Origin of the sequence: Stenotrophomonas sp. TWI1409 (assembly GCF_039673015.1) — a bacterium.
GTDB lineage: Bacteria > Pseudomonadota > Gammaproteobacteria > Xanthomonadales > Xanthomonadaceae > Stenotrophomonas > Stenotrophomonas maltophilia_A.
The window spans coordinates 57,672-104,609 of the sequence record NZ_JBDJKU010000008.1; the positions used below are offsets into that span (position 1 = coordinate 57,672).

Sequence of the window (46,938 nt, forward strand, 5' to 3'; positions counted from 1 at the left end):
TCAGCAGCGGGCGACCTTCATAGCTGCGGCCGATCTCGCGCACGCTGATCTTGTCCGAGCGTTTCGCAAGTTCCTGGAAGTACGCCACCAGCTGATCGTGCCGGGTGTAACGGCTGCCGATCGGGTAGCCGAGGAACTGCTCCGGCGTGGGCACCGCTGCATCGAACGCCGCTGCGTCGGTGACCTGCGGGAAGAAGTACGCGCTCTGTGCCTGCGCCGGCTGCGGCGAGGACAGTGCGGTGGCGGCGGCAAGCAGCAACGGAAGAACGGCACGGCGATGCAAGGACACGATGACTCCCCTGGAACACAACGGCAGACAGTCGCGCGGCCGGTCCCTTCAGGTGACCGGCCGCGGCAGATGGATCAGAAGCGGTAATCGAAGCCCAGCGTGAAGTAGCGGCCACGCAGGTCGTACTGGCTGAAGTCGTACGGCGCGCGGATGCCCGGGAACGAGGCGTCGTACGGCGGCGTCTTGTCGGCCAGGTTCTGCACCTTGGCGTACACGGTCAGCTTGTCGATGCCGGTGTAGGCCAGGTACAGGTCGTACTGGCTGTAGCTGCCGACACGCTGCTGCACGGCCTTGGCGGCGGTGCTGGCTTCCTGGCGGTAGCCGCTGGTGTAGTACCAGGTCACCGCTGCGCTGAAGTCGCCGTACTTCCAGTCCAGCGTGGTGGTGGCCTTGTCCTTGGGCAGGGTCGCGCCGAGGTTGCTGCCGGCGTAGTCGACCAGCGGGCCGCCGACCACGGTCGGGCGACGGTAGTCGCGCACGTGGGTGTAGGCCGAGGACACGGTGAAGTCACCCAGCGCAGCGGTCGGGATGAGCTGGCGCAGCTCGACGTCGATGCCTGAGGTCTTCAGCTCGCTCAGGTTCTGGTAGCGGTTGTAGACCGCCTGCAGCTTGCCGCGCTCATCGCGCTGCACGGCGCCGGCCACGTTGTCGTTGACCAGGGTCTGGGTGTTGTTGGTGCCGACCAGGTTGTCCAGCTGGATGCGGTAGTAGTCCACGCTCAGGTTGGTGTTGGCCCACGGCGACAGCACCACGCCGAAGTTCACGCTTTTGGTGCGCTCGGGCTTCAGTTCGTTGTTGCCGACGGTGAAGAAGGTGGGGTTCTGACGCGAGCCCGGCACGTCCGGGTCACGCGGATCGACCACGCTGCCGTAGGCGATGCTGGTGCTGTTGGAGTTCTCCGACAGCGACGGCGCACGGAAGCCCTTCGAGGCGGAGGCACGCACCAGCAGGAAGTCGAGCGGCTGCCAGCGCAGGCCGATCTTCGGCGAGAACGCATCGCCGAAATCATCGTAGTGATCGGCGCGCGCGGCAGCGGACAGCTCCAGCGTCGATGCCAGCGGCACGTTCACTTCGGCGTAGGCCGCACTGACCTGGCGCTTGCCGTGCACTTCGGCGATGGCCGGGCGCACCTGCAGGCCGGCGTCGATCTGCCACGGGTTGTTGGAATCGAGCTTCTCGCGGCGCCACTCGGCACCGGCGGCGAATCCGATCTCGCCGGCCCAGGTATGGCCGAGGCTGCCGGAAATCTTCGCATCGATGCCCTGCAGCTTGGACTCGGCCGGACGCAGCGTGGCGATGTTGATCGAGTCGCGCACCGACTGCGGCGTGGCGGCCGGGTTCAGCAGGTTGTAGCTGCCGGTGGCCAGCGCATCGGCCAGCGCCCAGCGGTTGGCGAAGCCACCGGAGACGCTCTCGCGCTCGCTGCTGCGCGCGCCGAACGCTGCGACTTCCCAGTCCCACTTCGCGGTGGTGCCACGCAGGCCGAACACGCCGCGGTAAGCGGTGGAGCGGTTGGTCTTGAGGGTGCCGCCCAGGTCGAAGAAGGTGTACTCGATCGGGATCGCACGGCCGTACGGGTTGTACGGATTGTTGGCCGGCAGCAGCGACGACACCGGCTCGGCCAGGCCACTGTCCGCGTTCAGTGCGAAGCGGCCGCTCTCCAGGGTGAAGAACGGGCTGCTGCCAAACCACGCGGTGCTCTTGATCTGGCTGTACAGCACTTCGCCGAAGGCTTCGACGTTGTCGTTCAGGCGGAAGGTACCGTTGGCATAGGCCTGGTAGCGCTTGGTCGAGGGAATCAGCGTGGTGAACGGCGCCTGGTTGAAGCCGCAGGTATCACCGGCCAGGCCGTCGATCGGCGCGCTGGCAACGCGGGTGGTACCGGTCGGGCAGTTACCGTTGGCATCGAGCATCGGCACCGACACGCCGTTGACCAGATAGCGCGCACCCTTGGCCGACCAGCCGTTCCAGCGGCCGCCGGGCTTGTCGGTGTAGATGCCGCTCTTTGTCAGGTTGCGTTCGTCCTGATCCAGGCGTTCGCGGTTGTAGCCCTGCAGGCTGAAGAGGATGTTGTAGCCGTCGGTATCGAGATCACCGAGGCCGCCGACGAACTTCAGGTTCTGCTCGTGCAGGCCGCCCTGGTCGGCGCCGCCGAAGCTGCCGCCGATCTCGGCGCCTTCGAAGTTCTGCCGGGTGATGATGTTGACCACACCGGCCACGGCGTCGGAGCCGTAGACCGCCGAGGCGCCATCCTTGAGCACTTCGATGCGTTCGACCGCGACCAGCGGAAGCGCGTTGAGATCAACAAAGGTGTCGGACAGGCCACCGGCCGGGAAGCCGTAGTTGGCCAGGCGACGGCCATTGAGCAGCACCAGCGTGTTCTTCTGCGACAGGCCACGCAGGCCGATGCCGGCCGAGCCGGAGGCCCAGCCGTTGTTGGTGGTTTCGTTGCTGGCGTTGCCGGTGTTCGCCGAGATCGAACGCAGCACATCGGCCACGGTGGCCTTGCCGGTCTGTTCCAGCTGCTGGCGGCCGATCACCTGCACCGGGTTGGAGGCCTCGGTATCGGTGCGCTTGATGTTGGAACCGGTGACGCGCACGGCAGCCAGGGTGCTGGCTTCGCCACTGGCGTCGGCGGAAGTTTCGGCGGCGGCGGACAAAGGCGCGGCCAGAGCGACGGCCAGGGCCGCCACGAGCAGGGTGTGCTTGGGCATGACGATGTGGGGGAGGTGGTAAGGGCGACGAAGTTCCGCAGTAGTCCATGCCCGGCCGGGGTCCGGCCAATAACATCTCTTCATACGGATATAAGAGAAACTATCATCTCTTCATCCGGATGAAAAGACTTACTTCACGAAAGTCCAACATCCGCTCAGGCTGGCCGGCCACCTGCGGCGTACAATCGCGTCATGGAAATCTTCAAAGTCTTCATGCTCGAGGCGGCGCACCGCCTCCCCAACGTGCCGCCGGGGCACAAGTGCGCGCGCCTGCACGGCCACTCGTTCCGGGTGGAACTGAAGGTCGAGGGCGAGCCGGGTGCGCAGACCGGCTGGATCATGGATTTCGGCGACGTGAAGGCGGCCTTCCAGCCGATCTACGACCGCCTGGACCATCACTACCTCAATGACATCCCCGGCCTGGAGAACCCGACCAGCGAGAACCTGGCGGTGTGGATCTGGAACGAGCTGAAGCCGAGCCTGCCGGCGCTGAGCGAGATCACCGTGCACGAAACCTGCACCTCGGGTTGCCGTTACCGCGGCCCAACAGCCTGATCAACCCATTGATCTGAAAGGTCCTTCAAAGGCGCCCTGGGCGCCTTTGTTATTTTTGTTGCATTGCCGCATCAACGGCGTATGCTGCACTGCATCAAGCCACTCCCTGATGCCCCCATGGCCACCGCCTTCAGCGATCGCTTCAGTGATGCCACCCGCCAGCTCGCCGCCGCGGCAACGCGCGCGAACCGGTTGGCGTTGGAGAACGCGGAAAGCATGTTCGGGGTGCAGCTGAAGGCGATAGAGCGCAACCTGACCGCGACCGGCGGCTGGCTCGGCGAGCTGGCCCGCAGTGACGACGCGGCCGGGGTGCTCAACAAGGGCGCACAGCTGTGGCAGGACAACCTGCAGCGGCTGGGCCAGGCCCAGCAGGACGTAGTCGGTCTCAGCCTGCAGGCCGGCAAGGCCTGGTCCGAACTGGTGCAGGGCTACAACGAATCAACGGCGGACGCGAACAACCACTGACGCGACGCAACGCTCATTGCGTGGGTCCCTCCCCCCACGCAATCCGGACCCGGCAGATCCCTCCCTCTGCCGGGTCTTTTTTTGCCTGGCGTTCGGATTCCAAAGCGCTTCCTCGTCTGGACTCTCTGCGAGCTGAGGGGCCCCGCCGGGGCGGGCAGGGGCCTGGGCAAATGTCCCCCGGCGCCGGCCGTTGGCCGTCACCTCCTCCTTTACTTTGCCCAGACCCCTGCCCGCCCCGACGAGGCTCGGCTTACGGCAGGTAAAGCGCAGCGCTCGTGGCGCCTTTCAACTAGGCGCCGGAGGACATTCGTACGCAAGGGCATCCGCCCCGCGCCACGCTGATTCAATCCGCTGCACGCAATGCAGAAACGGCTCAGCGCCCGCGACCACCGTGCCAATGCTGGTGCCACGCCTGGAACATCAGCACGTTCCACAGGTGCGTGTGCCACTTGCGCTCGCCACGCAGGAACGCCTCCCAGATACCGCGCACGCGCGCAACATCGAAACACCCCTGGTTGCGCAACAGCTGCGGGTCCAGCAGCGCCTCCGCCCAATCGCGCAGCGGGCCCGCCAGCCAACGCGCCATCGGCGGGCCGAAGCCGCGCTTGGGACGGTACACCAGCGGTTCCGGCAGGTAGCGCGCCAGCAGGTGCTTGAGGATCCGCTTGTGCTCACCATCGTGGTACTTCAGGTGCTGCGGCAGGCGCCAGGCCAGACGCACCACCTCCATGTCCAGCAGCGGCGCACGCGTCTCCACGCCCGCCGCCATGCCCGCACGATCGACCTTGGCGAGGATGCCCTCGGCCAGATCCATGCGGAAATCCAACAGCTGGATGCGCGCCTCGGCCGGCAGCGCGGTGTCCTGCTGCTGGAAGATCGTCATCGGCTCACGTGCGCCCAGCACCACCTGCGCCGGCTGCCGCCAGCGGGTGACACGTTGCAGGTAATGCCCTTCCACATCGTTGGCGGCAACCTCGGCCACCAGCGCACGCCAACCGCCCAGGCGGCCACGTTCGACGTTCATGCGGTTGCCACTGCGCCGCGCCAGATCACGCACCCAGTCCGGCAAGCCACCGCAGAGGCGTGCATTGCGCAGTGCGCGGCCATAGCTGGGATGACCGAAGAACAGTTCATCGCCACCGTCGCCGGTCAGCGCCACCGGCTTGCGCGCGCCCAGCAGTTCACTGGCCAGCAGGGTCGGCAGCTGCGAGGCATCGGCGAAGGGCTCGCACCAGACCTGCGGCAGGCGCTGCAGCAGATCCAGGCCCTGGCGCGCATCCATCCGGTGCAGATGGTGCTGCACGCCCAGGTGGCGCGCGACCTGCGAGGCCCAATCGCTTTCGTCATGGCCGGGATCGTCGAAGCCGACCGTCCAGGCCTCGATCGGCAGCGTCGACTGCGCCTGCATCATCGCGGTCACCAGCGACGAGTCGGTGCCGCCAGACAGGAACGCACCGCAGGCCAGCGGCGAATGCATGCGTGCCGCGATCGCCTTCTGCAACACCACTTCCAGCTGGTCGGTGGCCTGTTCCAGGCTCGGCGCCGGCTGCAGGGGTTCCTGCAGCGCACTCTGCATCGCATCGCGTGCGCACCAGTAGCGCGCGCCCCCTTCCGCCGCCTGGCTGGAACCGCCGGCAGCGTGGTCATCCAGATCGACGCGCAGCACCGCGCCGGCCACCAGCTTGTGGATGCCCCGGTAGATGGTGTGCGGCGCCGGCACATAGTCGTGGCGCAGCAGCAGGCTCAGCGCATCCTGGTCGATGCTCGGGGCGAAACCGGCGAAGGCCTGCAGCGCCTTCATTTCCGAAGCGAACAGGAACTGGCCCTGGAACCAGCCGTAATACAGCGGCCGCTCGCCCACCGGATCACGCGCCAGCCACAACGCTCGCGACTCACGGTCCCAGACGCTAAAACCGAACGCGCCTTCGATACGCGACAGCGCCCGCTCTACGCCCCATTCAACGATCGCCTGCAGCAGCAGCCGGGCGTCGCTGCAGCTGCGTGGCAGCTCGCGCAGCTGCGCCTGCAGGTCGGCGCGGTTGTACAGGCGGCCGTCCAAGCACAACACGTAGCGGCCGCAATCCGAGCTCAGCGGCTGCAGCGGGGTATCGGTCGGCGCCCGGCAATGGCCCAGCGCGAGGCCGGCCTCGGCGTCGGTCCAGTAACCGATGCGGCCCCGGCCACGCTGCTGCAGGGCGCGCAGCATCGGTGCCAGCTGCTGCAGCAGATGCTCGTCCTCGGCGGGCGGCAACCACGCCCCGACCACGCCGCTCATCGGGCACCTCCGCAGCGGCAGCGGCGGGACGGGTTCAGCAGGCAGGGGGCGGCGAGCGACATGGGAACGGCACGCGGAGCGGAGGAGACTCCATGCTCGGCGCCCCACCTGCCCCGCGTCAGTCGCTTTGCTGTCAGCGATGGTCACCAGACGTATCACGAAGGTAACGTTTTGTAACGGCAACAAGCTATGCTGGACGCCAAGTTGTTGCCAGGCCTGAGGCCCGGCCCGAGCGCCAGCAACCCCGGCTGAATGGCGCCCGCCCCCGGGACCCGGGCGGCCCGCAGGCTGGGATAGCATCGCCGCGCTCGTGCCGTGGCGGTACGTTTGCGCCCACGGAGGCCTTGAAAATGCTGGATATCGTACTGGTTGAAGACGATGCCCGCCTGGGTACGATGGTCAGCGACTATCTGCAGCGGCATGGCTATCAGGTGGCCCATGAGCGCAGTGGTGAGCGCGCGGTGGCCCGGATCCTGGCCGAGAAGCCGGCCCTGGTCCTGCTCGATGTCGGCCTGCCCGACCAGGATGGTTTCGAAGTGTGTCGGCAGATCCGGCCCCACTATGACGGCATCATCTGTGTGCTGACCGCCCGCACCGACAACATCGACCAGGTGCTGGGACTGGAGCTGGGGGCCGACGATTACATCGGTAAACCCATCGAACCGCGGGTGCTGCTCGCCCGCCTGCGTGCCCACCTGCGCCGCCATCGCCGGGTCGAACCGCGCGACGGCAGCCTGCGCTTCGGCGAGCTGAACATCGACCCGTCCACCCGCAACGTGCACCTGCAGGGCGGCCTGCTGGAGCTGACCACGGCCGAGTTCGACCTGCTGTTCCTGCTGGCCAGCAACGCCGGCCAGATCCTGGACCGCGATGCGCTGCTGCGCGGCCTGCGTGGCATCGCCTTTGACGGCCTGGACCGTTCGATCGATGCGCGCATCTCGCGCCTGCGCCGCAAGCTGGGCGACAACCCTGAACAACCCGAGCGGATCAAGACCGTCCGTGGACGCGGCTACCTGTTCAGCCGCTCGGCATGGGGATGAAGCGCACGCACTCGGCGATGCGCGGCCACGCCTTCCACTTCCTGCGCTACGGCATCGGCTTCCTGGTCGCCCACCTGCTGCTGATCGTGCTGGGCCTGTGGGCCTGGGATGCGCTGCTGGAAGACCGCACCGAAGCCAGCCTGCTGGCCGAGATGCGTGGCACCCATGCGCTGCTGCAGCAACGCTTCGCGGAAACACCACGTGACCAGTGGCCGGCGCTGGCACGAGGGCTCGACGCCGACTTCGCCTATGCCCTGCGGATGGTGCCGCTGGCCGAGGCGGAGAAGGCGCTGTCGGCCAGCCAGCGACCGCCGTTCAACAACGGCCGTGTGCAGATCGACCTGGAACACATGCGCAGCCTGCAGCGGATCGGCGACAGCGACTATGCCGTGATGCTGGGGCCACTGGATGAAGCGTTGCCTGAGGAAGGCTGGCAGGACAGCGAAGTGTCCGGCGTGGCGATCCTGCTGCTGATCCTGATGGTGGCCGTGGCGCTGCCGATGTATGTAATGGTCTACCGCCTGTGGCGCGATGTGTCGCAGCTGGCACAGGCGGCGCGGCAGATGCGCGACGGCCAGCTGGATACGCGTGCGCCGCGTGCCGGCACCGCGCTGGTGCGGCCGCTGGCCAATGCCTTCAACCACATGGCCGAGCAGCTGCAGCAGCTGCTGGAGAGCCAGCGCGTGCTGGCGCAGGCGGTCGCGCATGAAGTGCGCACGCCGTTGGCGCGGATGCGCTTCGGCCTGGCCGACTTGGAGGACACCGCACTCGACGAGATCCAGCGCGATGCGCTGGGTGGCCTGCGCACCGACGTCGATCGCCTGCAGCACCTCACCGATGCCGGCGTCGAGTACGCCGCGCTGGGCCGCTGCCATCAGCTGACCCGCCAGCGCCTGCAGCTGGCGGCACTGGTCCGTGGCGTGGTGGCCCAGTTCGCACCGCTGCCGCTGCCGGTACAGCAGGTGCTGTCGCCGGCAGGCCTGGTCAACGTCAACCGGCATATGCTGGAACTGGCGCTGCGCAACCTGCTCGGCAATGCCCTGCGTTACGCACGGCGGCAGATCCGTATCGCCAGCACGGTCAACGACGGCTGGCTGTGCCTGCAGGTGGAGGACGACGGCCCCGGTATCGCGCCCGAACTGCGCGGCCAGGTACTGCAACCCTATGTGCGGCTGGATCCGGGCAGCCCCGGTTTCGGCCTCGGCCTGGCGCTGGTGCAGGTGGTGGCCGACAAGCATGGCGGCCACGTTGAAGTGACCGATTCGGAGCTGGGCGGTGCCTGCATCCGCCTGCACCTGCCGCTGGAAAGCGGCGGTGCCGTGGAGAGCGAGGCGGCCTGCTAGGCCGCCGGCTCCGCGCGCGGCAACGCGAACACGAACAGCGCGCCACGCTCACTGTCACGCAGTTCGATGCGGCGGCCATGCAGCTGCACGATCCGCTGCACGATCAGCAGGCCAAGCCCACCGTTCTCGCCACGCCGTGCGCCCAGCGCGGCCGGCGCCTGGAACAACTGCGCACGCAGCGCCGCTGCCACGCCGGGACCATCATCGGCCACGCTCACCTCGATGCTGTCCGCGGTCGCACGCAGGCACACTTCGATCCGGCCACCTTCCGGTGCGTGCCGCAATGCATTGTCGAGCAGGTTGGTCAGCACGCGCTCGACCAGGCCCAGGTCGGCACGCACCAGCGGCAGGCCGGGCGGGAACGCGGCGTGCAGGCGCTGGTTGCGTGCCTGCGCCGCCAGCTCGAATTTCTGCAGTACGTCCTGCAGCAGTTCCGGCAGCGCGAACACTTCCCACTCCAGGCGCACTTCGCCATGCTCCAGCCGCGCCAGCTCGAACAGCGCGCGCGCCAGCCGACCAACCTTGGCGCTCTGCGCCAGCGCGATACCGAGGTAACGGCGGCGCTCGTCCGGGGACAGCGTGGCGTCCTTCAGCGCCAGCGTTTCCAGGTAGCCGTGCAGCGACGACAACGGCGTGCGCAGGTCATGCGAGATGTTGGCCACCAGTTCGCGCCGCTGCAGGTCCTGCTGGCGCAGCTGCTGCCATTGCTCCCCCAGGCGCTGCGCCATCTGCGCATGTGCGTGTTCCAGGATCACCAGTTCATCGCGCTCACCGGGCCGCAGTGGCTCCGGCGGCGGCAGTGGGGTCGGCGCGTCGATGTCGAACGCCTGGATGCGTCGGGTCAGGCGCCGCAGCGGACGCGTCACCCAGTAGAACGCCACCAGCCCGGCAAACAGGCCGAGGCCCCCCACCAGCACGACTGACCACAGCGTGGTGTTCCATTGGCTGCCCGCGGCAAGATCGTCGGCGAGCATCTGCCGGTGCTCGCCGACCAGCACCACGTATACATAGCCGGCCGGCCGGCCCTGCACGATCAATGGTGCGGCGCTGAACACCTTGCGGCCATCGGCGCTGCGCGGGTCATCACCGAGGATCGGCAGCGGCGCACCGGCCAGCAGGCGACGCAACGGTGCCACGTCCACCTTGTTGCGCACCAGATGCCCACTGGGTGCATCGTGGCCGAGGATGCGACCCTGGTCGTCCAGCAGGTAGACCTCGACGCTGGGATTGACCGCCATCAGCTGGCCGAACAGCGCACGCACCGCCGCATCGCGCATGCCGCTGGTGTCCATCAGTTCGCTGCGCTGGGCGATGTGTTCGGCCAGGCCCAGCGACAGCCGCTGCACCACTTCCTGCTCATGGCGGGTGTTGGCGCGCATCTGCAGTGCCAGCAACGCCATGCAGCACATCAGCATCAGCGCGGCGATCACCGCCGCCAGCTTCTGCCATAGATTGGGCTTGATCATGCCGCCGCCCCGGCCGGGTCGACCAGCTTGTAGCCGCGGCCCCACACCGTCAGCAGCCGCCGCGGGTTGGCCGGGTCCGGCTCGATCTTGCTGCGCAGGCGGTTGATATGGGTATTGACCGTATGCTCGTAACCATCGTGCTGATAGCCCCAGACCTGGTTGAGCAGCTCCATGCGCGCGAACACCTGGTCCGGATGACGGGCGAAGAACAGCAGCAGATCAAATTCGCGCGGCGTCAGCTCCAACGTATTGCCATCCACCGACGCGGTGCGCGCGACCGGATCCAGCTGCAGCCCACCCAGCTCGATTGCGCCGGCATCGATGCGCGCGCTCTGCGCCATCGCCTCGGCGCGGCGCAGCAGCGCGCGTACCCGTGCCACCAGTTCCGGCATCGAGAAGGGTTTTGCCAGGTAGTCGTCCGCGCCCAGCTCCAGGCCGACAATGCGCTGGGTTTCGCTGCCGCGCGCGCTTATGATGATGATCGGCACATAGCGCGCCATCGCGCGTGCACGCTGGCAGACCTGCAGGCCGTCGACACCGGGCAGCATCACGTCCAGCACCAGCGCATCCCATGGGCCGTCCTGCTCGAGCAGGCGCAGGCCGGCGTCGCCACTGGCGGCATGGGCGACGTCGTAGCCCTCATCGCCCAGATGCATGCGCAGCAGGTCGGCGATGTGGGCATCGTCTTCAACGATCAGCACGCGTTTGGTGGACATTGGCAGCTCGGGGCCAGTGGGGAAGCTGGCTGCATTGTGGCGCGGGACGGCCGCCGATACCTCACGAAAAATTGAATCCTGCGTGAGGATTCGTTGACCCGGGCGGGCGCAGCATGGCCCCGTCGCCCCTTCCCGGAGTCCGCCATGTCCCTAACCCGCCGCCATCTGTTGGGCCTGGGCGGTGTTGCCACCGCCGCCGGCCTGCTCGGCCTGGGGGCCTGCAGCCGCGCAGCCCCGGCCGCCGCCGAAGCGCGTCCGTCGCGACAGTTCGAGGTCATGCACAGCGATGCGCAGTGGCGCCAGCAACTGACCCCGGCGCAGTACGCGGTGCTGCGCCAGCAGGCCACCGAGCGCCCGTACAGCAGCCCGCTCAACAAGGAACATCGGCAGGGCACTTTCGCCTGCGCCGGCTGTGCGCTGCCGCTGTTCTCCTCCTCCACCAAGTTCGAGAGCGGCACCGGCTGGCCCAGCTTCTGGGCACCGCTGCACAACGCCATCGGCGAAGACCGCGACGTCACCTTCGGGATGCTGCGGGTGGAGGTGCACTGCCGCCGCTGCGGCGGCCATCTCGGCCATGTGTTCAACGATGGGCCACGCCCGACCGGGCTGCGCTACTGCATGAACGGTGCGGCGATGGTGTTCGTTCCCGGTGCCCCTGCTGGCACTGCCGACGGCTGGCGGGTGCCGGTCGGTTCTTCCCCTGCTTCCGGAGCCTGACGATGCTGCTGTTGCTGCTTGCCTACCTCGGGGGCGCGCTGACCCTGCTCAGCCCCTGCATCCTGCCGGTGCTGCCGTTCGTGTTCGCGCGTGCCGATCGCCCGTTCCTGCGCAGCACGCTGCCGTTGCTGCTGGGCATGGCGCTCACCTTCACCGTGGTCGCCAGCCTTGCCGCGGTGGGCAGCCAATGGGTGGCACAGGCCAACCAGGTCGGACGCTGGATCGCCCTGCTGCTGATGGCGCTGTTCGCGATCGCGCTGCTCTGGCCGCGGCTGGCCGACCACCTGCTGGCACCGTTCCAGCGCGTGGGTGCCCGCCTGAGCGCACGCGCCGATGCGGCGGATGCCGCGGGGCACGGCGGCGCGTGGACCTCGCTGCTGATCGGCATCGCCACTGGCCTGCTGTGGGCACCGTGCGCCGGGCCGATCCTCGGCCTGGTGCTGACCGGCGCCGCCCTGCATGGCGCCAGCGTCGGCACCACTGCGCTGCTGCTGGCCTATGCACTGGGTGCGATCACCGCACTGGCGCTGGCGGTGTGGATCGGCGGCCGGGTGTTCCGCGCGATGCAGGCGCGGCTCGGCCTCGGCGATGTCCTGCGCAAGGTACTGGGCGTGGCCGCGCTGCTGGCCGTCGTGGCGATCGGCCTCGGCTGGGATACCGGCCTGCTGACCCGCCTGTCCACGGTCAGCACCGCGCGCATCGAGCAAAGCCTGCTGGACGCAGTGCCGGGCGCGCAGCCGGCTGCACCGCCGATGATGATGATGGCCGGTGCCAATGCCGGTGCCGATGCACCGCTGCCGGTGGAGGGCACCCTGCCCGCGCTGGATGGCGCCACCGGCTGGCTCAACAGCCCGCCGCTGAGTGCACAGCAGCTGCGCGGCAAGGTGGTGCTGGTCGATTTCTGGACGTACTCCTGCATCAACTGCCTGCGCGCGATGCCGTTCGTGCACGAATGGGAACGCCGCTACCGCGACCACGGCCTGGTGGTGGTCGGCGTGCACACGCCGGAATTCGCCTTCGAACGTGACCCCCGCAACGTGATGAAGGCGGTGCAGCAGCTGAAGGTCGAGTACCCGGTGGCGCTCGACAACCAGTACACGATCTGGCGCGCGTTCAACAACCGCTACTGGCCGGCGCAGTACTTCGTCGATGCGCAGGGCAACATCCGCGGCCACCAGTTCGGCGAAGGCAACTACGCGCGCTCGGAACAGATGATCCGTCGCCTGCTGACCGAAGCGGGCCAGTCGAATCTGCCGCCGCCGGCCGATCCGGCCGCCGCCGATCTGAAGGGCGTGGCCGCGCAGGCCGACATGGGCAACCTGCGTTCACCGGAAACCTATCTGGGCCACGCCCGCGCCGAGCAGTTCGCCTCGCCCGGCGGGCAGCGCAGCGACACCGCGTTCGACTACACGCTGCCCACCACTCTGGCGTTGAACCAATGGGGACTGTCCGGGCGCTGGACCGTCACCGACGAGGCCGCACAGCTGCAGCAGGCCGGTGGCCGCATCGCCTTCCAGTTCCACGCACGTGACCTGCACCTGGTGCTGGCACCGAACGAGGACGGCAAGCCAGTGCGCTTCCGCGTCTGGCTGGATGGCAAGCCGCTGCCCGCCGCCGATGCCGGCAGCGATGTCGGCGCCGATGGCAGCGGCGTGGTCAACGAACACCGCTTGTACCAGCTGGTGCGCCAGCGCGGCGCGGTCGGCCCGCATCGCTTCGAGATCGAATTTCTCGATGCGGGCGTGCAGGCCTATGCCTTCACCTTCGGTTGAAACGGGAGCACACGATGAAACTCTCTTTTGAACAAGGTATCGCCGCCGGTGTCGCCGGCTTGGTAGCTACTGCATTGATCGCTGGCGTGCTGCTGGTCGACCACGGCGCAGTCGCGGCACCGCTGGAAGCCAGCGCGCAGGCCAAGGCACTACCGGCGCCCAGCGGCGACGCCGCGTTCCGCGATGACGCCACCCATGCCAGCGTGGTGTTCGCCGGCGGTTGCTTCTGGGGCGTGCAGGGCGTGTTCCAGCACGTCAAAGGCGTGAGCAATGCGGTGTCCGGCTACATCGGTGGCAGCGCGGCCAATGCGCGCTATGAGCGCGTCAGCGGTGGCCAGACCGGTCATGCCGAGGCGGTGAAGATCGACTACGACCCGCGCCAGGTCAGCTATGGCCAGCTGATGCAGGTGTTCTTCTCGGTGGTGCACGATCCGACCCAGCTCAATCGACAGGGACCGGACCACGGCAGCCAGTACCGCTCGGCGATCTTCAGTGATGACGCACGCCAGCAGGCGGCCAGCCGCGCCTACATCGCCCAGCTCGGCCAGGCCGGCAGCTACCGCGCACCGATCGTCACCCAGCTGGTCAGCGGCCAGCACTTCTACCCGGCCGAGAGCTACCACCAGAACTACATGACCAACTACCCGCAGGCGGCCTACATCCGCTACTACGACGCACCGAAGCTGGCGGCACTGGGCAAGCAGTTCCCGGCGCTGTACCGGCGCGACGCGGCACTGGTGCCGATGCGGTAACGACCCGGGTAGTGCCGGCCGCTGGCCGGCTCCTGCGGATCTGGGGATCGCCGGCCAGCGACCGGTACCACCTCCAAAAAAAGACGCACGGCCATCCAGCCGTGCGCTTGGGAAGTATCGGCCGTGCCCCGATCAGGCCCGTCCGACAACGACATGCTAGGCTCGCCATCATCATGGGTACAGAACCAGATGGCGGGAAATTCGATGGATACAGATGACCAGGGCGCGATGATCCCACCCCGCTACCAACGGCTGTCCGATGAACTGGCCGAAGCCATCCACGGCGGACGCCTTCCGGTCGGCAGCCGCCTGCCTTCACTGCGGCAGATGGCCCTGCAGCGAAGGCTCAGCCTGAACACGGTGATCGCGGCCTATCGCCAGCTGGAGGACGCCGGCCTGGTCATTCCGCGGCCCAAGGCCGGCTTCGAGGTCGCGCCGCGATTGTCGGTGCCAGAGCGTTCGCTGCGTGATACCCCGTCCGCACCCACCGCACCACTGCAGCAGGTGCTGATGGCGCGCGTGCTGGAGGCACAACGTCGCTCCGGAGTGATCGACCTGGCCTTCGCCGGTCCGCGCGGGCGCCAGTTCTATCCGGGCGCGCAGCTGGCCCGGCATACCGCGCAGGTGCTGCGGCACGGCCAGCAGACAGTGGAAACCTATGCGCGCCCAAACGGCTCCCCCAGGCTGCTGGCGCAGATCGTGCGTCGCGGTCCACGCATGGGCCTGCACACCCATAGCGAGCGGCTGCTGCTGACCCACGGCGCGATGGAGGCCCTGCAGCTGGCGTTGCGTGCGGTTACCCAACCCGGTGATGCGGTGGGCATCGAGGCGCCGTCCTACTTCAACCTGTACCCGTTGCTGGCCAACCTCGGCCTGCAGGCCATCGAGCTGCCCACCCACCCGCAGCACGGGCTGGATGTCGACGCATTGGATGCGCTGCTGGAGCACACGCCGCTGGCCGCACTGGTGGTGATGCCCACCGTGCACAATCCGCTGGGCTGCACCATGCCGACACCCGCCAAGCAACGCCTGGCCGAACTGGTCAACGCACGGCAACTGCCGCTGATCGAGGATGCGGTGTACGCCGAGCTGCAGTTCTGCGAACCGCCGGCGCCCTTGCTGAAGGCCTTCGATCGCGATGGCTGGGTGATGGTGGTCGGTGGTTTCTCCAAGACGCTGGCGCCGGATTACCGCATCGGTTGGCTGGACGGGGGGCGCTTCGCCGAGCGCATCGCACTGCTCAAGTTCCAGTCCACCGGTGGCGAACCGCAGCTGCTGGGCGATGCGGTGGCGGCGTATCTGGAAGCAGGCAGCTACGAACACCACCTGCATCGCATGCGCCGGCTGTACCGCGAACAGGTGGGACGGCTGCGCCAGCTGGTGGCCGAACACTTCCCGGCCGGCACCCGTGCCACCGAGCCGCAAGGCGGCTTCCTGCTGTGGCTCGAACTGCCGGGCGTGGATACGCGTGAGCTGTTCGAACGTGCGCTGGTAGAGGACATCGTGTTCATGCCCGGCCAGGTGTATTCGCGTGGTGCGCGTTACCGCCACTGCCTGCGGCTGTCGTGCTGCCAGACCTTGGATGCGCGCTTCATCGGTGCGGTGGAGCGGCTGGGTGCGATCGCGCGGGAGCTGGCGGCTGCAGCACGGTAACGCGGGCCGCTGGCCGGCAACCACGGGATCGCCGAGTGGATGCAGTGGCCGGCCGGCGGCCGGCACTACCCAGGATCACTCGAGCAGGTACGCCGACAGCGCTTCGCCATCCGCTCCCGGCAGATACGGCAGCCGCCCCCAGCACGGCATCGGCAGGCGCTGCTGCAACGTCGCGATGTTCTCATCCTGGCGCTGCATCACCGGGTCGATGTGGTTGCCGATCCAGCCCAGGCACTCCACGCCGCTGGCCTGCAACGACTGCGCGGTCAGCCGCGCATGGTTGACGCAGCCCAGCCGCATGCCCACCACCAACAGCACGGGCAGCTGCAGTGCGCGCACCAAGTCAAGCTGGTCCAGCGTGGCCGAGACCGGCGCCAGCCAACCGCCAACGCCCTCCACCACCACGACATCGGCCTGAGCACGCAGCCGCGCGAACGCGGCCATGATCGGCGCCAGCTCCACCTGCACGCCATCCTCGGCAGCGGCCAGCTCCGGCGCCAGCGGTTGCCGCAGCGCGTACGGGTTCAGGTCGGCATAGTCCGGCACCGGCCAACTGGCCGCCTGCAGCGCCAGCGCGTCCTCGTTGCGCAGGCCCTGCCCCAGATCCTCACTGCCACTGGCCACCGGCTTCATGCCGACTGCGCGCAGGCCGCGCCGGCGCAGTGCATGCAGCAGCGCGGTGCTGGCCGCGGTCTTACCGATCTCGGTATCGGTGCCGGTGACGAACAGGGCAGGCGGCAGCGTGGCGGGCAACGGCATCGATAAGCTCCAGCGGGGCAACAGAGCGTGCATTATCGCCGGCCCGGCGTGCTTGCTAGACTGCGGGCATGTTCGCCAATGCCTCGCTCACCGGCAGCAAGCCGGAACAATACGCCCAGCTGCTGGAACAGGCCCGCGGCCTGGTCTACGCCGAGTCCGACCGCATCGCCAACGCGGCCAACCTCTCCGCACTGGTCTATCACGCTCTGCCCGACCTGAACTGGGTGGGCTTCTACCTGTACGACGGCAAGGAACTGGTGGTCGGCCCGTTCCAGGGCCTGCCGGCCTGCGTGCGCATCCCGCTGGACAAGGGCGTGTGCGGTGCCGCCGCCAGCCAGCGCGTGACCCAGCGCGTGGAGGACGTCGATGCCTTCCCCGGCCACATCGCCTGCGATTCGGCCTCGCGTTCGGAACTGGTGGTGCCACTGCTGCGCGGCGATGAACTGATCGGCGTGTTCGACATCGACAGCCCGAAAGTCGGCCGCTTCGATGCCGACGACCAAGCCGGCCTGGAAGCGATCGCCCGCGTGTTCGTCGAGGCGCTGGGATGAGCGCACCGAAGCTGCGCAACATCGGCCCGAAGAGTGCGGCGTGGCTGCGTCAGGTCGGCCTGCGCAGCCGCGAGGATCTGGTTGCGATCGGCGCGGTCGGTGCCTTCGTCAAGGTCAAGCGCGCCGGCTTCAAGCCCAGCCTGAACCTGCTCTATTCACTGGAAGGCGCGCTGCTGGACTGCCATTGGCAGGAACTGAGCGAGCCGCAGCGTGAGGCGCTGGTGCAGGATTACGAAGCGCGCATCACTGCGCATCCGCTGAAGGCGGCCGGCCCCGCTTCGGGCCCAGTGCATGAGCAGCGCTTCGATGCTGACGACGACGCTGAGGACAGCGTGGCCGAGCGCGCGGACGAGGATTGAGGCCTCCGCGTTCCTGGGGATGCCGGCCAGCGGCCGGCACTACCACTGCGATGCGGGATCGGTAGCGCCGGGTCATGCCCGGCGAGTGCGGTCAGGGCTGCTGCAGCTCCAGCAGTTCGCCCACCAGCCCGACCTCGCCGCGCTCAAGCCACACCCGCAGGCGCGTGCCGTGGTCAATACGCAGGGCCCAGCACAGCGACATCGGCAGGCCGCAGACCTGCGACAGCACCATGCGCAGCGGGCCGCCGTGGCTGACCACCAGCGTCGGCACCGGATCGTCATCATCAAGCAGGCGATCCAGCGCGCGCGCGATGCGCCGCTCGAAGTGGCCCCAGCTTTCGCCGTTCGGCGGCGGGAATGCATGCGGGTCGGCATGGAAGGCCGCCAATGCATCCTCCGGCAGGTCGAACAGCGACTGCCCGTCCCAATCGCCGAAATCCAGCTCTTCCCATTCCTCGTCTGCTTCCACGTCCAGCCCGCGCGGGGTGGCCAGGGCCATCGCCGTGTGCAGCGAGCGCAGCCGCGGCGAACTGATCACCCGCTCCCAGGGCTGCGCAGCGTAGGCGTCGACCAGTTCCTGCGGCAGGCGGGCCAGCTGCGGTGGATCACTGCGGCCATCGAGGAACTCATCGCGACCGTTGCCGGCATGGCGGACCAGGTCGAGGATCATGCGTGCGTCCTGTACAGGCAACGCGGGAAAAGCGGAAAACGGGCGGACATCGGCAACGGCACCACGGGATCGAGGGACCATTCTAAGGGCACAGCAAAGGCAGTCGAGCAGGCTCGACGCTACGGGCCGCCTGCGATGCCGTAGACTGCGCGCACTTCCAGGTGACCTGCGGCCACGGCCGGCAGGTTGAAACGGGAAGCCGGTGACGCGTGTTTCCACGCCATGCCGGCGCTGCCCCCGCAACGGTAAGCACGTCAGTTCCAGGCAACAACGCCACTGTGCCGCAGGCATGGGAAGGCGCCTGGACGGTGGCCTCGCGCCACCCGGCGGCAAGCCCGGAGACCGGCCAGGAAGCCTCAGGTCGCGATGCGGTGGGCATGGCGCTGGATGACCGCAGCCTGCGCTGCGGCGTCGGCGCATGCCTGCCTTCGCGGCTCCTCCCCTTCGCCACGCGGGCGTGCGTGGCACCTGGAGTCCCCCATGAAGCTGCAGTCCCGAATGCTGTCCCTGGCCGTGCTGGCCGCCCTGCCCGCGCTGGCCCAGGCCGCCGATGACACCACCGCGCTCGACCAGATCCTGGTCACCGCCACCCGCACCCCGATCGCCCTGCAGGACAGCATCGCGCCGGCCCAGGTGATCGACCGCGCGCAGATCGAATCCAGCCAGGCCACGTCGCTGCAGGAACTGCTGCGCGGCCGCGCCGGCATCAACCTGACCAACTCCGGCGGCCTCGGCAAGCAGAGCTCGCTGTTCCTGCGCGGCACCAACTCGGGCCACACCGTGGTGCTGGTGGATGGCGTGCGCATCAACAGTGCCGACCTCGGCCTGGCCATGTACCAGGACCTGCCACTGGCGCAGATCGAACGCGTGGAAATCGTGCGCGGCCCGCAGTCCAGCCTGTACGGTGCCGACGCCATTGGTGGCGTGATCCAGATCTTCACCCGCCGCAACCAGGGCGATTTCGCTCCGCACTTCCAGCTCGGCGGTGGCAGCAACGGCCTGCGCGAAGCCAGCGGCGGCATCGGCGGTGGCACCGAACGCGGCTGGTTCGGCGCCGACATCGCCTACCAGCATTCCGACGGCATCGATGCCTGCCGCGGCTCCGCCTCGGTGTTCACCGCGGGCTGCTTTGCCGACGAGCACGACCGTGACGGCTACCGCAACCTGTCCAAGAGCCTGCGCGGCGGCTACAGCTTCAACGACCAGTGGACCGTGGAAGGCAGCGCACTGCGCGCCGACGGCAAGAACCACTACGACGGTTACTACAACTATTCGGAAACCCGCCAGCAGGTGCTCGCTGGCAAAGTGCGCTACACCCCGTCTGAACGCCTGGCTTTCACAGCCAACGTCGGCCGCAGTGACAACGAGTCGGACAACTTCGGCGCACCGGGGGTGTTCGGCAGCGCGCAGACCCATCGTGACAGCGCCTCGCTGCAGGGCGACTTCGGCGTGGCCGAGGGCCAGCTGCTGAGTGCAGGCGTGGATTGGAGCGAAGACAACCTGGACGGCAGCAGCGCCGGATATCTCGTCGGCAGCCGCCGCAACACCGGCGTGTTCGTGCAGTACCAGGGTCGCTTCGGCCGCCATCAGCTGCAGGCCAGCGCGCGCAATGACGACAACCAGCAGTTCGGCAACCATGCCACCGGCAGCGTGGGCTGGGCGATGGAACTGGAGCACGGCCTGCGCGTCAATGCCAGCTACGGCACGGCGTTCAAGGCGCCGACCTTCAGCGACCTGTACGACCCGTGGAGCGGGGTGCCGACGTTGAACCCGGAGAAGTCCAAGAGCGCCAATCTCGGTGTTTCGCAGCAGGGCCAGGGCTGGCATTGGGGCCTGGATGTGTACGAGACCCGCATCGATGACCTGATCACCTACGATGCGTCCACGATGAAGATGCAGCAGGTGGAGAAGGCGCGCATCCGTGGTGCCGAGCTGACTGGTGGCATGCTGCTGGCCGGCTTCGACATCAATGCGCAGCTGAGCTATACCGACCCGCGCAACCGCACCCACGGCAGCACCCAGTTCGACAACTGGCTGCCGCGCCGCGCGCAGCAGACCGCACGCCTGGACATCGACCGCCGCTTCGGCGATTTCCGCGCCGGCCTGACCGTGCAGGGTGCAGGCAAGCGCTATGACAACGCCAGCAACTCGGTGAAGGTTGGCGGCTACGGCACGCTGGACCTGCGCGCCGAGTACGCGCTGACGCCGTCGTGGTCGCTGCTGGCGCGCGCCGCCAACGTATTCGACCGCACTTATGAAACCGTGGCGTGGTTCAACCAGCCGGGCCGCGAGTACCAGCTGAGCGTGCGTTACCAGCCGAAGTGACCGCGACGGTCATGGTAGTGCCGGCCGCTGGCCGGCAACATCATGACCTTCGGCAACGCATCCCGGGTTGCCGGCCAGCGGCCGGCACTACCCAATGCGCCGATCCGGGATTGCCGGCCAACGGCCGGCACTACCCATTGCGTCGGCCCGGGTTACCGGCCGGCGACCAGGGATGTCCGTTGCATCAGCCCTGCAACCCCGGCAACTCACGCAGGTCGTCGATCACCGCCACCGCATGCGCGGTGGCCAGGTCCAGGCCACGCGGATAGCCGTAACGCACCAGTGCGATCGGCATGCCCGCATCTTCGGCGGCGCGGTAGTCGGTCAACGAATCACCCACCATCAGGCATGCGTCCACCGGCAGCCCGAAGTGCGCGGCGACGTGCCGCAGCGGTTCACCACTGGGCTTGCGCTGCGGCAGGGAGTCGCCACCCAACACCAGCGCGAACGCATCACCGATGCCCAGGTGCTGCAGCAGCGGTGGCACCAGCGCTTCGGGCTTGTTGGTGCAGATCGCCAGCGGCACGTTGCGCGCACGCAGCTGCGTCAGCGCTTCGGCCACGCCATCGAACAGGCGCGGGCTGCGCAGCAGGCACTCACGGTAGTGCACCATGAACACCGGCATCACTTCGGCCAGGTCGACTTCGCGACCGGCGGCATGCACGGCCTGCTCGACCAGGCGGCGCACACCATCTCCGATCCAGCCCAGCACCGTGGCTTCCGGCACGCGTGCCACACCGATGTCCTCCAGCGTGCGGTTCAGTGCTTCGGCGATATCGGCGGCGCTGTCGACCAGCGTGCCATCAAGGTCGAACACGACCAGCGGATAGGGATACGACAAGGGACGGCACCTGCATGACGTGGGGCCGTCCATTGTACGCCGCTGGTTTTTGCGCCGATCCGCCTCAGCCGATCCGGCGCGCGCGGGTCGCCAGGAAGGTGGGCAGATAGCGATCGATCAGGAAGCGCGGCTGCGGCTGCCAGTCTTCCATGAAGCGATCGATGATGAAGCCGGCATCGAGCTGACCACCGATCAGTTCGGTCAGGCTGTGGCCGAAGGTCAGCGCGTCACCCCGTGCCAGCTTCGCCTCGCGCTCGGCCGGCGCCAGGTCTTCCAGGTCCGAATAGGGAATGGCGTACTGTGGCCGGATCAGGCCTTGTGCATCCAGCTGCGGATCGCGCGCGCCAACGAACAGCACCGGGTTGTAGAAGCTGGCCATCAGCATGCCATCGCGTGCCAGCACGCGGCGGCACTCGGTCCACACCGGGCGCACATCAGGCACGTACAGGTTCGAGATCGGGTGGAACACCACATCGAAACTGTCGTTGGCAAACACGTGCAGATCGCGCATGTCGCCCTGCACGGTGCGCAGCTGCAGGCCATCGCGCGCGGCGACCCTGCGGTCCTGTTCCAGCTGCCCGTCGGAGAGATCGAACACGGTGACGTCAGCGCCCGCAGCGGCCAGCACCGGTGCCTGCTGACCACCGCCCGAGGCCAGGCACAGGATGCGACGGCCGCGCACATCACCCATCCAGTCCAGTGGCAACGCGCGGGGCGTCAGGTGCACCTGCCAGCGGCCTTCGCGCGCGGCGGCAATCGTTGAACTTTCCACCGGGCGCGACCATTCGCGCACTTCGCTGGCCTGGCGGTCCCAGGCAGCACGGTTGTGGTCGATCAAGGCCTGTCCATGGTTCATGTGTTCTCCTTGCCCGGTGGGCGCCAATCCAGATCCTGGAAGGCCGGGCTGGCGAAACACTCGCCCAGGAAATCCAGGAATCGCCGCATGATAGCGGGCTGCTGGCGCCGTGACGCGTACACGGCATGAATGCCGAGTTCGTCCAGGCTGAATTCGGGCAGCAGTTCGATCAGTTCGCCACTGCGCAGCAGCGGCGCCACCTGGTAGGTCGGCAGCATGGCGATGCCGGCACCGGCGCGCACCGCCTCCAGCAGCAGCGAGGCCTCGTTGGCACTGATGTTGCCACCCACCGCCACCGACAGCGAACGCCCATCGCGGTGCAGCTGCCACAGGCTCTTGCCGACGTAGTGATGGGTCAGGCAGTTGTGCGCGGACAGGTGCTCGGGGGCGGTCGGCGTACCGCGTGCCTGCAGGTAGGACGGCGTCGCGCACAGCACCGAGCGGCAGGTGGCCAGCCGCCGTGCGATCAGGCTGGGATCGATCTGGCGCGCGATGCGCACGGCCAGGTCCACCCGCTCCTCCACCAGGTTCACGGTGCGGTCGACCAGCAGCAGCTCGATGCGTGCCGCTGGGTGGCGCGCCACGAAGCCGGCCACCGCCCGCGCCAGGTGGCTCTGCCCGAATGAGACGCTGGCGGTCACCCGCAGCGTACCGTGCGGCTCGGGATCATCACTGGCCAGCTCGCCCTGCAGTTCTTCGCCGATCGCCAGCATCTGCCGGAAGCGCGCCAGCGCTGCCTCGCCGGGGCCGGTCAGGCTGACCCGGCGCGTGGTCCGGTGCAGCAGGCGTGCGCCCAGCCAGCTCTCGACCTCGGCCAGGTAGCGGCTGACCATCGCCCGTGACATGTCCAGCACCTCGGCGGCGGCGGTGAGGCTGCCGCGCTCGGCCACCTCGACGAACACGGTCATGGCGGTCAATCGGTCCATATGCTCGATCCATGCAACAAACAAGCGCGTTATACGCTGTTTTTCGAGCAACTGCAGCAGCCTAGAGTGGCCCCATTCCCACCCCACACCGCCCCACGGAGTCATGCCATGAAAATCGCCCTCGTTGGTTCCACCGGCAACATCGGCCGCCAGATCGCCCGCCACGCGCTGGCCCGCGGCCACGAACTCACTGTCATCGTGCGCAGCGCGCAGGACCTCCCGGCCGAGCTGGCCGGTGCCCATCCCGTGATCGCCTCGCTGGATGACCAGGACGCGCTGGTTGCCGCCATCACCGGCCACGACGTGCTGGCCAGTGCCTACGGCCCGCGCCCGGGCGATGACATCGGCCGCGTCGGCGAGGTCGCCGCGCAGCTGGCCGCCGCCGCACGCAAGGCCGGTGTACCGCGCCTGGTGGTGGTCGGTGGCGCCGGCAGTCTGGAAGTCGCACCCGGCGTGCAGCTGGTCGATACCCCCACCTTCCCGGACGCCTACAAGCCGTACGCACTGGCACACCGTGAGGCGTTCAACCGCCTGCAGGCGGTGGATGACCTGGACTGGACCTTCTTCTCGCCGGCCGCCGAAATCGGCCCGGGTGAACAGCGCGGCCAGTACCGCGTGCAGGCCAAGGCCTTCCTCGCTGATGCCAGCGGCCACAGCCGCATCAGCTACGCCGACTACGGCGTGGCGTTCGTCGCCGAGCTGGAAGCGCACCAGTACCCGAAGCAGATCATCACTGCGGCGTACTGATGCCAGGCCGCCGGGCATGGCCCGGCGCTACCCACCTGTGAGCCAGGCCCACGCCCGGCTCGCCGTCCGCCACAAGGAATGCCCCATGCGTACCGCTGCCCTGCTGCTCCCCCTCGCCCTGGCCGCCAGCTTCACCAGTGCGCCACTGCTCGCCGCGCCGGCCGCCGCAGCGCCGGCCACGGCCACGAAATCCCAGCTGCACCTGCAGACCTTCCATCCCGGCCCGCAGGCGATGTTCTCGGTGTCCTCGGTGCTGATCGAAGGCCGCCACGACGCGATCCTGGTCAATGCGCAGTTTGCTGCCAGCGACGCGCGCAAGCTGGTCGAGCTGATCCGCGCCAGCGGCAAGCAGCTGACCACCATCTACATCAGCCACGGTGATCCGGACTACTACTTCGGCCTGGCCACGCTGCAGGACGCGTTCCCGCAGGCGCGCATCGTCGCCACCGCGCAGACCGTCGCCCACATCCAGCAGACCCAGGCCGGCAAGCTGGCCTACTGGGGGCCGAAGATGGGTGCCGACGTGCCGGCGCGCATCGTGGTGCCGCAGGTGCTGGACGGCGATGCCCTGCAACTGGAAGGCCAGCGCCTGCCGCTGATCGGCCTCGATGGCCCGACCCCGGACCGCACGGTGCTATGGGTGCCGTCGCTGCGCGCGATCGTCGGTGGTATTCCGGTAGTGGCGGGCGAGCACGTGTGGATGGCCGACACGCAGACCCCGAAGTCACATGCCGACTGGCTGCAGACCCTGCAGCGGCTGCAGGCGCTGAAGCCGAAGGTGGTGGTGCCGGGGCATTACGCGCCGGGTGCGGCACTGGATGCCAGTGCGCTGCGCTTCACCTCGGACTACATCCGCGCGTTCGATGTTGAGGCGGCAAAGGCGAAGGACAGTGCGGCGCTGGTGAAAGCAATGCAGGCGCGCTACCCGAAGCTGGCGGGCGTGGAGTCGCTGGAGTTGAGTGCGAAGGTGGCCAAGGGCGAGATGCAGTGGCCATGAGGTAGGGAGTTTTCTTTTGCAGGGCTGCGCCCTGCACCTGCTCAATGCAACGGCAACAGCCGAAGCAACAGCAACAGCTGGCTATCCGTGGGATGGCGAGGTGGGTCCGGTTGCGGGGGACGCTGCAAGTACGTCCATGTAAGCTCGGTCGCGCCATCCATGGCGCTCACGCCCCCGCAACCGGACCCACCCCGCCTTCGACAGTTTCCCGCCATCTGTCGGAACCTGCTGCTGATGGAACCTGCTGCTGTTGGTGGGTGCCGACCGTTGGTCGGCACGACAATGATCAGTGCTCGAACAATTCGCCCTGCACCATCGGTTCCTTTTCGCGGAAGCCGCCGAGCCCGACACCCACCAGCCGGTAGCGGGTCTCCGCCGGCAGGTCGACGCGGGCGCGCAGGGCCAGGGCGATGTCGCGCAGTTCTTCCATCGATTCCGGCGGGCGCTCCGGGGTGAAGCTGCGGGTGAGGATGCGGAACTGCGCGGTCTTCAGTTTCAGCACCACGGTGTGGCCGACGCGTTCGGTCTTGCGCGTGGCATTCCAGGTCTTCTCTGCCAACTGCACGATCGCCTCCCCCAGGTCTTCCAGCGGCAGATCCTCGGCGAAGGTGTCTTCGGAGGAAATCGACTGCACCTGCTGGTCCGGCTCCACCGGCCGCTCGTCGATGCCGCGTGCGCGGTTGTACAGGCTGCGGCCGAAACTGCCGAACGCCTCTTCCAGTTCGATCAGTGCCCACTGCCGCAGGTCGCCGCAGGTGACGATGCCGCGCGCGGCCAGCTTGCCTTCCATCACCTTGCCGACGCCGGGCACGCGGTTCACCGGCAGCGGCAGCAGGAACGCGTCCACCCGCTGCGGCGGAATCACGAACTGGCCATCGGGCTTGCGCCAGTCCGAAGCGATCTTGGCCAGGAACTTGTTCGGCGCGATCCCGGCTGAAGCGGTCAGGTTCGTCTCCTCGCGGATCTGCGCACGGATGGTGCGGGCGATGTCGGTGGCCAGTTCGATGCCGCTCTTCGGCTCGGTCACATCCAGGTAGGCCTCGTCCAGCGACAGCGGCTCGACCAGGTCGGTGTGGCGCAGGAAGATCTCGCGCACGTGGCGTGACACCGCCTTGTAACGTGCAAAGTCCGGCGGCACGAAGATCGCATCCGGACACAGGCGTTCGGCACGCAGCGCCGGCATTGCCGAACGCACGCCGAACACGCGTGCCTCGTACGAGGCCGCGCACACCACCGAGCGCGCGCCGCGCCATGCCACAACCACCGGCTTGCCGCGCAGTGACGGATCGTCGCGCTGCTCCACCGACGCGTAGAACGCGTCCATGTCGACGTGGATGATCTTGCGCAGTCGGGTCATGTCAGGCGGAAAGGGCGGGGGCGTGCCGAACGGGCCACACGCCGAAGTATGGTCGTTGCACATCAACAGGATGCGCGTATTCCATTGAAAACACTACGGTTGCGTACGGTTGAAATGTTTGATCGGCGCAGTTTCCACGGGCATCCTCGAGCGCTTGTTTCCCTGTTTCCCCGCTTCCAGGATTGTGCTTCATGACCCGTCTCCACGCGTTCAACCGCGAACAGCTGCTGGCCAGCGCACGCGGTGAACTGTTCGGCACCGCCGCCGGCCGTTTGCCCAACGATCCGATGCTGATGTTCGACCGCATCACCGACATCCGCGAGGACGGCGGACCGCATGGCAAGGGCATGGTACGCGCCGAACTGGATATCCGCCCGGACCTGTGGTTCTTCGGCTGCCACTTCATCGGCGACCCGGTGATGCCCGGCTGCCTCGGCCTGGATGCCATGTGGCAGCTGACCGGCTTCTTCCTGACCTGGCTGGGCGCCCCCGGCAAGGGCCGCGCACTGGGCTGCGGCGAGGTGAAGTTCACCGGCCAGGTACTGCCGGAGGCCAAACTGGTGCGCTACGAGATCGACATCAGCCGTGTCATCAACCGCAAGCTGGTGATGGCCCAGTCGGACGCCCGCATGTACGTGGATGACCGCGAAATCTACAGCGCGCGCGACCTGCGCGTCGGCCTGTTCACTGAAACCGGGAGCTTCTGATGCGTCGCGTCGTCATCACCGGCATGGGCATCACGTCCTGCCTCGGCAATGATCTGGATACCGTTTCGGCTGCGCTGCGCGAAGGGCGCTCGGGCATCACCGCCCTGGCCGACCACGCAGAAGCGGGCCTGCGCAGCCAGGTAGGCGGTCGCGTCGACCTCGACCTGGAGGCGCTGATCGACCGCAAGCAGAAGCGCTTCATGAGCGATGCGGCGGCCTTCGCCTACCTGTCCATGCGCGATGCGATCGCCGATGCCGGGCTCAGCCCCGAGCAGGTCAGCAACCTGCGCACCGGCCTGATCGCCGGTTCCGGCGGCGGCTCCAGCGAATGGCAGATCGGCGCAGTCGACCTGCTGCGCGAACGTGGTGTACGCAAGGTCGGCCCGTACATGGTGCCGCGCACGATGTGCTCGACGGTCTCGGCCTGCCTGGCCACCGCCTACCAGATCAAGGGTGTCAGCTACTCGCTGTCGGCCGCCTGCGCGACCTCGGCGCACTGCATCGGCGCCGCCGCGGACATGATCCGCCATGGCGCGCAGGACATCATGTTCGCCGGTGGCGGTGAAGACCTGCACTGGTCGATGAGCGTGATGTTCGATGCGATGGGTGCGCTGTCGACCAGCTTCAACGAGACCCCGGCCAGCGCCTCGCGTCCGTACGACAAGGACCGCGACGGCTTCGTCATCGCCGGTGGCGGCGGCATGCTGGTGCTGGAGGACTACGACCACGCCGTTGCGCGCGGTGCGCACATCCATGCCGAGCTGATCGGCTATGGCGTGACCTCCGATGGCGCCGACATGGTCGCGCCGTCCGGTGAAGGCGCGGTGCGCTGCATGAAGATGGCGCTGCAGGGCGTCGATCGTCCGCTTGACTACCTCAACACCCACGGCACTTCCACGCCGCTGGGCGACGTCACCGAGCTCAACGCGATCCGCGAAGTGTTCGGCGATGCGGTGCCACCGCTGTCCTCGACCAAGGCGTTGTCCGGCCATTCGCTGGGTGCGGCCAGCGTGCATGAGGCGATCTACTGCCTGCTGATGATGCGCGATGGCTTCGTTGCCGGTTCGGCCAACATCGGCGAACTGGACCCGAAGGTGGAAAGCTTCCCGATCCTGCGCGAGAGCCGCGAGCAGAAGCTGGATACCGTGATGTCCAACAGCTTTGGCTTCGGTGGCACCAACGCTGCGCTGGTGTTCGGGCGGGTGTGATGGGAAGGCGTGCCGACCAACGGTCGGCACCTACCGGGGCGTTTGGGCGTGCCAACCAAGGTTGGCACCTACCGGGGCATTGGGTGTGCCGACCCACGGTCGGCGCCCACCGTTACCTCGGCAGCAGCGGCAGCAGCAGCGCGTGCGCGTCCACCAGCGAGCCGACGATGCGGTGGCCCAGTGCGCGCAGCTCTTCATCCGGATGCACCAGGTCCGGCACCTGGATCACGGTCATGCCGGCAGCCAGCGCTGCACGCGTGCCGGCCGGTGAATCTTCCAGCGCCAGGCAGCGCTCGGGCACCTGGCCCAGCCGCTGCGCGGCCAGCAGGTAGATATCCGGCGCCGGCTTCGGCCGCGCCACATCACCACTGGTGATCACGGCATCGAAATACGGCAGCAGGCCGGCCGCGGCCAGCTTGCGGTTGGCCCGCGGCTGCCGCGTGGTGGTTGCCACCGCGCGCGGTACCGCGTGCGCTTTCAGCAGCTCCAGCAGCTCCAGAATGCCCGGACGCAGCGGCAGGCCGGTCTGTGTGCGTGCTTCGTACAGCTCATGGCAACGTGCAGCCACCGCGTCGATCACGCTGTCCTCGATGCCCTGCGCGCGCAACAGGGCGTGCGTATCGCGGTCGCCGAGGCCGACCATGCGCAGGAACACCGTCTCGTCCAGACCCAGCCCGAATTCGTCGGCCGCCTCGCTCCAGCAGGCCAGCGAGACCCGCTCGCTGTCGATCATCAGGCCGTCCATGTCAAAGATGACGGCGTCGGGGAGGAACGGCAGCGCAGCGATGGTGGTCATGGAGCGAACAGCGTATCCAGATCGGTGGAGGTGAGCTGCCGCCATTGCCCCTCGTCCAGTCCCCGCAGGTCCAGCCCGCCGACACGGCTGCGGTGCAGGGCCTGCACGTGGTTGCCGGTGGCGGCGAACATGCGGCGTACCTGATGGTAGCGGCCTTCATGCAGCACCAGGCGTGCGCGACGCGCATCCAGCACTTCCAGTTCAGCCGGCAGCAGGGGGGTCTTCTCGGACTCCAGCATCAGCGTACCGCTGGCGAACAACGCCACTTCGTCGCCGCGCAGGTCGTCGCTCAGTTCCACTTCGTAGACCTTGGGCAGCTTCGACTTCGGCGAGATGATCCGGTGCAGCAGGCCGCCATCGTCGGTCAGCAGCAGCAGGCCGCTGGTCTCGCGGTCGAGGCGGCCCACGGTGGACAGCACCGGATCGCGGTCGCGGAAGCGCGGCGGCAGCAGGTCGTAGATCAGGCGGCCGGTGTCCTTGGTCGAACAGGTGTAGCCGGCCGGCTTGTGCAGCGCGATCGACAGCCCCACCGGCGGGTCCAGCGGCTCGCCATCGACCCGGATCGCCTCGTGCGGCACCTGGTCGTCGGCATACAGCACCTCGCCGTCGGCGTCGGTGACGCGGCCTTCGCGGAACATCCACTGCACCTGCTTGCGGCTGCCATAGCCCAGGTTGGCGATGAGCTTGACCAGCTTCACTTGCCCTTCCCCTTCACCGCTTCCACCAGCTTGAAGCCATCACGCTCGGCGATCACGCGCACCGCGCCAAAGCTCTCGTTGAGCGTGTACTCGTACGGCAGGTGGCGGTTGGCCACCACGTACAGGCGTCCGCCCGGGCGCAGCGCCTGCGCGGCCACGGCGATGAAGCGCTGGCCGATATCCGGGCGATCGGCGCGCGAGGGCGTGTGGAACGGCGGGTTGCTGATGATGACGTCGTAGCCCGGCTCGATGCCGCCGGTGACGTCCTGCCACAGGAAGCGCAGCGGCAGCGCGCGCGGCGGCGGCGCCAGGTTCAGTTCGGCAAGGGCCAGCGCACGCTGCTCGGCTTCGTACAGATCCAGCGCGGTGATCTTCGGGCAGCGCTCCAGCAGCTCGCGCGACAGATAGCCATAGCCCGCGCCGAGGTCGGCGGCACGCCCGGCCAGGTCGGCCGGCAGGTGCTCGGCCAACAGCGCCGACGCCGGGTCGATGCGATCCCAGGCGAACACGCCCGGGCGGCTGAGGAAACGGCCGCCGACGATCGGCCGCACCGCATCCAGCGCCGACCAGCGCTTGGCCAGGTCGGCGTCGTGCTGGCCCTGCATCGGGGCGGTCCAGTACACGCGACAGTGGTTCTTGGTCAGGCTGCCGCCGAGGCCGGTCAGTTGCTTGAGGTCGCCCTCGCCCGAACGTGCGCCTTCGTTGTTGGACTGGCAGGCGACGATGCGGCCGCCGTCGGCGACCAGCGCCAGCGCGCGCGCGAACAGGGCACGGGCCTCCTCGCGCTGGCGCGGCGGCAGCACCAGCACCAGCGGGTAGCGGCCCTTGCCGGCCACATCATCCAGCTGGCCGCTGACGGTCCAGCCGGCGGCCTGCTGCAGCGGCTGCGCGAACGGGGCAAAGCTCTGCTCGCAATGCACTTCGCGGTTGCCGGCCACTTCGCGCAGCGGCCAGCCGTCGCGGGCACGCAGGAAGGCCACCGGGCCCTCCGGCCAGCGCAGGGCGCCTTGGGAGAACGGCAGGAACAGGGTCTGCAGGGGGGCGTCGTCGCTGGAGGCCATCGGCGCGGGTACTTCAAGCGTGAGGGCCGTCCATTGTACCGGCTTGGCCGGGCCGGCCCCGGCGGCCGCTTTGCGAAACCCGAACGTGGCCTTGATCTGCCAGCAACATTGAAACGTTCAGGGTAGAGGCTCCCCCCGGAAACCCAGGAGAACCTGCATGCGAGCCTTGTTCGTCGGTGGCGTGGTCGACAACAGTGAAATGGACCTGGAAGGCAGCCATCCGCCCGTGCATTACCCCGAGGACACCGGCGGTGGCCACTCGCGCTACCGGCTGCACCAGGTCGGCCATGGTGCCGACGGAAGCGTGGCCTATGCGGTGTACGGCGCACCGGACCTGGCCGACGACGAGGTGGCGAGGGTGGCGGAAGAACGCGCCTATGCGCGCCGGTTCGAGGCGACGCCTACGTTGTTCGAGCATTGATCCCAACAGCCACGCATGGCGTGGCTCTACTGCAACCTCTGGAAAATCCACGCTGTGCGTGGACGGCATGAGGCCTGGCCGATGACGAGGTCACGCACATCCATGCGTGGCCCTTTCCAGTAGGTCCACGCCATGCGTGGATGGGGTTGGCAGGTTGCCGTCAGACCCTGGGCGGCAACCTGCGGATGCTGGCGATCTCGTCCAGCCACACGTGGTGCTGCTGCACCGGCGTATCGTAGTCATCCAGCCGCAGCTGGCCGTTGCTGCCTTCGTCGCCGGCCTCGTTGCGGTACTGCTGCACTGTCGGTTTCACGGCGACGGTGCCGAGCAGGCGGCGACCATCGTGCAGGGTCAGTTCCACCTGCGTTTCGCCTTCCAGCTGCGGCAGCAGGGCTTCCAGGCGCGCAATCTGCGCCGGATCGGTGTGGATGCGGGGAGCTGTACGGGACATCGGCGACCTCCTGCGTACAGGGTCGCCGATCGGCCGTGAATGCTCAGTGCAGCGCGCTGTCCGCGCGTGGCACCTGCACTTTGCGTACCGCAGCCACCAGCTGCGCCACCGAGTACGGCTTGGCCACGTGTTCCTGGAAGCCCGACGCCAGCGCCCGGCGCCGGTCATCGGCACGTGCCAGCGCGGTCACGGCAACCGCCGGCAGGGTCATCGCATCCACGCCCATGTCCTCGCGCAGCGTGCGCACCAGGCCATAGCCATCCATGCCCGGCATGCCGATGTCGGTCAGCATCACGTGGTACTGCAGGTGCCCGGTATCGGCCAGCAGCGCCAGCGCTTCACCGGCCGAGCTGGCTGCCGACACGCTTGCGCCCTGCTCTTCCAGCATGCGCCGCAGGTACTCCAGCACTTCCGGCTGGTCTTCCACCGCCAGCACGTGCATGCCACGCAGCGGATACGGCTCGACGATCACCGGCTCCAGGATCGGTCCGCTGATCACTTCGCGCAGCGGCCGCCGTTCGGCATCGGGAATGTGCTGCGGCAAGCGCACGGTGAAGGTGGCGCCGTGGCCATGGCCCTCGCTGGCAGCGGTGACGGTACCGCCATGCAGTTCAACCAGCTGCTGCACGATGGCCAGGCCCAGGCCGAGGCCGCCATGGCGTCGGGTGGTGGTGCCATCGGCCTGGCGGAAGCGGCTGAACAGATGATTGAGGAATTCGGGCGCGATGCCGTCGCCGGTGTCGCGCACGGTGATCACCCAGTGGTTGCCGTCGGCCTGCAGCTGCAGATCGATGCGGCCTTCGGCCGGGGTGAACTTGATCGCATTCGACAGCAGGTTCCACAACACCTGCTGCAGGCGGGTGGCATCGCCCAGCACCAGGCTGGGCTGCTCCGGCAGCTGCAGGCTCACGTCCAGCGCCTTGCCTTCGGCGACCAGCTCCTGCGCGCCGATGGCTTCGCCCAGCAGGTCGCGCAGATCCAGTATCTCCACCTCCAGCTGCACCTTGCCCAGCAGCATGCTGCTGAGGTCGAGCATGTCCGAGATCAGCCGCTTCTGCGCACCGGCGCTGTTGGCGATCACGTTCAGACCCTTGTACAGCGGGCTGGTGTTGTCCACGCGCTGCAGCAGCAGTTCGCTCCAACCGAGGATGGTGGTCAGTGGCGTACGCAGTTCATGCGACAGCGTGGCCAGGAACTCGTCCTTCAGCCGCGCCATGTTCTCCGCGGCGCTGCGCGCGGCACGCTCGGACTGCAGCAGCTCCTCGCGGGCCAGTTCGATCTCGCGGCGTTCGGTCACGTCCGGGCTGCTGCCGGCCAGGCCGATGAAGCGGCCCATCCGCGAGAAGCGCGGACGCGCGTTCATCTCCAACCAACGCCAGTCGCCATCGGCGCGTCGGGCCCGCACCAGCGCATGCATCGACCGCTGTGCCTTCAGCGCTTCCTGCAGTTCGTACTCGAACACCGACGCATCATCCGGGTGCACCAGGCCACGCCAGACGTCTTCCGGCACGCGCGTCTCGTCGCCGCCGAAGAACTCACTGAAAGCGCTGTTGACGAAACGGGCATGGCCGCGCTCGTCGAGCACCCACACCGGCATCGGCAGACCGTCGGCCAGCGCACTGAAGCGGGCTTCGCTTTCGCCCAGCTCCACTTCCATCTGCTTGCGCGCGGTGATGTCGAAGAACAGGATGCCGACCTTGTCCTCACCCGGGCGGCCCACGCGCACCGCATCCACCGCGAACGAGCGGCCCAGCGCACGCGCTTCCATCTCGAACTGTGCCGGCCGGCCACTGCGGGCAACTTCGCCGTAGATACGGAACCAGTCTTCCTCGTGGCCCGGTTCCAGCGCCGTCATGCGCTGGCCACGCGCATCCTTCAGGCCGGTGTGGCGCTCGAAGGCGTCGTTGACCTCGATGAAACGATAGTCGACCGCACGATCGCCCTCGAACAGCACCTGGATCACGCAGAAACCGGCGTTGATGCGCTCAAGCACGCCATGATGCAGGTCGGGTTCGGGCGCCGGCACCATCATCGGTGGGCGCTCCACGAGGGGCGGCAGTGTGGACAAGGGCGTCAGTGCAGGCCGGGTTGGAGGCACAGCATCTTCCAAAGGGCGTATTCACAGCGTCAAGCGCCGTCAGTCATGGTTGACGACGATGAATTGGCGGCAACCACTCTTGCGCATGACGCAATCTGCCATTGCGGCGGCCCGGCCGCAGGATCACACTCGATCTGTGATCAACATCGTTCCCATCGCGGGGACGCAGGAGACCGTCATGAAACGCTCACTCGCGATTGCCCTGCTGGCAGGCGCCCTGGTGGCGGGCGGCGCCGACGCTGCACCGCGCACCGTGACCGATGCGGACGCGCCACGTGCGTTGCAGGCCGATGGCCCGGTCAGCGTGAAATGGGAAGACCCGGCCAAATTCACCGAGATCCGCCAGAGCACCAACCGCTTCGAGGCCGAGCGTGGCGACTGGGTACAGCAGCTGGCACGCTACCTGCAGACCACCGCCGCCAAGCCGCTGCAGCCTGGGCAGACCCTCGATGTGACCCTGGTCGACATCAAGCGCGCCGGTGACTACGAGCCGTGGCATGGCCCGCGTGGCCGCGACATCCGGATTATGCGTGACATCTACCCGCCGCGGATCAGCCTGCAGTACACGTTGAAGGACGCCAGCGGCCGTATCGTCAGCGAGGGCGATGCGCGCCTCAGCGATACCGGCTACCTGCACAACCTGGGGCTGAAGAGCGACAGTGATCCGCTGCGCTACGAGAAGCGCCTGATCGATGACTGGGTGAAGCGGCAGCTGACCAGCCAGGCCACCGCCGCACGATGATCCCGGGCGGCGCGACTCACCGGTAGGTGTCGACCTTGGTCGACACGCATTCAAAGCGCCGACCAAGGTCGGCCGCTACCAGTGCCGCGCCCGGCGACCACTGCGCGTTAGACCCATCGGTAGGCGTCGACCTTGGTCGACACGCATTCACAGCGCCGACCAAGGTCGGCCTCTACCAGAGCCGCGTGCGGCGGCCACTGCGTGTTAGACCTACCGGTAGGTGTCGACCTTGGTCGACACGCATTCAAAGCGCCGACCAAGGTCGGCCGCTACCAGAACCGCGCCCGGCGGCCACTGCGTGTTAGACCTACCGGTAGGTGTCGACCTTGGTCGACACGCATTCACAGCGCCGACCAAGGTCGGCCGCTACCAGAGCCGTGCACGGCCAGCGTTCGGTCAGTCCTGATAGACCTTCGCCACGCGCTTGACCGCGCAGGGCAGCTGGTACGCACTCACGCCGCAGCGCGGCGCCAGTTCGGACAGCGTCGGTGCACTGCCCCACAGTTCCACCACGCTGCCGATGCCGGCCTGCGCGTGCGCGGTCAGGTCCACGGTCAGCATGTCCATCGACACGCGCCCGATCAGGGCACCGGGCTGACCATCGATCAGCACCGGGGTGCCATTCGGGGCGAACTGCGGATAACCGTCGGCATAGCCGAGCGCGACCACGCCCACGCGGGTGCGTGCCTTGGCCACGAAGCGCGCGCCATAGCCCACCGGCTCACCGGCCTCGATCCAGCGTTCGGCGATCACCTTCGACTGCATCGTCATCACCGGGCGCAGGCGCTCGGTCAGTACAGTGTTGTCAGGCAGCGGATTGGCGCCGTACAGCATCAGGCCCGGGCGCACCCAGTCGCTGCGTACATCCGGCCAGCCCAGCAGCGCCGGCGAGTTGCACACACTGGTCTCGCCATCGAGGCCGTCGATGGCCCGCGCGAACGTCGCCGCCTGCTCGTGGGTGCGTTCGCTATCCAGCTCGTCGGCACGCGCCAGGTGGGTCATCAGCACGATCCGTTCGACCTGCGGCAGCGCCGACAGGCGTGCATGCGCGGCGCGGAAGCTGTCCACGTCCAGGCCGAGGCGATGCATGCCGCTGTCCAGCTTCAGCCACACCGTCAACGGACGCGGACTGTCGAAGGCAGCGACGGCTTCCAGTTGCCACGGCGAACCGACGGCGAACCAGAAATCATGCTCGGCCACCAGCGCCATGTCGCTGGGCTCGAAGATACCTTCCAGCAGCAGGATCGGCGCACGGATGCCGGCCTGGCGCAGTTCCAGCGCCTCTTCGATGGTGGCCACGCCGAAACCATCGGCCTCGCCTTCCAGTGCCTGCGCGCAGCGCACTGCGCCGTGGCCATAGGCATCGGCCTTGATGATCGCCAGGGCCTTGCCACCGCCCAGTTCACGGGCGAGCCGGTAGTTGCTGCGCAGGGCGCCCAGATCGATCAGCGCGCGGGCAGGACGCATGTGCGGTTCTCTTGTTGCGGCGCGTGACCGTACTGGCCGTAGCGGAAAATATCCAGGCCTTCGGTGCTGATCTGCGGCTGGCGCGCGCTCATCAGGTCGGCCAGGTAGCGGCCCGAGCCGCAGGCCATGGTCCAGCCCAGCGTGCCGTGGCCGGTGTTGAGGTACAGGTTGCGGAATGGCGTGGCGCCGATCACCGGCGTACCGTCCGGCGTGGCCGGGCGCAGGCCGGTCCAGAACTGCGCGCGCGACAGGTCGCCGCCCTTCGGGTAGAGATCGCTGACCACCAGCTCCAGGGTCTCGCGACGGCGCTGCGACAGCGACAGGTCGAAGCCGGCCACTTCGGCCATGCCACCGACGCGGATGCGGTCGTCGAAGCGGGTCACCGCCACCTTGTAGCTCTCATCGAGGATGGTCGAGGTCGGCGCCATCGCCGGGTCGGTGATCGGCAGGGTCAGCGAGTAGCCCTTCAGCGGATACACCGGCAGGCGCATGCCCAGCGATGCGACCAGCGCCGGCGAATAGCTGCCGAGTGCGACCACGAAGCGGTCGGCGGTTTCCAGCTTGCCATCGATGCGTACGCCGGTGATGCGATCGCCATCGAACTCCAGGCCGGTGATGTCCTGGTCGAAACGGAACTCGACACCGGCATCCACGCACATCTGCGCCAAGCGGCGGGTGAACAGCTGGCAGTCGCCGGTCTGGTCACGCGGCAGGCGCAGCGCGCCGACCAGGCCATCGACATGGGCCAGGGCCGGTTCGGCCTGGATGATGCCGGCGCGGTCCAGTACCTCGTACGGCACGCCGTACTGGGCCAGGATCTCGATGTCCTGCGCCGAGGCATCCAGCTGCTGCTGGGTGCGGAACAGCTGGGTGGTGCCCAGGTCGCGGCCTTCGAACTCGATGCCGATCTGCGCGCGCAGCTCGTTCAGGCAGTCGCGGCTGTACTCGGACATGCGCACCATGCGCGCCTTGTTGATCGCGTAGCGCTCGTGGGTGCAGTTGCGCAGCATCTGCCACAGCCAGCGGTACTGGGCCAGGTCCATGCCCGGCTTGATCGCCAGCGGCGCGTGCTTTTCGAACAGCCAACCGATGGCCTTCTTCGGCACGCCCGGGGCGGCCCACGGCGAGGTGTAGCCGAACGACAGCTGGCCGGCATTGGCGAAGCTGGTTTCCAGCGCCGGGCCGGGCTGACGGTCGATGACCGTGACTTCAAACCCGGCCTGTCGCAGGTACCAGGCACTGGTGGTGCCGATCACGCCGCTGCCGAGGACTAGGACTCGCATGGGACTTCTCCAACCCGATCATTCCCTGCACTGGAGCGTGCCGGGACCATAATTGGGGAAGTATAGACAGCCAATACCAGTTGATTTGCCTGATTTGCGATCAACCGGCAGGATGTTCTCCTGCAATTCATTCCCCAAGGTTGACGGCCATGGCCACACGTACCCGTGAACTGGACAAGATAGACCGCAAGATCCTGCGCATCCTGCAGGCCGAGGGCCGTATCTCCTTCACCGAACTGGGTGAACGGGTCGGGCTGTCGACCACCCCGTGCACCGAACGGGTGCGCCGCCTAGAACGCGAAGCAGTGATCACCGGTTATCACGCTCACCTGGACCCGGCGGCGGTAAAGGCCAGCCTGCTGGTCTTCGTGGAAATCAGCCTGGCCTACAAGTCCGGCGACATCTTCGAGGAGTTCCGGCGCGCGGCGCTGAAGCTGCCCAACGTGCTGGAGTGCCATCTGGTCTCGGGCGACTTCGATTACCTGCTGAAGGCGCGGATCAGCGAGATGGCGTCCTACCGCAAGCTGCTCGGCAGCACGCTGCTGACACTGCCGCACGTACGTGAGTCGAAGAGCTACATCGTGATGGAAGAGGTGAAGGAGACGCTGAGCCTGCCGATTCCGGATTGAGTCCGGAACGGTAGTGGGGCCAGATCCCGTGCAGCGGGCTCTGACCCCCGGGTCCGTCAGCGCTGCTGCGGATGCTTCTGCGAGCGCTGTTCCTGCTGCTTGCCGCCCTTGTGCGGCTGCTGCGGGTCCATCTGTTGCTGTTGCTGCTGTTGCTGCGGGTTGCGGCCCTGCGGTTCCTTGCCGGGATGACGGTTCTGCTGGTTTTTCATGATCGCGATCCAGTGGACGAAGGACATGCGGCGGCGGAATGCCGGCGCACGGTCACGTTGGTCCCGGAACGGTTAATCGCAGGCGAAAAAGCAGTGATCTGCAGCGGGTTGTTTTCGTGCGTTCAGGCCGGACAGCGTGCGGTAGCTGCCAACCTCGTTTGGCACCCGAGATCAGCGCTTGATCTGCTGGCCATCGCCGGCCGGCACGCTGTCGTAATAGCGGCCGGTACGCGAATCGAACACGCGGTTCGGACCGGCCGGGCGTACCCCGGGGACGATGCGGCCATTGCGGTCGTACACCTTGTCGGCCGGCTTCGGCGCCGGGGTGGGCGCGATCTGGGCGGGGCCGGTGGACCTGATCGGCTGCGCCGGCTGCGGCGACGGCAGGACCTGCGGCTGCGGGCGAGCGGCCTGCGGCGGCGGCATCACCGGCTGCGGTGCCACGGTGGTGGCACTGCGGGTGGCGGTCGGGCTCGACGACGTCGGTACCTGGGCCTGCGCGACCAGGGGCAACAGGGCCATCAACAGCAGGGAAAGGGTCGGTTTCATGTCACGCTCCGGCGTGGATCACATTCACCTTGCGCCTGCACCTGTGTGCCGGCCATGAACGGCCATCACACTTGCAAGCGCGCGCCGGCACCCCCACGTTTTCCGCCATCCCCAGGCCATCAACCCCACGGAGCGCCGCCATGACTGCCTTCGACCTGACGCCCCCCACCGCCACCCAGACCGAGGCGCTGATCGCCGGCCTCAGCAGTGAAGAGCGCCGCGTGCTGCTGCAGCACGGTACCGAGGCGCCGTTCTGCGGCGTGTTCCTCGACAACAAGCGCGAGGGCGTCTACTGCTGCCGGCTGTGCGCGCTGCCGCTGTTCCGCTCCAGCACCAAGTTCGATTCCGGCACCGGTTGGCCGAGCTTCTTCGCCCCGTTCGACCCGGCACACGTGCGCGAAATCCGCGATACCAGCCACGGCATGGTCCGCACCGAGATCACCTGTGCGCGCTGTGGCAGCCATCTGGGCCACGTATTCCCGGACGGCCCGCCGCCCACCTACGAGCGCCACTGCCTGAACTCCGTCTCACTTTCGTTCACCGGCAATGGCGAGCCCTGGCCCGACCCGTTGCAGCGTGGCGGCGCCGAAAGCGGCGTGGCGGGCTGAAACACCCCGCTGACCGATTTCACAGAATTCCCTCTTCAGAAAACCGGGCGACGGGCCGACAAGGAGATATCCCCTCTCCTTGCGTCGCCCCATGCTCATCATCGTTGGATTCCTGGTCGTCATCGTCAGCGTGATCGGGGGCTATCTCGGTGCCCACGGCCGCCTGGGTGCCCTCTGGCAGCCCTACGAGCTGGTCATCATCGGTGGCGCCGCGCTCGGCGCCTTCCTGGTCGGCACCCCGGCCAAGACGGTCAAGCAGACCCTGCAGGCCATGGTCGGCGTGTTCAAGGGCCCGCGCTACAAGCAGCAGGACTACATCGATGTGCTCAGCCTGCTCTACGAACTGCTCAACAAGGCCCGCCGCGAAGGCTTCATGGCGCTGGAAGACCACGTCGAGCGCCCGGCCGAAAGCGCGCTGTTCGGCAACTACCCCAAGGTGCAGGCCGACCACCACCTGATCGACTTCATCACCGACTGCCTGCGCCTGATGATCGGCAGCAACATCGAGCCACACGAGCTGGAGCCGCTGCTGGAACTGGAGCTGGAAAAGCACCACGCCGAGGCCATGGCGCCGTCGCAGGTGCTGACCAAGGTCGCCGACGGACTGCCCGGTTTCGGCATCGTCGCGGCGGTGCTCGGCATCGTCATCACCATGGGTTCGATCGGCGGGGATATCGTCGAGGTCGGCGGCCATGTGGCCGGCGCGCTGGTCGGTACCTTCCTGGGCATCCTGCTGGGCTATGGCTTCGTCGGCCCGATGGCAGCCGCCATGGAAGCGCGCGCCGAGCAGGACAGCCGCATCTACGAATCGGTGAAGACCGCGCTGCTGGCCTGTCTGCGTGGCTACAACCCGAAGATCGCGCTGGAATTCGCCCGCAAGACGCTGCCGTCGAACGTGCGCCCGGCCTTCTCCGATTTCGAGCAGCACCTGAAGACGGTCAAGTAAGCCATGGCCGAGACCAAGCCCACCGTCATCGTCCGCCGGGTCAAGAAGGCCGGCCACGCCGCCCATCATGGCGGTTCGTGGAAGGTGGCCTATGCCGACTTCGTGACCGCGATGATGGCGTTCTTCCTGGTGCTGTGGCTGATGGCCACCACCAACAAGAACGACCGCGCGGCCATTTCCGAGTACTTCCGCAACCCCAGCCCGCTGAGCGGGCAGAACACCACGCCGGCGCCCGGCATGGCCGGCCCGGGTGGCGCCAGCACCTCGATGATCAAGCTCGGTGGCGCCACCGACATCTCGCGGGGCAGCAGCAACGATCCCTTCCAGAACCAGAAGGAAGCGGTGCCGCAGCCGGTGGACCAGCAGCAGCGCGACAAGCAGCAGCTGGAAGCGCTGATGAAGGAACTGCAGGAGGCGATCAGCAAGAGCCAGGCGCTGGAGCCGTTCAAGGACCAGCTGCTGCTGGACCTGACCCCGGAAGGCCTGCGCATCCAGATCGTGGACAAGCAGAACCGGCCGATGTTCGACCTCGGCAGCGCCACGCTGAAGCCGTACACGCAGCAGATCCTGCACGAGCTGGCCAATTACCTGAACCACGTGCCGAACCGGATAAGCCTGACCGGCCACACCGACATCACCGCCTATTCGGCCGCGCGCGGCTACGGCAACTGGGAACTAAGCGCCGATCGTGCCAACGCCGCACGGCGCGCACTGGTGGACGGCGGCCTGGAGGACAGCAAGATCACCCGCGTGGTCGGCCTGTCTTCGTCGGTGCTGTTCGACAAGGCCGACCCGCAGAACCCGATCAACCGCCGCATCAGCATCGTGGTGATGACCCAGGCCGCCGAAGCAGCCGCCCTGGCCGGTGCCGGCCCGCAGGTGGGGCTGTCGGCCCCCGCCGCCGACCCGGACGTGCAGGCCGCGCAGGGGCCGGCAAAGTAAACGGTAGGTGCGGACCTTGGTCCGCACATCCGGGAAAAGCGTGCGGACCAAGGTCCGCACCCATCAGGGGCATGACCCGGCGCACCCGCTACAATGGCGGTCTTTCCGTTTCCAGGTGACTCCACCCCATGTCCCAGAACTCCAAGGCCAAGCGCGACAAGCGCAAGAAGCAGCAGGCCAAGCGCCCGTTCCTCCGCCTGAACGCGCAGCAGCAGGTGCAGAACCATGCCGTGCTGACCAACGAAGACGGCCAGGTGGTCGCGGCCATCGGCCTGCAGGGCCGTGAGTGGCTGCTGGCCATCGGCGGCCAGACCATGGGCAATGCCGAGAACCCGGTACCGATGCTGGCCATGCTCAAGCACCTGGCCAACGTGCAGGAGAAGGAAGGCCGCAAGGTCAACCTGGAGTACTCCGAACTGCTGCAGAAGCTGCTGGACACCCTGGCCGCCGAATCCGAGCAGACCGCTGACGAGTACCTGGACAAGCTGGTCGCCGAGTTCGAAGGCGTCGACGCTGCTGAGGGCGAGGAAGGCGAAGCCGCCGAGGGCGACGTGGCCGAAGAAGCCGCTGCCGAGGCCGCTCCGGCCGCTCCGGCCGCTGACAGCGACAGCAAGCCGCAGGCCTGAACCGGCCGCGGCGGTGACGGTCTACGTCGATGACGCGGTGCATCCCTGGCGCGGACAGCGCTGGGCGCACCTGATGGCCGACACCCTGGCCGAGCTGCACGCGATGGCGGCGCAGCTCGGCATTCCCCCGCGGGCCTTCCAGAACAAGGCCAGCGGCGCCCACTACGACGTCACCGCCGAGCTGCGTACGCAGGCGATCGCGCTCGGCGCGCAGGCGATCTCAAGGCACACCGACCGCGCGCTGGTCAAAGCGGTGATCGCCAACGCCAGGGCGCAGTACCGGCCGTAGATGGGAGCGCCGGACATGGCCCGGCGCTACCATCAATCTCAGAACGGGTCGCTGCCCAGCCGGATTTCCACGTTCAGCAGCGAGCACAGCGCCAGCATCGCGTCGTCGTCGCGGGTCAGCGCCATCACGCCGGTGAAGCCGTCGCTGCCGGCATCCACGCTCCACAGCGTGTAATTGTGCTCGCGCAGGCGGTCGAAGGCGGTGGACATCAGCTGCACGCCGTCCAGGTCTTCAGCGAAGTCCTCGTCATCCAGGTCGCCGCCCCAGTCCAGCTGCAGGTTGAAGCGCGCCGACAGCTCGTTCACCGCCGACTGCAGCGATTCCAGGTCATCTCGTTCCACCTCGAAACCGGACTGCCAGGCAATGGCCGTGAACAGCGCCGGCAGCCAGTCGCTGTCCGCTTCCAGCGGCTGCCCGTCCTCGGACAGGTGCTCGCGCCAGCGGTTGAACTGCTGCAGGGCCAGCTCTTCGTCGCCCGGGTTGATCAGCACCAGCAGGTTCCAGACCCGCGCCTCGAAGCCGTCTTCGTCGAAGTCGTGGATGTCTTCCTCGAAGTCGAAATAGTCGCTGTTGTCGGGCATGGCGGAACTTCCTCTGGGGCAGGCCGGCATTCTACGGTTTATCCTGTGCCGCTGAAGCCGGCCTTGGTGGCCGTCACTGTGAATGAAGCGATGAGCGATACCCCTCCCGACCACCTGGCGATCAACCCGGCCAGCCCCTTCCATGATGCGCAGGCGCTGGAGCGCGGCGTTGGCGTGCGTTTCAACGACGTCGAGCGCGACAACGTCGAGGAATACTCGGTCAGCGAAGGCTGGATCCGCGTGCAGGCCGGCAAGGCCCGCGACCGCCGCGGCAACCCGATGACGATCAAGGTCAAGGGCAAGGTCGAGGCGTATTTCCTGGAAACGAAGCCGGAATAACCGGCTTGTGTAGAGTCGAGCCATGCTCGACTGCTTTCCGTTCCGGGTTCATGACGCCTGGGGCAAGAGCAGTCGAGCATGGCTCGACTCTACATTCGGCGTCATTCGCGCTTGCGCGATTCCAGCAGGTCCAGGTTGCGGATCAGGCGTCGCGAGATCTCATCGGAGATCACCCCGCGCCGGGTCAGCCGGAACAGCTCCTCGCGCTCGGCATTGAGGCCGGCGCTGCGCAGCTGGCGGTAACCCAGTTCCATGCGCCGCACCTTCTCCGGGTCCACGTCGGGCCCGTCGCTGTCCTTCTCCAGGTGGCGCTGGTACAGCAGGCTGACCCGCGAGGCGGCATCGTTGTACAGCTGCACGTTCTCGGTGTTCTGGTTCATCACCATCTGCTGGCGCATGCGCTCGACCCCGGCCAGTGCGGCCTTCGACGACAGCCGGCGCGCCAGATCCTCTTCCTTGCGCTCACCCGAATCGGACGGCAGCTGCAGGCCTTTCAACAGCCGCGGCAGTGCGATGCTGGCGCCCAGCAGCGAGAACAGGATCACCGACGCGGCCAGGAAGATCACCAGGTCACGCGCCGGGAATGCACTGCCGTCGGGCAGGAACAGCGGCAGGGTCAACACGCCGGCCAGGGTGATCGCACCGCGCACGCCGGCCACCGAGGTCGCCACCACGATGCGCCAGTTCGGCGCCTCGCCCCGCTCCAGGCCGCGACGGCGCGCGCGCAGCAGGTTCCAGCGCAGCGACAGCCACACCCACAGCAGGCGCAGCACGACCAGTGCCAGATTGATCACCACCACATACACCAGCAGCCACCACGCACTCTGGTGGCCGGTCTCGTTCATGGTGGTGGTGGCGCGTTCGACGATGCCCGGCAGCTGCTCGCCCAGCAGCACGAACATGATGCCGTTGAAGCTGAACTGCAGCATGTTCCAGACCCCGGCGCGCTGCACGCGCATGCTGCCGGAGACGCGTCCGGTCAGCTCGACATAGCTCATCGCGATACCGGCGGCGACCGCGGCGAGGATGCCCGAGGCATGGATCTCTTCGGCCAGCAGGTAGGCCGCGAACGGAATGAGCAGGTTGACCAGCATCGCCGCGCCCGGCTCTTCGCCGAAGCGGCGCCACAGCCAGCGCTGGAAGGTGGACACACCCAGCGTCACTGCCACGCCCACAGCAAGGCCGGCCACCGCCACCCATACGAAGGTCAGCGAGGCCGTGGCCAGCGAGAAGGTGCCGGTCATCACTGCCGCCACCGCGAAGCGGAAGCAGACCAGGCCCGAGGCATCGTTCAGCAGCGACTCGCCCTCAAGGATGTGCATCAGGCGCTTGGGAATCGGCGCCTTGGAAGCGATGGCCCCGACCGCCACCGGGTCGGTCGGCGACACGATGGCCGCCAGCGCGAAGCACACCGCCAGCGGCATCACCGGAATCAGCCAGTGGATGAGGAAGCCAGCGCCGATGACGGTGAACACCACCAGGCCGAACGCCAGCTCGAGGATCGCGCCCTTGTCGCGGAACAGCCCCTGCTTGGGAATACGCCAGCCATCCAGGAACAGCAGCGGCGGCAGGAACAGCAGGAAGAACACCTCCGGCTCCAGCGCGTGGCCGCGGTTGAACACGCCGGCGATGACCGCACCCAGGCCGATCTGCACCAGCGGCAGCGGCAACGAGAACGGCAGGACACGAACCAGGTAGCCGCTGGCGACAACGGCCACCAGCATCGCCAGGACGACTTCAATGGTATGCATGCTTCTTCCAGGAAGCGGCGCGCGGGGAGGCTCGCAAGCCAGCGCCGGAAACCCGGAAAAAACTACCACATGCGGCCATGACCGCGACGGCCGGGGCCGCCGCGCGTCAGCCCCGGCTCATGCCCCGTCGAAGCGGTACAGATCCATGGCGAGGAAGCCGGCATCGATACCGGCGTCGATGCGGCGTGCACCGAAGCCGCCCTCGCCGGCCGCGCCCATCGCGAAGAACAGCGGCAGCAGGTGCTCGTCGGTCGGGTGCGCACGTTCGGCGAACGGCGCCTGCCGGCGGTAATCGAGCAGGGCCTGGCGGTCGTCGGCGGCCAGGCGCTGCTCCACCCACTCGATGAAGGGCCGCACGTACGGCGCTTCCTTGCCGTCCTGGTAGTCGCCCCAGTCGTGCAGGTTGTGGGTGATGCTGCCCGAGCCGACCAGCAGCACGCCCTGCTCGCGCAGCGGCGCCAGCGCGCGGCCCAGCGCGAACTGGTGCTCGGGGCCGAGCATCGGCTGGATCGACACCGGCACCACCGGGATGTCGGCCTGCGGGCGCAGCAGCCGCAGCGGCACCCAGGCACCGTGGTCGAGGCCACGCTGCGGGTCGAGTGCCACCGGCAGGCCAGCGGCGGCGATGCGGCCGGCCACCTCTTCGGCCAGCGCCGGATCGCCCGGCGCCGGGTACTGCAGTTCAAACAGCGCGCGCGGGAAGCCGCCGAAGTCATGGATGGTCGGTGGCTGCGGATGCGCGCCGACCAGCGGCTGCCGGCCCAGCCAGTGCGCCGAGGCCATCACGATGGCGCGCGGCGTCGGCAGGTCGCGCGCCAGCTCGGCCAGGCGCACGCCAACCTGGCCCGGATGCAGGGCGGTCATCGGCGAACCATGCGAGATGTACAGCGAAGGCAGGCGGGACATGGAATTCTCCAGTTGCAGGGTCAGGCGGCGATCAGCGCGAACGCAGGGTCCACTTGCCATCGCCGACCAGGAACAGCACTACCAGCGCCAGTGCCCAGAACGCCGGGTATTCCCAGCCGCCGCCGGCATTGGCGAAACCGAAGCCGTTGGCGCCGTGCACGGTGACGATGGTGCCCAGCAGCAGCGGCACACCGACAAGGCCCACCCAGCGTGCGTAGATGCCCAGCAGGAGCGCGACGGTGATCACCAGCTCGACGCCGATGGTGAGGTAGCCGAGCACGCCGGGCAGGCCCAGCGACTCGAAGAACGCCGCCGTGCCGGCCGGGGTGAATACCAGCAGCTTGATCAGCGCATGGACCAGGAACAGCACGCCCAGGGCCAGGCGCAGCAGGGTGGCGCCGTACGGGGCCAGCGGCGAAACAGGAGCGGTCGTGGTGTGCATGGGGAAACACCTTGAAGGGAGTGGGCACAGGTTATTGCGCCTTCGTGGACCAATAAATACGATGAATTGACCGTATTTATTTCAAAAGGCGCAACAATGGACACCCTCGAGGCGATGCGCGTGTTCGTGGCGGTGGTCGAGCGCAACGGCTTCAGTGCCGCCGCCCAGGCCCTGGATATGTCCACTGCCGGCGTCACCCGCCAGGTCGCCGCGCTGGAAAAGCGCCTGTCCACCCGCCTGCTCCACCGCACCACGCGCCGGGTCAGCCCGACCAGTGCCGGTGCCGCCTACTACGCCCAGTGCGTGCGCCTGCTGGCCGAGTTCGACGCGCTGGAGGCCAGCATCGGCGCGCAGGCGCTGGAGCCCTCCGGCACGCTGCGCATCAACGCACCGGTCAGCTGGGGCATCGCCCGCCTCGGCCCGCTGCTGGCCAGCTACCGCGAACGCTTCCCGCAGGTGGAACTGGACCTGGCCCTGTCCGACCGGCTGGTGGACATGGTCGAGGAAGGCTACGACGTCGCCATCCGCATCACCCGCGAGCCGGGGCCGACGTTGATCGCGCGACGTCTGGGCGAATCGCGGGTGAGCCTGTGCGCCGCGCCGTCCTACCTGGCCGCACGCGGCACCCCACAGACGCCGCAGGACCTGCAGGCACACGCGTGCCTGAGCTACAGCTACTGGGCCGCCGGCAACAACTGGCCGCTGCAGGGGCCCGGCGGCGAAGTGAAGGTGGCGGTGAGCAGCCTGCTGCACGCCAACAACGGCGACGTGCTGCGCGAAGCAGCAATCGCCGGCATGGGCGTGATCCTGCAACCGGATTTCCTGCTGGAAGACGCACTGGCCGATGGCCGCCTGGTGCGCGTTCTGCCCGAGTGGGAGGCCTCGCCGATCGGCATCTTCGCGGTCTATACCAGCCGCAGCCACCTGGCACCGAAGGTACGCAGTTTCATCGACCATCTGGTGGAGGCCGGGGTGTAGCCGAATCTGGCGTTTGCCGGTAGTGCCGGCCGCTGGCCGGCAATCAGACACATCCCGGTCCTGGGC

The 46,938-nt window shown here is 67.8% G+C and carries 49 protein-coding genes and 1 riboswitch (1 of these 50 cut by a window edge); of the genes, 25 read left to right on the forward strand and 24 right to left on the reverse strand.

All coding sequences use genetic code 11. The features are described 5' to 3' along the window. Both ABE423_RS04635 and ABE423_RS04640 read right to left on the reverse strand, forming a co-directional pair. Positions 1-289: the 5' end (the start) of a M14 family zinc carboxypeptidase gene (locus tag ABE423_RS04635; protein WP_346485154.1), read on the reverse strand. 2,306 nt of this gene lie to the left of the window's left edge; only the first 289 of its 2,595 coding nucleotides appear in the window; it begins with the start codon at positions 287-289; its stop codon lies beyond the left edge, outside the window. Between the two features lie 74 nt (positions 290-363). Further along, positions 364-3,003: a TonB-dependent receptor gene (locus ABE423_RS04640; RefSeq protein WP_346485156.1), complete on the reverse strand. Its 2,640-nt coding sequence runs from the start codon at positions 3,001-3,003 to the stop codon at positions 364-366. A 192-nt stretch (positions 3,004-3,195) separates the two neighbouring features. Here ABE423_RS04640 and queD point away from each other — a divergent pair, with 192 nt between their 5' ends. Both queD and ABE423_RS04650 read left to right on the forward strand, forming a co-directional pair. Then, positions 3,196-3,558, forward strand: coding sequence for a 6-carboxytetrahydropterin synthase QueD (queD, locus tag ABE423_RS04645; RefSeq protein WP_005407953.1), 363 nt, complete (start codon positions 3,196-3,198; stop codon positions 3,556-3,558). Between the two features lie 117 nt (positions 3,559-3,675). Continuing rightward, positions 3,676-4,023 (forward strand): phasin family protein, encoded by a 348-nt coding sequence (locus tag ABE423_RS04650; protein WP_180837567.1) that lies wholly within the window; start codon positions 3,676-3,678, stop codon positions 4,021-4,023. A 373-nt stretch (positions 4,024-4,396) separates the two neighbouring features. Here the strand turns inward: ABE423_RS04650 and asnB are convergent, their stop codons facing one another. After that, positions 4,397-6,298, reverse strand: coding sequence for an asparagine synthase (glutamine-hydrolyzing) (asnB, locus tag ABE423_RS04655; protein WP_121504809.1), 1,902 nt, complete (start codon positions 6,296-6,298; stop codon positions 4,397-4,399). A 350-nt stretch (positions 6,299-6,648) separates the two neighbouring features. Between asnB and ABE423_RS04660 the strand changes: the two genes are divergently transcribed. Both ABE423_RS04660 and ABE423_RS04665 read left to right on the forward strand, forming a co-directional pair. Next, positions 6,649-7,338 (forward strand): winged helix-turn-helix domain-containing protein, encoded by a 690-nt coding sequence (locus ABE423_RS04660; protein ID WP_010484092.1) that lies wholly within the window; start codon positions 6,649-6,651, stop codon positions 7,336-7,338. Further along, on the forward strand, positions 7,335-8,681 hold the full coding sequence (locus ABE423_RS04665) for an ATP-binding protein (RefSeq protein ID WP_253143392.1): 1,347 nt from the start codon (positions 7,335-7,337) through the stop codon (positions 8,679-8,681). Before ABE423_RS04660 ends, ABE423_RS04665 begins: the two co-directional genes overlap by 4 nt. On the opposite strand, the gene ABE423_RS04670 is transcribed toward ABE423_RS04665, so the two are convergent. Then, the gene (locus tag ABE423_RS04670; RefSeq protein ID WP_180837565.1) at positions 8,678-10,147 is read right to left on the reverse strand and encodes a HAMP domain-containing sensor histidine kinase; all 1,470 of its coding nucleotides are present in this window, start codon (positions 10,145-10,147) and stop codon (positions 8,678-8,680) included. The genes ABE423_RS04665 and ABE423_RS04670 overlap by 4 nt on opposite strands. Then, positions 10,144-10,863 (reverse strand): response regulator transcription factor, encoded by a 720-nt coding sequence (locus ABE423_RS04675; RefSeq protein WP_014645826.1) that lies wholly within the window; start codon positions 10,861-10,863, stop codon positions 10,144-10,146. The genes ABE423_RS04670 and ABE423_RS04675 overlap by 4 nt, the downstream gene beginning before the upstream one ends. A 144-nt stretch (positions 10,864-11,007) precedes the next feature. On the opposite strand from ABE423_RS04675, the gene msrB (ABE423_RS04680) reads away from it, so the two are divergent. The 4 genes from msrB (ABE423_RS04680) (at position 11,008) to ABE423_RS04695 (ending at position 15,757) form a co-directional block, all read left to right on the forward strand. Further along, positions 11,008-11,580, forward strand: a complete 573-nt coding sequence (msrB, locus tag ABE423_RS04680) for a peptide-methionine (R)-S-oxide reductase MsrB (protein ID WP_125892475.1) — start codon at positions 11,008-11,010, stop codon at positions 11,578-11,580. Between the two features lie 2 nt (positions 11,581-11,582). After that, positions 11,583-13,352 (forward strand): cytochrome c biogenesis protein CcdA, encoded by a 1,770-nt coding sequence (locus ABE423_RS04685; protein ID WP_125892473.1) that lies wholly within the window; start codon positions 11,583-11,585, stop codon positions 13,350-13,352. A 14-nt stretch (positions 13,353-13,366) separates the two neighbouring features. Then, positions 13,367-14,104, forward strand: a complete 738-nt coding sequence (gene msrA / locus ABE423_RS04690; protein WP_049424850.1) for a peptide-methionine (S)-S-oxide reductase MsrA — start codon at positions 13,367-13,369, stop codon at positions 14,102-14,104. A gap of 204 nt (positions 14,105-14,308) precedes the next feature. After that, positions 14,309-15,757: a PLP-dependent aminotransferase family protein gene (locus ABE423_RS04695; protein ID WP_346485160.1), complete on the forward strand. Its 1,449-nt coding sequence runs from the start codon at positions 14,309-14,311 to the stop codon at positions 15,755-15,757. Between the two features lie 75 nt (positions 15,758-15,832). On the opposite strand, the gene bioD is transcribed toward ABE423_RS04695, so the two are convergent. Beyond that, positions 15,833-16,516 (reverse strand): dethiobiotin synthase, encoded by a 684-nt coding sequence (bioD, locus tag ABE423_RS04700; protein ID WP_346485162.1) that lies wholly within the window; start codon positions 16,514-16,516, stop codon positions 15,833-15,835. A 68-nt stretch (positions 16,517-16,584) separates the two neighbouring features. Here bioD and ABE423_RS04705 point away from each other — a divergent pair, with 68 nt between their 5' ends. Both ABE423_RS04705 and ABE423_RS04710 read left to right on the forward strand, forming a co-directional pair. Next, the gene (locus ABE423_RS04705; RefSeq protein ID WP_005407940.1) at positions 16,585-17,067 is read left to right on the forward strand and encodes a GAF domain-containing protein; all 483 of its coding nucleotides are present in this window, start codon (positions 16,585-16,587) and stop codon (positions 17,065-17,067) included. Continuing rightward, the gene (locus ABE423_RS04710; RefSeq protein WP_189720528.1) at positions 17,064-17,426 is read left to right on the forward strand and encodes a TfoX/Sxy family protein; all 363 of its coding nucleotides are present in this window, start codon (positions 17,064-17,066) and stop codon (positions 17,424-17,426) included. The genes ABE423_RS04705 and ABE423_RS04710 overlap by 4 nt, the downstream gene beginning before the upstream one ends. A 91-nt stretch (positions 17,427-17,517) precedes the next feature. Here the strand turns inward: ABE423_RS04710 and ABE423_RS04715 are convergent, their stop codons facing one another. Further along, a complete protein-coding gene (locus ABE423_RS04715; protein WP_032128728.1) occupies positions 17,518-18,096 on the reverse strand; it encodes a histidine phosphatase family protein in 579 nt (192 codons plus the stop codon). A 142-nt stretch (positions 18,097-18,238) separates the two neighbouring features. Beyond that, positions 18,239-18,462, forward strand: a riboswitch (cobalamin riboswitch). A gap of 114 nt (positions 18,463-18,576) precedes the next feature. On the opposite strand from ABE423_RS04715, the gene btuB reads away from it, so the two are divergent. Beyond that, positions 18,577-20,421 (forward strand): TonB-dependent vitamin B12 receptor, encoded by a 1,845-nt coding sequence (gene btuB, locus ABE423_RS04720; RefSeq protein WP_346485165.1) that lies wholly within the window; start codon positions 18,577-18,579, stop codon positions 20,419-20,421. Positions 20,422-20,605: 184 nt separating this feature from the next. Here btuB and gph read toward each other — a convergent pair whose 3' ends face one another. The 3 genes from gph to ABE423_RS04735 form a co-directional block, all read right to left on the reverse strand. Further along, positions 20,606-21,262, reverse strand: coding sequence for a phosphoglycolate phosphatase (gene gph, locus ABE423_RS04725; protein ID WP_180837560.1), 657 nt, complete (start codon positions 21,260-21,262; stop codon positions 20,606-20,608). 64 nt (positions 21,263-21,326) lie between these two features. After that, on the reverse strand, positions 21,327-22,118 hold the full coding sequence (locus tag ABE423_RS04730) for a class I SAM-dependent methyltransferase (RefSeq protein ID WP_032128731.1): 792 nt from the start codon (positions 22,116-22,118) through the stop codon (positions 21,327-21,329). Beyond that, complete coding sequence (locus tag ABE423_RS04735) at positions 22,115-23,044, reverse strand: LysR substrate-binding domain-containing protein (RefSeq protein ID WP_197585496.1); 930 nt, start codon at positions 23,042-23,044, stop codon at positions 22,115-22,117. The genes ABE423_RS04730 and ABE423_RS04735 overlap by 4 nt, the downstream gene beginning before the upstream one ends. A gap of 108 nt (positions 23,045-23,152) precedes the next feature. Between ABE423_RS04735 and ABE423_RS04740 the strand changes: the two genes are divergently transcribed. Together ABE423_RS04740 and ABE423_RS04745 are read left to right on the forward strand one after the other, a co-directional pair. Beyond that, complete coding sequence (locus ABE423_RS04740) at positions 23,153-23,791, forward strand: NAD(P)H-binding protein (RefSeq protein WP_346485168.1); 639 nt, start codon at positions 23,153-23,155, stop codon at positions 23,789-23,791. 85 nt (positions 23,792-23,876) lie between these two features. Beyond that, positions 23,877-24,788: an MBL fold metallo-hydrolase gene (locus ABE423_RS04745; protein WP_346485170.1), complete on the forward strand. Its 912-nt coding sequence runs from the start codon at positions 23,877-23,879 to the stop codon at positions 24,786-24,788. Between the two features lie 286 nt (positions 24,789-25,074). Here ABE423_RS04745 and dinB read toward each other — a convergent pair whose 3' ends face one another. Next, complete coding sequence (gene dinB / locus ABE423_RS04750) at positions 25,075-26,145, reverse strand: DNA polymerase IV (RefSeq protein ID WP_346485172.1); 1,071 nt, start codon at positions 26,143-26,145, stop codon at positions 25,075-25,077. 191 nt (positions 26,146-26,336) lie between these two features. Here dinB and fabA point away from each other — a divergent pair, with 191 nt between their 5' ends. Together fabA and fabB are read left to right on the forward strand one after the other, a co-directional pair. Beyond that, positions 26,337-26,852 (forward strand): 3-hydroxyacyl-[acyl-carrier-protein] dehydratase FabA, encoded by a 516-nt coding sequence (gene fabA / locus ABE423_RS04755; protein WP_005407930.1) that lies wholly within the window; start codon positions 26,337-26,339, stop codon positions 26,850-26,852. Further along, positions 26,852-28,060 carry a beta-ketoacyl-ACP synthase I gene (gene fabB, locus ABE423_RS04760; RefSeq protein ID WP_014645811.1) on the forward strand — a complete coding sequence of 403 codons (1,209 nt, stop codon included), beginning with the start codon at positions 26,852-26,854 and terminating at the stop codon, positions 28,058-28,060. The genes fabA and fabB overlap by 1 nt, the downstream gene beginning before the upstream one ends. Positions 28,061-28,172: 112 nt before the next feature. Here fabB and ABE423_RS04765 read toward each other — a convergent pair whose 3' ends face one another. Genes ABE423_RS04765 through ABE423_RS04775 form a run of 3 tightly spaced genes read right to left on the reverse strand, consistent with a single transcriptional unit; the run spans position 28,173 to position 30,615 of the window. Beyond that, complete coding sequence (locus ABE423_RS04765; RefSeq protein WP_125892451.1) at positions 28,173-28,856, reverse strand: HAD family phosphatase; 684 nt, start codon at positions 28,854-28,856, stop codon at positions 28,173-28,175. After that, positions 28,853-29,554, reverse strand: coding sequence for a pseudouridine synthase (locus ABE423_RS04770; protein WP_279913795.1), 702 nt, complete (start codon positions 29,552-29,554; stop codon positions 28,853-28,855). Before ABE423_RS04770 ends, ABE423_RS04765 begins: the two co-directional genes overlap by 4 nt. Further along, complete coding sequence (locus tag ABE423_RS04775) at positions 29,551-30,615, reverse strand: class I SAM-dependent methyltransferase (RefSeq protein ID WP_346485176.1); 1,065 nt, start codon at positions 30,613-30,615, stop codon at positions 29,551-29,553. The genes ABE423_RS04770 and ABE423_RS04775 overlap by 4 nt, the downstream gene beginning before the upstream one ends. A gap of 157 nt (positions 30,616-30,772) precedes the next feature. On the opposite strand from ABE423_RS04775, the gene ABE423_RS04780 reads away from it, so the two are divergent. Next, the gene (locus tag ABE423_RS04780) at positions 30,773-31,036 is read left to right on the forward strand and encodes a hypothetical protein (RefSeq protein ID WP_005407925.1); all 264 of its coding nucleotides are present in this window, start codon (positions 30,773-30,775) and stop codon (positions 31,034-31,036) included. A 160-nt stretch (positions 31,037-31,196) separates the two neighbouring features. Here the strand turns inward: ABE423_RS04780 and ABE423_RS04785 are convergent, their stop codons facing one another. Then, positions 31,197-31,487 carry a DUF3247 family protein gene (locus tag ABE423_RS04785; RefSeq protein ID WP_049463459.1) on the reverse strand — a complete coding sequence of 97 codons (291 nt, stop codon included), beginning with the start codon at positions 31,485-31,487 and terminating at the stop codon, positions 31,197-31,199. Positions 31,488-31,530: 43 nt separating this feature from the next. Beyond that, complete coding sequence (locus ABE423_RS04790) at positions 31,531-33,519, reverse strand: ATP-binding protein (protein ID WP_049424820.1); 1,989 nt, start codon at positions 33,517-33,519, stop codon at positions 31,531-31,533. A gap of 244 nt (positions 33,520-33,763) precedes the next feature. On the opposite strand from ABE423_RS04790, the gene ABE423_RS04795 reads away from it, so the two are divergent. Then, positions 33,764-34,327, forward strand: coding sequence for a DUF3016 domain-containing protein (locus ABE423_RS04795; RefSeq protein WP_346485178.1), 564 nt, complete (start codon positions 33,764-33,766; stop codon positions 34,325-34,327). A 396-nt stretch (positions 34,328-34,723) separates the two neighbouring features. Here ABE423_RS04795 and alr read toward each other — a convergent pair whose 3' ends face one another. Both alr and ABE423_RS04805 read right to left on the reverse strand, forming a co-directional pair. Next, positions 34,724-35,794 carry an alanine racemase gene (alr, locus tag ABE423_RS04800; RefSeq protein ID WP_125892444.1) on the reverse strand — a complete coding sequence of 357 codons (1,071 nt, stop codon included), beginning with the start codon at positions 35,792-35,794 and terminating at the stop codon, positions 34,724-34,726. Then, positions 35,773-37,077, reverse strand: coding sequence for a D-amino acid dehydrogenase (locus tag ABE423_RS04805; protein WP_032128742.1), 1,305 nt, complete (start codon positions 37,075-37,077; stop codon positions 35,773-35,775). The genes alr and ABE423_RS04805 overlap by 22 nt, the downstream gene beginning before the upstream one ends. Before the next feature lie 149 nt (positions 37,078-37,226). Here ABE423_RS04805 and ABE423_RS04810 point away from each other — a divergent pair, with 149 nt between their 5' ends. After that, positions 37,227-37,706 (forward strand): Lrp/AsnC ligand binding domain-containing protein, encoded by a 480-nt coding sequence (locus ABE423_RS04810; protein ID WP_004140558.1) that lies wholly within the window; start codon positions 37,227-37,229, stop codon positions 37,704-37,706. A 56-nt stretch (positions 37,707-37,762) separates the two neighbouring features. Here ABE423_RS04810 and ABE423_RS04815 read toward each other — a convergent pair whose 3' ends face one another. After that, positions 37,763-37,942, reverse strand: coding sequence for a hypothetical protein (locus ABE423_RS04815; protein ID WP_004140556.1), 180 nt, complete (start codon positions 37,940-37,942; stop codon positions 37,763-37,765). Positions 37,943-38,086: 144 nt separating this feature from the next. Next, positions 38,087-38,464, reverse strand: coding sequence for a hypothetical protein (locus tag ABE423_RS04820; protein ID WP_049398340.1), 378 nt, complete (start codon positions 38,462-38,464; stop codon positions 38,087-38,089). Positions 38,465-38,604: 140 nt separating this feature from the next. On the opposite strand from ABE423_RS04820, the gene msrB (ABE423_RS04825) reads away from it, so the two are divergent. The 5 genes from msrB (ABE423_RS04825) to ABE423_RS04845 all read left to right on the forward strand — a co-directional run bounded on the left by msrB (ABE423_RS04825) (position 38,605) and on the right by ABE423_RS04845 (position 41,875). Next, a complete protein-coding gene (msrB, locus tag ABE423_RS04825) occupies positions 38,605-39,072 on the forward strand; it encodes a peptide-methionine (R)-S-oxide reductase MsrB (protein ID WP_005415117.1) in 468 nt (155 codons plus the stop codon). 91 nt (positions 39,073-39,163) lie between these two features. Continuing rightward, entirely contained in the window at positions 39,164-40,018 is an 855-nt protein-coding gene (gene motA / locus ABE423_RS04830; protein ID WP_032128746.1) for a flagellar motor stator protein MotA, read from the forward strand. Between the two features lie 3 nt (positions 40,019-40,021). Then, the gene (gene motB, locus ABE423_RS04835; RefSeq protein WP_180837556.1) at positions 40,022-40,960 is read left to right on the forward strand and encodes a flagellar motor protein MotB; all 939 of its coding nucleotides are present in this window, start codon (positions 40,022-40,024) and stop codon (positions 40,958-40,960) included. A gap of 128 nt (positions 40,961-41,088) precedes the next feature. Next, positions 41,089-41,586, forward strand: a complete 498-nt coding sequence (locus ABE423_RS04840; protein ID WP_032128748.1) for a hypothetical protein — start codon at positions 41,089-41,091, stop codon at positions 41,584-41,586. 13 nt (positions 41,587-41,599) lie between these two features. Next, entirely contained in the window at positions 41,600-41,875 is a 276-nt protein-coding gene (locus ABE423_RS04845; RefSeq protein WP_049398338.1) for a DUF4031 domain-containing protein, read from the forward strand. A 38-nt stretch (positions 41,876-41,913) separates the two neighbouring features. Here ABE423_RS04845 and ABE423_RS04850 read toward each other — a convergent pair whose 3' ends face one another. After that, positions 41,914-42,456, reverse strand: a complete 543-nt coding sequence (locus ABE423_RS04850; protein ID WP_049398337.1) for a hypothetical protein — start codon at positions 42,454-42,456, stop codon at positions 41,914-41,916. Positions 42,457-42,546: 90 nt separating this feature from the next. On the opposite strand from ABE423_RS04850, the gene ABE423_RS04855 reads away from it, so the two are divergent. Further along, entirely contained in the window at positions 42,547-42,795 is a 249-nt protein-coding gene (locus ABE423_RS04855) for a DUF3297 family protein (RefSeq protein ID WP_012509930.1), read from the forward strand. 101 nt (positions 42,796-42,896) lie between these two features. On the opposite strand, the gene ABE423_RS04860 is transcribed toward ABE423_RS04855, so the two are convergent. The 3 genes from ABE423_RS04860 to ABE423_RS04870 all read right to left on the reverse strand — a co-directional run bounded on the left by ABE423_RS04860 (position 42,897) and on the right by ABE423_RS04870 (position 45,894). Continuing rightward, entirely contained in the window at positions 42,897-44,546 is a 1,650-nt protein-coding gene (locus tag ABE423_RS04860) for a Na+/H+ antiporter (RefSeq protein ID WP_032128751.1), read from the reverse strand. A gap of 117 nt (positions 44,547-44,663) precedes the next feature. Next, positions 44,664-45,452 carry a class III extradiol ring-cleavage dioxygenase gene (locus tag ABE423_RS04865; protein WP_049424806.1) on the reverse strand — a complete coding sequence of 263 codons (789 nt, stop codon included), beginning with the start codon at positions 45,450-45,452 and terminating at the stop codon, positions 44,664-44,666. A 31-nt stretch (positions 45,453-45,483) separates the two neighbouring features. Next, entirely contained in the window at positions 45,484-45,894 is a 411-nt protein-coding gene (locus ABE423_RS04870) for a DoxX family protein (protein ID WP_049424804.1), read from the reverse strand. A 96-nt stretch (positions 45,895-45,990) separates the two neighbouring features. Here ABE423_RS04870 and ABE423_RS04875 point away from each other — a divergent pair, with 96 nt between their 5' ends. Further along, positions 45,991-46,872: a LysR family transcriptional regulator gene (locus ABE423_RS04875; protein ID WP_346485184.1), complete on the forward strand. Its 882-nt coding sequence runs from the start codon at positions 45,991-45,993 to the stop codon at positions 46,870-46,872. The last annotated feature ends 66 nt before the right edge of the window (positions 46,873-46,938 follow it).

Coding starts and splice junctions, on each gene's coding strand:
- ABE423_RS04795 (WP_346485178.1), top strand. CDS start 33,764: ATGAAACGCTCACTCGCGATTGCCCTGCTGGCAGGCGCCCTGGTGGCG.
- ABE423_RS04665 (WP_253143392.1), top strand. CDS start 7,335: ATGAAGCGCACGCACTCGGCGATGCGCGGCCACGCCTTCCACTTCCTG.
- ABE423_RS04790 (WP_049424820.1), bottom strand. CDS start 33,519: ATGATGGTGCCGGCGCCCGAACCCGACCTGCATCATGGCGTGCTTGAG.
- ABE423_RS04685 (WP_125892473.1), top strand. CDS start 11,583: ATGCTGCTGTTGCTGCTTGCCTACCTCGGGGGCGCGCTGACCCTGCTC.
- ABE423_RS04650 (WP_180837567.1), top strand. CDS start 3,676: ATGGCCACCGCCTTCAGCGATCGCTTCAGTGATGCCACCCGCCAGCTC.
- ABE423_RS04875 (WP_346485184.1), top strand. CDS start 45,991: ATGGACACCCTCGAGGCGATGCGCGTGTTCGTGGCGGTGGTCGAGCGC.
- ABE423_RS04850 (WP_049398337.1), bottom strand. CDS start 42,456: ATGCCCGACAACAGCGACTATTTCGACTTCGAGGAAGACATCCACGAC.
- msrA (WP_049424850.1), top strand. CDS start 13,367: ATGAAACTCTCTTTTGAACAAGGTATCGCCGCCGGTGTCGCCGGCTTG.
- btuB (WP_346485165.1), top strand. CDS start 18,577: ATGAAGCTGCAGTCCCGAATGCTGTCCCTGGCCGTGCTGGCCGCCCTG.
- alr (WP_125892444.1), bottom strand. CDS start 35,794: ATGCGTCCTGCCCGCGCGCTGATCGATCTGGGCGCCCTGCGCAGCAAC.
- ABE423_RS04735 (WP_197585496.1), bottom strand. CDS start 23,044: ATGGACCGATTGACCGCCATGACCGTGTTCGTCGAGGTGGCCGAGCGC.
- ABE423_RS04815 (WP_004140556.1), bottom strand. CDS start 37,942: ATGTCCTTCGTCCACTGGATCGCGATCATGAAAAACCAGCAGAACCGT.
- ABE423_RS04730 (WP_032128731.1), bottom strand. CDS start 22,118: ATGAACCATGGACAGGCCTTGATCGACCACAACCGTGCTGCCTGGGAC.
- ABE423_RS04805 (WP_032128742.1), bottom strand. CDS start 37,077: ATGCGAGTCCTAGTCCTCGGCAGCGGCGTGATCGGCACCACCAGTGCC.
- ABE423_RS04855 (WP_012509930.1), top strand. CDS start 42,547: ATGAGCGATACCCCTCCCGACCACCTGGCGATCAACCCGGCCAGCCCC.
- motB (WP_180837556.1), top strand. CDS start 40,022: ATGGCCGAGACCAAGCCCACCGTCATCGTCCGCCGGGTCAAGAAGGCC.
- ABE423_RS04640 (WP_346485156.1), bottom strand. CDS start 3,003: ATGCCCAAGCACACCCTGCTCGTGGCGGCCCTGGCCGTCGCTCTGGCC.
- ABE423_RS04780 (WP_005407925.1), top strand. CDS start 30,773: ATGCGAGCCTTGTTCGTCGGTGGCGTGGTCGACAACAGTGAAATGGAC.
- asnB (WP_121504809.1), bottom strand. CDS start 6,298: ATGAGCGGCGTGGTCGGGGCGTGGTTGCCGCCCGCCGAGGACGAGCAT.
- ABE423_RS04865 (WP_049424806.1), bottom strand. CDS start 45,452: ATGTCCCGCCTGCCTTCGCTGTACATCTCGCATGGTTCGCCGATGACC.
- motA (WP_032128746.1), top strand. CDS start 39,164: ATGCTCATCATCGTTGGATTCCTGGTCGTCATCGTCAGCGTGATCGGG.
- ABE423_RS04860 (WP_032128751.1), bottom strand. CDS start 44,546: ATGCATACCATTGAAGTCGTCCTGGCGATGCTGGTGGCCGTTGTCGCC.
- ABE423_RS04660 (WP_010484092.1), top strand. CDS start 6,649: ATGCTGGATATCGTACTGGTTGAAGACGATGCCCGCCTGGGTACGATG.
- ABE423_RS04740 (WP_346485168.1), top strand. CDS start 23,153: ATGAAAATCGCCCTCGTTGGTTCCACCGGCAACATCGGCCGCCAGATC.
- queD (WP_005407953.1), top strand. CDS start 3,196: ATGGAAATCTTCAAAGTCTTCATGCTCGAGGCGGCGCACCGCCTCCCC.
- fabB (WP_014645811.1), top strand. CDS start 26,852: ATGCGTCGCGTCGTCATCACCGGCATGGGCATCACGTCCTGCCTCGGC.
- msrB (WP_125892475.1), top strand. CDS start 11,008: ATGTCCCTAACCCGCCGCCATCTGTTGGGCCTGGGCGGTGTTGCCACC.
- msrB (WP_005415117.1), top strand. CDS start 38,605: ATGACTGCCTTCGACCTGACGCCCCCCACCGCCACCCAGACCGAGGCG.
- ABE423_RS04820 (WP_049398340.1), bottom strand. CDS start 38,464: ATGAAACCGACCCTTTCCCTGCTGTTGATGGCCCTGTTGCCCCTGGTC.
- ABE423_RS04710 (WP_189720528.1), top strand. CDS start 17,064: ATGAGCGCACCGAAGCTGCGCAACATCGGCCCGAAGAGTGCGGCGTGG.
- ABE423_RS04765 (WP_125892451.1), bottom strand. CDS start 28,856: ATGACCACCATCGCTGCGCTGCCGTTCCTCCCCGACGCCGTCATCTTT.
- ABE423_RS04705 (WP_005407940.1), top strand. CDS start 16,585: ATGTTCGCCAATGCCTCGCTCACCGGCAGCAAGCCGGAACAATACGCC.
- ABE423_RS04775 (WP_346485176.1), bottom strand. CDS start 30,615: ATGGCCTCCAGCGACGACGCCCCCCTGCAGACCCTGTTCCTGCCGTTC.
- dinB (WP_346485172.1), bottom strand. CDS start 26,145: ATGACCCGACTGCGCAAGATCATCCACGTCGACATGGACGCGTTCTAC.
- bioD (WP_346485162.1), bottom strand. CDS start 16,516: ATGCCGTTGCCCGCCACGCTGCCGCCTGCCCTGTTCGTCACCGGCACC.
- ABE423_RS04810 (WP_004140558.1), top strand. CDS start 37,227: ATGGCCACACGTACCCGTGAACTGGACAAGATAGACCGCAAGATCCTG.
- ABE423_RS04745 (WP_346485170.1), top strand. CDS start 23,877: ATGCGTACCGCTGCCCTGCTGCTCCCCCTCGCCCTGGCCGCCAGCTTC.
- ABE423_RS04785 (WP_049463459.1), bottom strand. CDS start 31,487: ATGTCCCGTACAGCTCCCCGCATCCACACCGATCCGGCGCAGATTGCG.
- ABE423_RS04715 (WP_032128728.1), bottom strand. CDS start 18,096: ATGATCCTCGACCTGGTCCGCCATGCCGGCAACGGTCGCGATGAGTTC.
- ABE423_RS04840 (WP_032128748.1), top strand. CDS start 41,089: ATGTCCCAGAACTCCAAGGCCAAGCGCGACAAGCGCAAGAAGCAGCAG.
- fabA (WP_005407930.1), top strand. CDS start 26,337: ATGACCCGTCTCCACGCGTTCAACCGCGAACAGCTGCTGGCCAGCGCA.
- ABE423_RS04870 (WP_049424804.1), bottom strand. CDS start 45,894: ATGCACACCACGACCGCTCCTGTTTCGCCGCTGGCCCCGTACGGCGCC.
- ABE423_RS04670 (WP_180837565.1), bottom strand. CDS start 10,147: ATGATCAAGCCCAATCTATGGCAGAAGCTGGCGGCGGTGATCGCCGCG.
- ABE423_RS04675 (WP_014645826.1), bottom strand. CDS start 10,863: ATGTCCACCAAACGCGTGCTGATCGTTGAAGACGATGCCCACATCGCC.
- ABE423_RS04695 (WP_346485160.1), top strand. CDS start 14,309: ATGGATACAGATGACCAGGGCGCGATGATCCCACCCCGCTACCAACGG.